Annotated in this window: 48 protein-coding genes and 1 pseudogene; 23 read left to right on the top strand and 26 right to left on the bottom strand. The window is 58.6% G+C overall.

The features are described from left to right. The 5 genes from ACP7B1_RS24240 to ACP7B1_RS24220 all read left to right on the top strand — a co-directional run. The coding region (locus ACP7B1_RS24240; RefSeq protein ID WP_426137391.1) for an HAD hydrolase-like protein at window positions 1–793 on the top strand (793 nt) is incomplete at its 5' end. A gap of 335 nt (window positions 794–1,128) precedes the next feature. Beyond that, window positions 1,129–1,731 carry a hypothetical protein gene (locus ACP7B1_RS24235; protein ID WP_346306615.1) on the top strand — a complete coding sequence of 201 codons (603 nt, stop codon included), beginning with the start codon at window positions 1,129–1,131 and terminating at the stop codon, window positions 1,729–1,731. A gap of 1 nt (window position 1,732) precedes the next feature. Then, a complete protein-coding gene (locus ACP7B1_RS24230; RefSeq protein ID WP_403181537.1) occupies window positions 1,733–2,395 on the top strand; it encodes an ABC transporter ATP-binding protein in 663 nt (220 codons plus the stop codon). Continuing rightward, window positions 2,388–3,074: an ABC transporter ATP-binding protein gene (locus ACP7B1_RS24225; protein ID WP_346306617.1), complete on the top strand. Its 687-nt coding sequence runs from the start codon at window positions 2,388–2,390 to the stop codon at window positions 3,072–3,074. Before ACP7B1_RS24230 ends, ACP7B1_RS24225 begins: the two co-directional genes overlap by 8 nt. Window position 3,075: 1 nt before the next feature. Beyond that, a complete protein-coding gene (locus ACP7B1_RS24220; protein WP_426137390.1) occupies window positions 3,076–5,730 on the top strand; it encodes an FtsX-like permease family protein in 2,655 nt (884 codons plus the stop codon). A 222-nt stretch (window positions 5,731–5,952) separates the two neighbouring features. On the opposite strand, the gene ACP7B1_RS24215 is transcribed toward ACP7B1_RS24220, so the two are convergent. Beyond that, on the bottom strand, window positions 5,953–6,366 hold the full coding sequence (locus ACP7B1_RS24215; RefSeq protein WP_426137389.1) for a hypothetical protein: 414 nt from the start codon (window positions 6,364–6,366) through the stop codon (window positions 5,953–5,955). A gap of 510 nt (window positions 6,367–6,876) precedes the next feature. On the opposite strand from ACP7B1_RS24215, the gene repA reads away from it, so the two are divergent. The 3 genes from repA to repC all read left to right on the top strand — a co-directional run bounded on the left by repA (window position 6,877) and on the right by repC (window position 10,791). Continuing rightward, window positions 6,877–8,160 carry a plasmid partitioning protein RepA gene (gene repA, locus ACP7B1_RS24210; RefSeq protein WP_403181546.1) on the top strand — a complete coding sequence of 428 codons (1,284 nt, stop codon included), beginning with the start codon at window positions 6,877–6,879 and terminating at the stop codon, window positions 8,158–8,160. Window positions 8,161–8,169: 9 nt separating this feature from the next. Continuing rightward, complete coding sequence (gene repB, locus ACP7B1_RS24205) at window positions 8,170–9,237, top strand: plasmid partitioning protein RepB (RefSeq protein WP_346306456.1); 1,068 nt, start codon at window positions 8,170–8,172, stop codon at window positions 9,235–9,237. A 207-nt stretch (window positions 9,238–9,444) separates the two neighbouring features. Further along, window positions 9,445–10,791, top strand: coding sequence for a plasmid replication protein RepC (gene repC, locus ACP7B1_RS24200; RefSeq protein WP_426137388.1), 1,347 nt, complete (start codon window positions 9,445–9,447; stop codon window positions 10,789–10,791). 60 nt (window positions 10,792–10,851) lie between these two features. Here the strand turns inward: repC and ACP7B1_RS24195 are convergent, their stop codons facing one another. The 7 genes from ACP7B1_RS24195 to ACP7B1_RS24165 are packed head-to-tail and all read right to left on the bottom strand — an operon-like array spanning window position 10,852 to window position 16,166. After that, window positions 10,852–11,637 (bottom strand): transporter substrate-binding domain-containing protein, encoded by a 786-nt coding sequence (locus ACP7B1_RS24195; protein ID WP_288193249.1) that lies wholly within the window; start codon window positions 11,635–11,637, stop codon window positions 10,852–10,854. Window positions 11,638–11,686: 49 nt separating this feature from the next. Beyond that, window positions 11,687–12,415 (bottom strand): amino acid ABC transporter ATP-binding protein, encoded by a 729-nt coding sequence (locus ACP7B1_RS24190; RefSeq protein WP_403181556.1) that lies wholly within the window; start codon window positions 12,413–12,415, stop codon window positions 11,687–11,689. Continuing rightward, window positions 12,399–13,052, bottom strand: a complete 654-nt coding sequence (locus ACP7B1_RS24185; protein ID WP_105733670.1) for an amino acid ABC transporter permease — start codon at window positions 13,050–13,052, stop codon at window positions 12,399–12,401. The genes ACP7B1_RS24190 and ACP7B1_RS24185 overlap by 17 nt, the downstream gene beginning before the upstream one ends. A 10-nt stretch (window positions 13,053–13,062) precedes the next feature. Beyond that, window positions 13,063–13,746 carry an amino acid ABC transporter permease gene (locus ACP7B1_RS24180; protein ID WP_346305019.1) on the bottom strand — a complete coding sequence of 228 codons (684 nt, stop codon included), beginning with the start codon at window positions 13,744–13,746 and terminating at the stop codon, window positions 13,063–13,065. Between the two features lie 15 nt (window positions 13,747–13,761). After that, a complete protein-coding gene (kduD, locus tag ACP7B1_RS24175; protein ID WP_346305020.1) occupies window positions 13,762–14,517 on the bottom strand; it encodes a 2-dehydro-3-deoxy-D-gluconate 5-dehydrogenase KduD in 756 nt (251 codons plus the stop codon). Window positions 14,518–14,522: 5 nt separating this feature from the next. Then, complete coding sequence (gene kduI, locus ACP7B1_RS24170) at window positions 14,523–15,359, bottom strand: 5-dehydro-4-deoxy-D-glucuronate isomerase (protein ID WP_346305021.1); 837 nt, start codon at window positions 15,357–15,359, stop codon at window positions 14,523–14,525. A gap of 42 nt (window positions 15,360–15,401) precedes the next feature. Next, window positions 15,402–16,166 carry a GntR family transcriptional regulator gene (locus tag ACP7B1_RS24165; RefSeq protein ID WP_346305022.1) on the bottom strand — a complete coding sequence of 255 codons (765 nt, stop codon included), beginning with the start codon at window positions 16,164–16,166 and terminating at the stop codon, window positions 15,402–15,404. A gap of 448 nt (window positions 16,167–16,614) precedes the next feature. Between ACP7B1_RS24165 and ACP7B1_RS24160 the strand changes: the two genes are divergently transcribed. The 10 genes from ACP7B1_RS24160 (at window position 16,615) to ACP7B1_RS24115 (ending at window position 27,308) form a co-directional block, all read left to right on the top strand. Next, complete coding sequence (locus ACP7B1_RS24160) at window positions 16,615–18,411, top strand: acetolactate synthase 3 large subunit (protein WP_346305023.1); 1,797 nt, start codon at window positions 16,615–16,617, stop codon at window positions 18,409–18,411. Between the two features lie 170 nt (window positions 18,412–18,581). Continuing rightward, a complete protein-coding gene (locus ACP7B1_RS24155) occupies window positions 18,582–19,316 on the top strand; it encodes a FadR/GntR family transcriptional regulator (protein WP_374042715.1) in 735 nt (244 codons plus the stop codon). Further along, window positions 19,313–20,500 (top strand): PLP-dependent transferase, encoded by a 1,188-nt coding sequence (locus ACP7B1_RS24150; RefSeq protein ID WP_223616067.1) that lies wholly within the window; start codon window positions 19,313–19,315, stop codon window positions 20,498–20,500. The genes ACP7B1_RS24155 and ACP7B1_RS24150 overlap by 4 nt, the downstream gene beginning before the upstream one ends. 25 nt (window positions 20,501–20,525) lie before the next feature. Next, the gene (locus ACP7B1_RS24145; protein ID WP_426137387.1) at window positions 20,526–21,809 is read left to right on the top strand and encodes an ABC transporter substrate-binding protein; all 1,284 of its coding nucleotides are present in this window, start codon (window positions 20,526–20,528) and stop codon (window positions 21,807–21,809) included. Window positions 21,810–21,930: 121 nt separating this feature from the next. Further along, complete coding sequence (locus tag ACP7B1_RS24140) at window positions 21,931–22,857, top strand: carbohydrate ABC transporter permease (RefSeq protein WP_374042717.1); 927 nt, start codon at window positions 21,931–21,933, stop codon at window positions 22,855–22,857. Next, window positions 22,857–23,705, top strand: coding sequence for a carbohydrate ABC transporter permease (locus tag ACP7B1_RS24135; RefSeq protein ID WP_346308427.1), 849 nt, complete (start codon window positions 22,857–22,859; stop codon window positions 23,703–23,705). Before ACP7B1_RS24140 ends, ACP7B1_RS24135 begins: the two co-directional genes overlap by 1 nt. 17 nt (window positions 23,706–23,722) lie before the next feature. Then, entirely contained in the window at window positions 23,723–24,802 is a 1,080-nt protein-coding gene (locus ACP7B1_RS24130; protein ID WP_346308428.1) for a sn-glycerol-3-phosphate ABC transporter ATP-binding protein UgpC, read from the top strand. A gap of 185 nt (window positions 24,803–24,987) precedes the next feature. Next, on the top strand, window positions 24,988–25,773 hold the full coding sequence (locus ACP7B1_RS24125; protein ID WP_346308429.1) for an amino acid ABC transporter substrate-binding protein: 786 nt from the start codon (window positions 24,988–24,990) through the stop codon (window positions 25,771–25,773). An 84-nt stretch (window positions 25,774–25,857) separates the two neighbouring features. Next, window positions 25,858–26,538, top strand: coding sequence for an amino acid ABC transporter permease (locus ACP7B1_RS24120; protein WP_288193239.1), 681 nt, complete (start codon window positions 25,858–25,860; stop codon window positions 26,536–26,538). Next, window positions 26,538–27,308, top strand: a complete 771-nt coding sequence (locus ACP7B1_RS24115) for an amino acid ABC transporter ATP-binding protein (RefSeq protein ID WP_223616076.1) — start codon at window positions 26,538–26,540, stop codon at window positions 27,306–27,308. Before ACP7B1_RS24120 ends, ACP7B1_RS24115 begins: the two co-directional genes overlap by 1 nt. 150 nt (window positions 27,309–27,458) lie before the next feature. Here the strand turns inward: ACP7B1_RS24115 and ACP7B1_RS24110 are convergent, their stop codons facing one another. Further along, a complete protein-coding gene (locus ACP7B1_RS24110) occupies window positions 27,459–28,940 on the bottom strand; it encodes a sensor domain-containing diguanylate cyclase (protein WP_346308430.1) in 1,482 nt (493 codons plus the stop codon). Between the two features lie 400 nt (window positions 28,941–29,340). Between ACP7B1_RS24110 and ACP7B1_RS24105 the strand changes: the two genes are divergently transcribed. Then, on the top strand, window positions 29,341–30,573 hold the full coding sequence (locus ACP7B1_RS24105; RefSeq protein ID WP_346308431.1) for an MFS transporter: 1,233 nt from the start codon (window positions 29,341–29,343) through the stop codon (window positions 30,571–30,573). Window positions 30,574–30,587: 14 nt separating this feature from the next. Here the strand turns inward: ACP7B1_RS24105 and ACP7B1_RS24100 are convergent, their stop codons facing one another. Genes ACP7B1_RS24100 through ACP7B1_RS24085 form a run of 4 tightly spaced genes read right to left on the bottom strand, consistent with a single transcriptional unit; the run spans window position 30,588 to window position 33,809 of the window. Continuing rightward, the gene (locus ACP7B1_RS24100) at window positions 30,588–31,463 is read right to left on the bottom strand and encodes an SMP-30/gluconolactonase/LRE family protein (RefSeq protein ID WP_346308432.1); all 876 of its coding nucleotides are present in this window, start codon (window positions 31,461–31,463) and stop codon (window positions 30,588–30,590) included. Window positions 31,464–31,465: 2 nt separating this feature from the next. Next, window positions 31,466–32,110, bottom strand: coding sequence for a 2-dehydro-3-deoxy-6-phosphogalactonate aldolase (locus tag ACP7B1_RS24095; protein WP_346308433.1), 645 nt, complete (start codon window positions 32,108–32,110; stop codon window positions 31,466–31,468). Between the two features lie 5 nt (window positions 32,111–32,115). Further along, window positions 32,116–33,045, bottom strand: a complete 930-nt coding sequence (locus tag ACP7B1_RS24090; protein WP_346308434.1) for a 2-dehydro-3-deoxygalactonokinase — start codon at window positions 33,043–33,045, stop codon at window positions 32,116–32,118. Then, complete coding sequence (locus tag ACP7B1_RS24085) at window positions 33,042–33,809, bottom strand: SDR family NAD(P)-dependent oxidoreductase (RefSeq protein WP_346308435.1); 768 nt, start codon at window positions 33,807–33,809, stop codon at window positions 33,042–33,044. Before ACP7B1_RS24085 ends, ACP7B1_RS24090 begins: the two co-directional genes overlap by 4 nt. Window positions 33,810–33,908: 99 nt before the next feature. Here ACP7B1_RS24085 and ACP7B1_RS24080 point away from each other — a divergent pair, with 99 nt between their 5' ends. Continuing rightward, window positions 33,909–34,691, top strand: coding sequence for an IclR family transcriptional regulator (locus ACP7B1_RS24080; protein WP_346308436.1), 783 nt, complete (start codon window positions 33,909–33,911; stop codon window positions 34,689–34,691). 13 nt (window positions 34,692–34,704) lie between these two features. Here the strand turns inward: ACP7B1_RS24080 and pip are convergent, their stop codons facing one another. The 6 genes from pip to ACP7B1_RS24050 form a co-directional block, all read right to left on the bottom strand. Continuing rightward, window positions 34,705–35,694: a prolyl aminopeptidase gene (gene pip / locus ACP7B1_RS24075; protein WP_346308437.1), complete on the bottom strand. Its 990-nt coding sequence runs from the start codon at window positions 35,692–35,694 to the stop codon at window positions 34,705–34,707. An 83-nt stretch (window positions 35,695–35,777) separates the two neighbouring features. Next, a complete protein-coding gene (locus tag ACP7B1_RS24070) occupies window positions 35,778–36,404 on the bottom strand; it encodes a nucleoside triphosphate hydrolase (protein ID WP_346308438.1) in 627 nt (208 codons plus the stop codon). A gap of 20 nt (window positions 36,405–36,424) precedes the next feature. After that, a complete protein-coding gene (locus tag ACP7B1_RS24065; RefSeq protein ID WP_223614605.1) occupies window positions 36,425–37,114 on the bottom strand; it encodes a D-lyxose/D-mannose family sugar isomerase in 690 nt (229 codons plus the stop codon). Between the two features lie 16 nt (window positions 37,115–37,130). Continuing rightward, window positions 37,131–37,910 (bottom strand): ATP-binding cassette domain-containing protein, encoded by a 780-nt coding sequence (locus ACP7B1_RS24060; protein ID WP_223614606.1) that lies wholly within the window; start codon window positions 37,908–37,910, stop codon window positions 37,131–37,133. Beyond that, the gene (locus ACP7B1_RS24055; RefSeq protein WP_288194435.1) at window positions 37,910–38,992 is read right to left on the bottom strand and encodes an ABC transporter permease; all 1,083 of its coding nucleotides are present in this window, start codon (window positions 38,990–38,992) and stop codon (window positions 37,910–37,912) included. The genes ACP7B1_RS24060 and ACP7B1_RS24055 overlap by 1 nt, the downstream gene beginning before the upstream one ends. 94 nt (window positions 38,993–39,086) lie before the next feature. Next, window positions 39,087–40,103 (bottom strand): sugar ABC transporter substrate-binding protein, encoded by a 1,017-nt coding sequence (locus ACP7B1_RS24050; protein WP_346308439.1) that lies wholly within the window; start codon window positions 40,101–40,103, stop codon window positions 39,087–39,089. Between the two features lie 313 nt (window positions 40,104–40,416). On the opposite strand from ACP7B1_RS24050, the gene ACP7B1_RS24045 reads away from it, so the two are divergent. The 3 genes from ACP7B1_RS24045 to ACP7B1_RS24035 are packed head-to-tail and all read left to right on the top strand — an operon-like array spanning window position 40,417 to window position 42,943. After that, complete coding sequence (locus ACP7B1_RS24045; RefSeq protein WP_223614608.1) at window positions 40,417–41,565, top strand: ROK family transcriptional regulator; 1,149 nt, start codon at window positions 40,417–40,419, stop codon at window positions 41,563–41,565. Between the two features lie 2 nt (window positions 41,566–41,567). Further along, window positions 41,568–42,014, top strand: a complete 447-nt coding sequence (locus ACP7B1_RS24040) for an RbsD/FucU family protein (RefSeq protein ID WP_223614926.1) — start codon at window positions 41,568–41,570, stop codon at window positions 42,012–42,014. Continuing rightward, window positions 42,011–42,943 carry a carbohydrate kinase family protein gene (locus ACP7B1_RS24035; protein ID WP_426137386.1) on the top strand — a complete coding sequence of 311 codons (933 nt, stop codon included), beginning with the start codon at window positions 42,011–42,013 and terminating at the stop codon, window positions 42,941–42,943. The genes ACP7B1_RS24040 and ACP7B1_RS24035 overlap by 4 nt, the downstream gene beginning before the upstream one ends. 15 nt (window positions 42,944–42,958) lie before the next feature. Here ACP7B1_RS24035 and ACP7B1_RS24030 read toward each other — a convergent pair whose 3' ends face one another. The 7 genes and pseudogenes from ACP7B1_RS24030 to ACP7B1_RS24000 all read right to left on the bottom strand — a co-directional run. Beyond that, window positions 42,959–43,354, bottom strand: coding sequence for a type II toxin-antitoxin system VapC family toxin (locus tag ACP7B1_RS24030; protein ID WP_346306546.1), 396 nt, complete (start codon window positions 43,352–43,354; stop codon window positions 42,959–42,961). Further along, window positions 43,354–43,593, bottom strand: coding sequence for a type II toxin-antitoxin system VapB family antitoxin (locus ACP7B1_RS24025; protein WP_346306547.1), 240 nt, complete (start codon window positions 43,591–43,593; stop codon window positions 43,354–43,356). The genes ACP7B1_RS24030 and ACP7B1_RS24025 overlap by 1 nt, the downstream gene beginning before the upstream one ends. Before the next feature lie 76 nt (window positions 43,594–43,669). Beyond that, on the bottom strand, window positions 43,670–45,274 hold the full coding sequence (locus ACP7B1_RS24020) for an ABC transporter ATP-binding protein (protein ID WP_223614610.1): 1,605 nt from the start codon (window positions 45,272–45,274) through the stop codon (window positions 43,670–43,672). Between the two features lies 1 nt (window position 45,275). Continuing rightward, the gene (locus ACP7B1_RS24015) at window positions 45,276–46,406 is read right to left on the bottom strand and encodes an ABC transporter permease subunit (protein ID WP_346306548.1); all 1,131 of its coding nucleotides are present in this window, start codon (window positions 46,404–46,406) and stop codon (window positions 45,276–45,278) included. After that, window positions 46,399–47,322 (bottom strand): oligopeptide ABC transporter permease OppB, encoded by a 924-nt coding sequence (gene oppB, locus ACP7B1_RS24010; protein WP_105733698.1) that lies wholly within the window; start codon window positions 47,320–47,322, stop codon window positions 46,399–46,401. The genes ACP7B1_RS24015 and oppB overlap by 8 nt, the downstream gene beginning before the upstream one ends. Window positions 47,323–47,404: 82 nt before the next feature. Further along, entirely contained in the window at window positions 47,405–49,003 is a 1,599-nt protein-coding gene (locus ACP7B1_RS24005; protein ID WP_346306549.1) for a peptide ABC transporter substrate-binding protein, read from the bottom strand. A 58-nt stretch (window positions 49,004–49,061) separates the two neighbouring features. Continuing rightward, window positions 49,062–49,373, bottom strand: a pseudogene (locus ACP7B1_RS24000) (peptide ABC transporter substrate-binding protein); the annotation flags it as partial.

Raw genomic sequence — 49,373 nt, 5'->3', positions numbered from 1 at the left:
CTGCCATATTTTGAAATCTGGGACCGCTGTTGCTGCCAAGCGGATCGGAATTGGGGGTGACGATCGGGGTCCGTTGCAGATACAAGAAGACAAAGCGAGGGGAAATCCAATCCAAATGCCGAATTCTGATCTTTCCGTTCTTCTGGACCTCGACGGTACACTGATCGACTCTCAACCCGGCATTGTGTCCAGCTGTCGTGCCGCCCTGCGTGCACTCGGACACGAGCCGCCCGAGGTTATGGATATTCAATTGTTGATCGGACCTCCTATCGAGGAGGTGATGCGCTATCTGCTCAAACCCTACGGCGACGGTCGCATCTCTGATGCGGTCGATGCCTATCGCAGCGACTACAGCGCTCGGGGACTTCTGATGAGCACGCTTTATGATGGGATTCCATCCGCACTGAATTCCCTTCGCAATGAGGGAATGAACCTGTTTCTGGCGACGTCAAAGCGCGTCTTCTTCGCCCGAAGAATTCTGGAAAATCTTGAACAGAGCGACCTGTTCGCCGGAATTTACGGTTCGGAACCCGGTGTTGTGACAGACCACAAGCCGGAGTTGATCGCGCATATTCTGGTAGAGAACCAGTTGAACCCGGACAAATGCGTGATGGTGGGCGATCGGAAATTCGATGTTTCCGGGGCGCATGCGAACAATATGAAAGCGATTGGCGTAACCTGGGGTTATGGCAGCCGGGAGGAACTCGACTTGGCAGGTGCCGATATGCTGATCAATGGCCCAGCAGATCTCAAGAATGCGATATTGAACTTACTGCGAGCAACGGCCGCCTGAAAACCCTTCAACAAAGCGGTGTTTCCTTCCGTCAGCGGTTAGTGGGTGTAATCGCGCTCTTTGCAATCTCAATTTGGGATTCGCGAAGTCGGAATTCTCTATGATGATATTGGCGGACGACCTTACATCAGTTCTTTTCCCGTAAATCTCAAAAGCGCCCGGATATCGCTCTTCGAATACAATTCCCGCCTGATCGGGACCGCCGAGAAGAGCGCTGTCCCAGCTGTGCGTATGGGCGATCGCCTTACCGAACCGTATGGTAGCGGCGAAGCGGTCGTAAAGTTGAATGTTTATGGTCTTCGATGGCGCATGGTGGCGCGCACGAAGGAATGACCATGAACAAATATCTCGAAAAACACCCCGCGGTCACGATCGCCTTGGTGCTCGGAGCTGCTGTCACATCATCTTTCTTAACATTGCCGGCAGCGTATTCCGCATCGATACCTCAGGTTGAGGATTCTGCGACGGAAAAGAATACGCCCGGAGACATCCCCGATAGCCAAGTCTTTACCGAGTATCGCTCCGCTCTCGGCTTTACTTTGAAAGTTCCCGAAGGATGGGCAAGGAAGGACGGACCGGACGGCGTCAGCTTTACCGACAAATTGGACGGCGTGGTGGTTATGGTTTCCGCCGCCGCTTCGCCGCCCTCGGTAGAATCCGTAAAGCGAGACTATGTTCCCAAAATGGAGGCCGCTGGAAAAGCGGTCAAGGTCGCTGGCGTTCGCGCCGTAAAGGTATCAGGTGGCAATGCCATCCTGATTTCATACACTTCAGATTCCGAGCCAAACGCCGTCACGAACAAACAGGTTCGGCTTGAGAACAGACGCTACCTTTACTTCAGGAATGGAAAGCTTGCCGCGCTCGATCTGTATGCACCATTTGGAGCGGACAATGCAGATCAATGGCGCATGATGTCCCAATCGTTTCGCTGGCAATGACATGCCGCTCGTCGAAGCCCATGAATTGTACCGATTTTACCACAATGGGGATGATGAAACGGCGGCGCTGCGTGGCGTCAGCCTTCAGGTTGGGCATGGCGAGATTGTTGCGATTACCGGACCGTCGGGCAGCGGTAAATCGACCTTGCTGTCATGCCTGACAGGCCTTGAAGAACCGGATGGCGGTTACGTCATCATTGCCGGTGAGAGGATCACGCGGCGCTCCGAAGCATTTCGAGCGTCCGTAAGGGCGACGCGTTTGGGCATTTTGCAACAGGTGCCGAACCTTCTTGCGCACCTTACCGTGACCGAAAACATCGAACTTCAGATGCAGCTGGCTGGCATGGCAAACATGAACAGCATCGAAATGCTGCTTTCGACTGTCGATCTGCGGCATCGTGCCTATGGTTATCCGAATGAGCTGTCCGGGGGGGAGGCGGCTCGCGCAGGGTTGGCTGTAGCGCTTGCGGCAGACCCGGTGCTGCTTGTCGCCGACGAGCCCACAGCTGAAGTTGACAGAAGAACTGAATCGCAGCTGATCGAGCATTTCAAAAAGCGGCGACAGGCCGGCAAGTCGACGCTCGTTGCGACCCATAGCGATGCGATGTCCGGTATCGCGGATCGTGTTTTCAGATTGAGGGACGGGAAGGTGGTCCATGACTGAATGTCTGGTCGATGCAAAAGATGTTGCAAGGGACTTTCCGGACGGAACATCCGGCGTGAGCACGGTCCTGCAGCCGTCATCGTGCAAGATCATATCCGGGGATCGGATTGCGCTTACCGGCCCCTCCGGAAGTGGCAAGTCTACGCTTCTCTATCTGCTGGGCGGCCTTGACCGGCCCACCCGAGGGATTGTGGTCTGGCCGGCGCTCGGTGCCGGAGATACCCTGCGGCCTGAGAAAATTACCTATGTTTTTCAATCACAAAGTTTGTTTCCCGCTCTGACGGTTCTTGAAAATGTAGCCTTGCCGCTGATCGTTTCAGGCGGGCAGGGCTTGCCTGATCAACGTGCGATGGCCTTGCTCACTGAATTCCAGCTCGATGGGTTGGCGGGGAAGCTTCCGGAAGAGTTGTCGGGCGGGCAGGCCCAACGTGTCGCTTTGGCAAGAGCTCTTGTAACGCAACCGCGATTGATCCTTGCGGACGAGCCGACCGGCCAGCTTGACGTGGCAACGGCCAGGACATTGATCGACGTGCTTCTCAGACAGATCGATGGCACGTCAACTGCGCTTATTATCGCGACGCACGATCTGAGGGTCGCCGAGCGCATGGAGAAACAATGGTCGATGCGACACGGCACGCTGACCACCGACAATCCATCTCTTGCCGAATTGGTGCCGTGAAATGATGGGTCTTTGGGTATACGGTCTTGTCACGCGCCGCCCCATGCAGCTTTTGGGAACCGCTGCAGGCATTGCAGGGACAGTCGGCTTGATCGCGTGTCTCGGCCTCTTTCTTTCCTCCAGCGCCCAAACGATGACCAGGAGAGCGATTGCAGGCGTGCCGATTGACTGGCAGGTCGAAGTTCTGGCTACAGCCGATAAAGCAGAGATAAAGAAAGCGATTGCTGAATCCGCAAGGGTTGCGGCTATGGGGGAGGCGCATTTTGCAGGCGTGACCGGCCTGGAAGCCACGACTGACGGAACCACCCAAACCACCGGGCCGGGACAGGTGCTCGCATTTGACGCCGCCTATCTCCAAAGCTTCCCTGCCGAAATCCGCTCATTGTCAGCGCCAAACGGCGGTACGATGATAACCCAGCAGACAGCATCAAATCTCCACGTTAAGCCAGGTGATATTGTTACGATCCATCGTGTCGGTTTGTCGCCCGCGACGCTAAAAATCGACCGTATTGTCGATTTGCCCGACGCGGATTCACTTTTCCAATCGATAGGTTTGCCTCCCCAATCGGCCCCACAGGCACCTCCCGACAATGTCTTGATACTTCCCTTGAACATTTGGAAAGACATTTTCAGACAACAGGAAGAAGCTTCTCCCGGTAGCATCAAGTTGCAGTTCCATGCGAAGCTTTCGCGCGCAGAGTTACCTGCAAACCCTGATGCCGCCTATGCTTATGTCACTGGTGCTGGCCGTCATCTTGAAGCCCGGGTCGCGGGCTCGGCGCTGCTCGCCAACAATCTTGGAGCACGGCTGGATGCGGTGCGAGGCGATGCCCTCTATGCCCGCGTTTTGTTTCTGTTTCTTGGAGTGCCGGGAATACTGCTTTCGGTGATGCTGACTTTTGCCATTGCCGCTTCAGGTGCCGGCCGCAGAAAACTTGAACAAGCTCAAATGCGCGTTCGCGGGGCATCAATGCGTCAAATCCTTTGGTTGACGGCGATGGAGGCGTTTGTTGTTGGTCCGTTGGGTGTCATCGGTGGAGTGATCCTGGCATTCATATTGGCCAGAACGTTCTTGGGAAATGTACCGCTGAATTTATCGCACCTGTTTCTGTTCGTGGCTCTGGCGGCTTTTGGCATGCTGCTATCCCTGGCAGCGGTCATTCTCCCCGCCTGGAATGCGGCGCGGCTTCGAACCGTTCAGCTTGCCCGAAAAGCAGTCGAACCCGCTGCGGTACCGCTTTGGCAGCAATTCTATGCAGATATCGTACTGATCTTGTCGGCGGCAGCTATTTTTTGGCATTCGGCGGCACATGGCTACCAGGTCGTTCTGGCAACGGAAGGCGTTGCAGCGACTGCCGTCGACTATACGGCATTCGCTGCTCCGATCCTGTTCTGGCTAGGATCTGCGCTTTTCTGTGTCCGCATCTGTGGTTTCATCATTCGTGGGAATGGCGCGATATTGCGCGCGATGGTCATGCCTGTGAGCGGGTCGATGACGAAGGTTGTATCGTCCTCGCTATCACGACAAGCCGGTCGATTGACGCTCGCAATTGCCATGGTCACGATGGCGGTGTCGTTTGCAACCTCCACGGCGGTTTTCAATCGCACGTTCAACGATCAGGCGCATGTGGATGCCGAACTGACGAACGGCTCCGACGTCACCGTTTTTGGTACGACATTGCAACCTGCGGGGAGCCAATTGGCGCAATTGGAATCCATTCCAGGCGTCACGGTAGCGCGTCCCATGCAGCATCGCTTCGCCTATGTCGGCACGGATTTGCAGGATTTATATGGAATCGATCCCGCACGCATTCAGGCTGCAACGAAACTGTCCGACGCCTTTTTCTCTACGGGAACTGCCGCCGACAATCTGGCGAGGCTCCTGAAAACGCCAGACGGGGTTCTCGTGTCGGAGGAAACGGTAAGGGATTTTCAGCTCAAAGCGGGTGACACGATAAACCTGCGCCTGCAAACCGCGGCCGACCATCAGTATCATGCCTACCCGTTTAAATTCATCGGTGTCGTAAGGGAGTTTCCCACTGCGCCGAAAGATTCGTTTTTGGTCGCAAACATGGACTATGTTGCAAAAATTACCGGCGACGCGACGGCTGAATATGTGCTGCTGCGTACAAGCATCGATCCGGCAGCGGTCGCGCGCGCGGCCAGCGTATCACTGGGCTCGTTCCCGTCGTTGAAAATCGTGGATATTGGCTCGGTCAGCCGTTTGATTGGCTCCAGCCTTACCGCAGTCGATCTTCGCGGCTTGACCTCGATTGAACTGGTGTTCGCGCTCATCATGGCGATTGTCTCGGCTGGGCTCATGCTTGCCCTCGGTTTTATTGACCGAAGTCGCGACTATGCCATTCTCAACGCAATCGGGGTCAAGCCAGCCCAGCTAGCGGCATTCTTGTGGAGCGAGGCCGCCATCATTCTGCTTGGAGGTTTGACGTTCGGTCTTGTTACGGGCGTGATAACGGCTGGTATTCTCATCAGGATGCTGACGGGTGTTTTTGATCCGCCGCCAGAAACCATGTCGGTGCCGTGGCTTTACCTGCTCGCAGTCGGTGCCACCACAATCGCCTCGGTCATTCTTGCCGTGGCGTTTACCGAACGCCGCCGCAGACAGGCATCTCAAGCGTTCTGGCGACAAATATAAGCTATTCGTGTGCAGTTTCAGATGAGGTTGAGCTTGCTGGGCAGGATGAGAACAAGCCCAACTCGGGACCTCAATCGTAATAATGCACACTGTCTTCAATGGGCTGGACCAGCATGGCTTGCCCGCATTGAAAGTAAATCCGAAACGCATTCTTCTCGCGCCGCAGTCGATGGCGGGCGGCGACGCCCTACTCATGGAGTAGGGCCACCTGGCGTGCGCCGGTCACTTTACGGAAAAGTCGACCGCTTCCTTCATCGTGCCGTCAACGGCGATCTGCACCTGATAGGTGCCGACAGGCCAGCCAGCGTCCGGCTTGGAAAGCGAGGCGTCGATATGGTTTTCGATCTTGCCGATTTCGAAGCTGGCCTCGTCGATCTTGTAGTTCGCCGGCGCGACACCGCCCGAATCCACCGAAATCCAGCTCACGGTTAGCTTTGATCCCGAGGCCACCTCGTCGGTCAGGTCGGCGGAGAGGAAGATCTTGGCCGTATCCGGCGCAAATGTCGCCTGGGTCTCGTTCGCGTCCTTGCTTGCGGAGAGCACAATGTTTTCGAACCCTTCGGCCTGCGCGTGCACAGTGAACGCTCCAACCGCCACCAAGGCAGTTGCCCCCATTATCATCGACCGAATGCGCATGTTTTTCCCTTTGGACTGAAACCGCGGCCCGCGTCCGACTCATGTGGTACGTGCCCGTGACCGCCACAGTAGAATGCGGGGCCAGGGTTTGTCCATGGAGCCACGGCGGCACGATCTGCCTTTCGACGAAGTCCTCCATGTCCGTCGTCAGGTGTCAAACGGCTTCAAAAACGCCCCTGATCTACGCATAACGGTGCGCAATGCTGGTCTCACCCCTCTTGAAGTCTTGGGATCGACCAGAGTGGCCCGCATGGGGCTTAAGGACGCTGCCTTAATGGTTAATTTGCGTTAACTATAAAGTGCTTGACGCGACTCGGTTCTTTCAGCAGTTTACTTACGGTTTTAAGGGGTATCCTGCGATATAAGCGTTACACGTAAATCTGAATGTTAGTGCTGTTTTGCAGCGTTAAACCACCGGTCAGCGTTACCCTTTTTGGTATTTCTGTCGAATCGGCGCATCCTCATCCTGCGCTGATGCGATTCTATTGAACAGGCGCACAGGAACGATACGTGACTATGATGAATGCGGTACAGACAACTCAACCGGATGGCGCGCAATTGGCGGCTGTACCACAGCCATCCGCTGCCTTGACCGCAGACCGGGCCATCGCTGCCGACGCAGAAATGCTGTCGGCGCAGTTGCAGGCGATGCGCAACCGACTGTTTCCGCCGACCGCCCAGAAGGCTCTGCGCAAATTCACCAGCGGCGAGGCGGCAAAGCTCATCGGTGTTTCCGACGGCTATCTGCGCCAGCTTTCCATCGCCGGCGAGGGCCCCCAGCCGGAAACCGGTGCCAATGGACGCCGGCTTTACTCGCTCGCCGAGATCAATGCGCTGCGCCATCATCTCGCCGAAGCCGGCGGCCCGAAGGCCAGAACCTATCTGCCGCATCGCGATCCCTCGGCCAATGAGCATATGCAGGTGATTGCGGTCACCAATTTCAAGGGCGGTTCCGGCAAGACCACGACGAGCGCGCATCTGGCGCAGCATCTGGCCATGGCCGGGTTTCGCGTCCTTGCAGTCGATCTTGACCCTCAGGCATCGATGTCGGCGCTGTTCGGTTACCAGCCGGAACTCGATCTGACCGGCAATGATACGCTCTACGGGGCCATTCGCTATGACGGTGAACGGCGCCTGATGCGCGACATCATCCGCAAGACCTATTTTGACGGGCTCGATCTTATTCCCGGCAATCTCGAGCTGCAGGAATTTGAGCACACCACACCGCAGATGCTCGCCGACCGCCAGCATGGCGCGCAGCAGAGCATCGAACAGCAGCTGTTCTTTGCCCGCGTGCAGGCGGCGCTGGATACGATCTCGGATGATTACGACGTGGTCGTCATCGATTGCCCGCCGCAGCTCGGCTTTTTGACGCTGTCGGCGCTTTGCGCCGCGACGTCGGTTCTCGTCACGGTGCATCCGCAGATGCTCGATGTGGCATCCATGAGCCAGTTCCTGTTCATGACGGCGGATCTTCTGGCCGTCGTGCGCGAGGCGGGCGGCGAACTCAATTTCGATTTCATGCGCTATCTCATCACCCGCTTTGAGCCCAATGACGCGCCGCAGCAGCAGATTGCCGGCTTCCTGCGCTCGCTCTTTGGCGATCGCGTGCTGACATCGGCCGTGGTGAAATCGACGGCGTTTTCCGACGCTGGCCTGACCAAGCAGACGCTTTATGAAGTTTCACGCGACAGTTTCACCCGGGCAACCTATGACCGGGCCATTGAATCGCTGTCCTCCGTCAATGCTGAAATCCAGGGCCTGATTTTCAAGGCCTGGAACCGGCCTGTGTGAGGCAAGCAAATGACTGACAAGAACCGCAGGGATCAACTCAAAGCGCTTTTCGGAACGGTGGATACGGCTCCCCAGCCGGAGCCGACGCCGCTCAATGCGGCTCCGATGGACAACACTCCTCCTTCTGAGCAACCGAAGCAGCGCACGGCGTCCGGTGCCATCAAGGCTATGGGCCTTTCGCTCGGCGGTATCTCGCGTGAGCTGGAGGATGCCCGCAAGATTAGAGAAAGTCTCGAGGGAGCGGAACGGGTCATCGAGATTGATCCCCAGCTTATTGAGTATTCTTTTGTCGAAGACCGGCTGAGCCACGATTTCGGCCTTGACGAGACGTTCAGGGAACTGGTCGAGAGCATCAAGCTGAATGGCCAGCAGGTTCCCATTCTCGTCCGGCCGCATCCGGAGCGGAAGGGGTACTACCAGACAGCCTACGGCCATCGCCGTCTGCGGGCGGCGGCGGAACTCAAGCTGCCGGTGCAGGCGATCGTCCGTGAGCTGAGCGATGCCCAGCTTGTGGTGGCGCAGGGCAAGGAAAATGCCGAACGGCGCGATCTCTCCTTTATCGAACGGGCTTTCTTTGCCCGCAACCTGATTGACCGCGGTTTCAGCCGGTCGGTGGTGCAGGATGCCCTGGCTTTGCACAAAGCCGAGATGACCCGCTACCTCCAGGTTGTGGATGCCATTCCGAAGCCCATTCTGCAGGCCATTGGCCCCGCACCCAAAATCGGCCGGCCGCGCTGGGTCAAACTGGCTGATCTGTTGAAGAAGCCGGATGGCCGAACGGCAGCGCAGGCGATTGTGCAGCAGGACCATTTCAAGCTGCAGGGCAGTGACGGCCGCTTTGAAGCGGTGTTCGAGCGGCTGCTGGAGCTCAACAGGCCAGCTGCGGCAGCCAAAGCCGATCCTGCAGCCGCAAGGCATATACACGACGGCAATGGTGATTTCATCGCCCAGCTTCTGAACAGCAGAAAGGAGCGGTCGATCAGTTTTGCCGACACGGTTCCCGAGGGGTTCGTGGAGTTTGTGGCTGGCGAGTTAAACGGGCTTTTGCAGCGCTACAGGAGCGAGCAAAAAGCCTGAGACAGGCGTTATTCTGGTTTTGTGTAAGCGTTGAACGGAAAGAACAAAGAGAAGGAACAACGGCAAGAAAAAAGGCCCCCAGAACGTTACCGCTCCGGAAGCCCTCTTCAATGTAGCAATTTTAGAGAATCACTTCCTACCTGACTTGTCAAGCGTTGGACGCGTTCCGGCAACACCTTTCCCTTGCCTCAATTTGAGGTAGAGAAAATGACTGATCGTTTTGCAACGACGCCGTTTGGCGGGCGATCGCTGTCGCATGCCATGTTCGCGGTGCAGGAAAAGACAGCCCGCGCCCGTGAAAAGCTGGCCGGCAGCGATGCCAATCACCCGGAAAAATGGGCGCTGCTGCGGGAATTGACGCAGGCGCGCGCGGCTTTCTTCCTGTCGGATCGCACCATTGCCGTGCTGGAAGCGCTTTTGAGCTTCTATCCCGAGACTTTGCTCGACGGTAGCGCACCGCTGGTGGTGTTTCCGTCCAATGCGGAGCTATCCATGCGCACGCGTGGCATGTCGTCCGCGACCATTCGTCGGCATCTTGCCGCGCTGGTGGAAGCGGGATTGATCATCCGTCGCGACAGCCCGAACGGCAAACGCTATGCCCGGCGCGGGGAAGGCGGGGAAATCGAGCATGCATTTGGCTTTGATTTGTCACCGCTCGCGCTCCGCGTTGATGAAATCAGGGAACATGCGGCCGCGGCACGGGACATGGAGCGCGCCATTCATCGCATCCGCAGCGAGATCACCATCCATCTGCGCGATGTCTCCAAGACCATTGACGCCGGACTGAGCGAGGAACGTCCAGGCGCGTGGGAAGCCTATGCGGATGAACTGGCAGCCCTTTCGGGGCGCGTCAGCAGGCATCTGCCATTGGAGACCATGAAAGCAAGGCGGGACGCGCTTGCTGATCTGCGCAGCAAGGTCGAAAAAGCCTATCTCGACACACTTTCAAACGAAGAAATGAGCGGCACTGACTCTTCTTCTGAGCACCATATTCAGAATTCAAATATAGACCACCATTTTGAAAGGGCTTCCGAAAAAAGCCAGAAACGAACGGCAGCGCCTGAAACGGCAGGTAACGGGGATGCTAAAACGGAAGAAGACCGCAAGGCGGAAGCCGGGCGCAGCCAGGCAATGTCAAAAATGCGCCAGCGGTTGCTGGACGCCAAACTGAAACGGGCGCAGCACAGCGATACCCGGCCGGGGGATTTGGCCGCCGGGCCGGTGAAGACCGCGGCGCTGCCGTTGGGCGCCGTCCTGGAAGCCTGCCCGCAAATCCGGGATTATGCCCGCAATGACATCGGGGATTGGCGTGATCTGATGCAGACCGCCGGTCTCGTCCGCTCCATGCTCGGTATTTCGCCGGATGCCTGGGAGAGGGCGCGTGAAACCATGGGGGATATCAATGCTTCCATCACGATTGCCGCAATATTGGAGCGGGCTGGCGAAATTCGCTCACCCGGCGGATATCTGCGCGCGCTGACCGACAGGGCTGAAATTGGCCAGTATTCGGTCATTCCGGTGATCAAGGCGCTCAATGGTGAGGGGAGGGCATAGGTGCGAACGGCGAAAAGGGGCGCGCAAGCACCCCTGATCCAGCATTTTTTGCGCCTCAGATCAACGAGAGGTGAGATCGTCAGGCAAATCGCGGTTGTGGAACTCCTTGAAAACAGTCCGCAGCGTTCCATTGGCGAAATTGGTCTTTACCCAGTTGTTGAGCCAATCCTGCAACGGTTTTTCGCCCTTCGGCAGAGCGATACCCAGATTGGTTTCCTTCTGGGTGAATTTGAGTTCAAGCGGATTGCTGGTGCGTTTCTTGTTCAGGCCGCCCAGCACAGCCGACTGGCTGGAGATGATGTCGACCTGACCCGACACGGCTGCCGTGATCAGGGTCGCATCGTCTTCGAAACGTACGATTTGCGCACCGGGCGCATTCTGGGTGATGTCCATGTCATTCGTCGTGGCGCGGGTAACACCGATGCGCTTGCCGGCGAGATCGGCATAATTCTTGATCTCGACATTCTTGGGCGCGGCGACAATCAGGCTGAGCGTGGCATAGGGAACGGAATAGTCGATGGCCTTCTTGCGCTCCTCGGTAATGCCGAGTGCGGAGACGACCATATCCGCCTTTCCGGTCTGGACGGTCGGTACACGGGCGGCATTGGTAATCTCGACCAGATCCAGTTTGACGCCGAGGTCCTTGGCAATGAGCCGGGCGGTCTCGACATCGGAGCCTGTCGCTTTCAGATCGCTGTCGACATAGGAATATTCCGGGCTGCCCATGGCGACCGCAATGCGCACCTTTCCGGATTTCTTGATATTTTCCAGCACATCGGCTTGCGCGACCGTTGCGGCTATCATGAGCGCCGCTGCGGCGGCCGCCACTTTCATCATCGTTTTCATGTTCTCTCTCCCAGTTGATTCAGTCACACCGGTTTTGACCGGATTGCAGTCACAGGCCGTTTGCCAGAAAATCCTTCAATTCCTGGGTTTCCGGCCGTACGAGCATGTCACCGGTACCGGTCTCCCAGACCCGGCCGGTATTCATGTAGATGACGCGGTTGGCGACCTTGCGGGCAAAGGCCATTTCATGGGTGACGACGATCATGGTCATTCCACCCTTGGCCAGATCTTCCATGACGCGCAGAACTTCGCCCGTCAGTTGCGGATCGAGCGCCGAGGTCACCTCGTCGAACAGCATCACTTTGGGCTGCATGGCGAGCGAGCGCGCAATCGCCACGCGTTGCTGCTGGCCGCCGGACAATTGTTCGGGATAGGCTTCGATTTTCTCGATCAGTCCAACCTTGGCGAGAACGGATTTTGCCGTCTCGAACGCCTCGGCGCGGCCGATGTTCTTGACGCGGCGCAGCGCGAGCATGATGTTTTCCGCCACGTTCATGTGCGGAAACAGATTGTAGCTCTGAAACACCATACCCACGTCCTGGCGCAAGGTCCGGATATTGAGCTCCGGCGATTCCACGCGGTGCCCGCAGACTTCAATGCTCCCGCCCTGGATGGATTCAAGCCGGTTGATACAGCGTAGCGCTGTGCTCTTGCCCGAGCCGGATTGACCGATGAGCGCCACCACTTCTCCCGGTGCCACATCGAAGGATACGCCTTTCAGGACTTCGACGGAGCCGAAACGCTTGATCACTTCATGGAGTTTAACGGCGGCCGACATTCAGTTTCCTCTCGAGAGAACGGCTCCAGACCGACAGCGGATAGCAGACGCAGAAGTAGAAGGCGGCGGCGATGCCAAAGATGAGAAAGGGCTGGAAAAGCGAATTGTTGATGACTTGCGCGGCACGGGTCAGCTCGACAAAGCCGACAACCGAGGCAAGCGAGGTATTCTTGACGAGCTGCACCATGAAACCCACGGTTGGCGGGGTGGCGATGCGCATGGCCTGCGGCAGGATGACGTCCACAAGCACCTGCCACCGGGTCAGGGCGAGACATTCGGCGGCTTCAAACTGGGTGCGTGGTACGGATTCGACGCATCCGCGCCAGATTTCGCCGAGATAGGCGCTGGAATAGATCATCATGCCGACACCGGCAGCCATCAGCGGCGGCAATTCAATGCCAATGACGCCGAGGCCGAAATAGATGACGAACATCAGGATGAGAAGCGGCGTTCCCTGAATGATCTGGACATAAACGAGGGACAGCCGTCGCAGCCAGCGCATCGTCGAGGTGCGTGCGAGCATGACAAAGAACCCCGCGACGCCGCCAAGCGCAAAAGCCAGTGCGGAAAGGACCACAGTCCAGACGAGCCCGTGCAGCAGGTAAACGAGATGATTTATGGTGAAACCGTCGGTCATGGCAGCGTCCTCACAGGGGTGTTCCCAGCTTGCGGCGGCGCGGAAAGATCGCGAGTGCTATCGCGTGAAATCCGAAGCGCAGCAGATAGGTGATGACGAGATAGATCGCGGCGATGACGATGTAGGTCTCGAATGAGCGGAAGGTGTAGGACTGGATATTGTTGGCGACACCCGTCAGATCCTCCGCCGATATCTGTGACGTGATCGACGTTGACAGCATCATCAGGATGAACTGGCTGGTCAGGGCGGGATAGACGCGTTCAATCGACGGCATGAGGATGATGTCGCGATAAATCTGGAATCGGGAGAGCCCAAGCGCTTCGGCTGCTTCGATCTGGCCGGGGTGTACGGCCTCCATGCCTGCCCGCACGATTTCGGCGGTATAGGCTCCGACATTGATCACCATGGCGAAAACCGAGGCGAAAAACACCGGCATGGTCAGGCCGATCGACGACAATCCGAAGAAAATAAAGAATATCTGGACGATGAACGGCGTGTTGCGGACGATCTCGATGTAAATACCGACGGCGAGACGCAACCAGGGATAGGCGCTGCGCCGCGCGATGGCGCAGAGAACCCCGATGACGAGCCCGATGGCCACCGCAACAACCGTCATCTCGATTGTCGTTACCGCGCCCTGAAGAAAGCTTTGCCAGTAGGGGAGGAGCGCTTCGAAATCGAACTGGTAATTCATGGCACTCTTCCCGCTCTATCGTGCCAGCCAGCCGCCATCGACGGGCAGCACGGTTCCATGGACGTAATCGGAGGCACGGGAAGCCAAAAACACCGCCGCACCGCCGATATCCGAGGGATTGCCCCAGCGGCCGGCCGGGATTCTGGCCAGAATCTGGGCGCTGCGGTCCTGATCGTCCCGGAGCGCCGTCGTATTGTTGGTGACGAAATAGCCGGGGGCGATGGCATTGACGTTGACGCCCTTCGCGGCCCATTCGCATGCCAGGAGCCTGGTGATTCCGGCCAGCCCGCTCTTGGAAGCGGTGTAGGAGGGGATGCGAATGCCGCCCTGAAACGACAGAAGCGATGCAATATTGATGATCTTGCCCTGTCCGGCGGCAATCATGTGCCGGCCAGCGGCCTGGGCGAGGAAGAAAGCCGATTTGAGATTGGTGTCCATGACCGCATCCCAATCGGCTTCTGTGAAGTCGACGGCGTCATTGCGGCGGATGATACCGGCGTTGTTGACGAGGATATCCAACCGCCCGAAGGCTTTTTGTGTTTCCTCGACAATGGAGGCGACCGGCGCGATGGTGCCGAGATCGGCTCGTATTTCATGGAAACCTGCGCCTGCTTTTTCAACGAAGGAACGGGTTTCGTCCATGGACGAGCGGCCAACCGCGGCGATGGATGCACCCGCCTCGGCAAGCGCGACCGCGATGCCCTGGCCAATGCCGGTATTGGCGCCGGTAACGATGGCAATTTTGCCGGAAAGATCAAAAAGCTGTGTCACCGATGTCACCGCAGCGCACCGATGGGGATATGATCCATATCCGTGAAGCTCTTGTTGTCGCCGCCCATGGCCCAGATGAATGCGTAGTTGGAGGTGCCGACGCCGGAATGGATGGACCAGCCAGGCGAGATGATCGCCTGCTCATTGGCAACGACGAGATGGCGCGTTTCGGAAGGGTCACCCATCATGTGGAATACGCGCTGATCATTGGCGAGATCGAAATAGAGATAGGCTTCGGAGCGCCGGTCGTGGGTGTGCGCGGGCATGGTGTTCCACATATTGCCGGGATCAAGCTGCGTCAGGCCCATCACCAGCTGGCAGCTGTCGCAGACCTCGGGATGAATGTACTGGAATATCGTGCGTTTGTTTGAGGTCAGTTGGTCACCCAACTGGATATGCTTCGCCCGTTCCGGCCTGATGAGTGTGCTCGGATGGGCGGCGTGGGCCGGCGTCGAGAGCAGATAGAATTTTGCCGGGTTCGCCGGATCGGCGCTTTCAAACACCACGTCCGCCACGCCTTTGCCGATGTAGAGACAATCCCGCGGGTCGAGGGCATGAACGGCGCCATCCAATGTCACACGGCCGCTGCCGCCAATGTTGATGACACCCATTTCGCGCTGGGCAAGGAAAAATTCCTGGCCGATCGGCGTCGGTGCCGTCAATGTCAGCGGTTTGCTGGCGGGCAGGGCACCACCAATGACGAGACGGTCGACATGACTGTAGGTCAGTACGATTTCATCGGTTTCAAAAATGCTTTCAATCAGAAAGTGGCGGCGCAAATCGTCCGTGCCGTAGGCACGCACGGCGTCGGGGTGGGAAACCTGTCTGACTTCGATTTTCATGTCTTACCTTTGTGTGTTTTCTGTATTGCGCCCGTCCGCGCATCATTCGTCGTCGATGAAGTAACTGGGGTTGATATTGCGCATCTCCTTCACCTCGTTGAGCATTTGCCCGAGATGAAAGCCCATGGCTTCGACCGCATGCGCGGTGTCGTGCCGGCGGATACCGTCGAGAATGGCTTCGTGCTCGACAATGACGCGGGTCAGGCGGCCGCGTTGCGGCAGGGTCAGACGCCGGTAGCGGTCAATCTGCATCTTCACCTGCTGGATCACATTCCATATGCCAGGAAACCCAGCTATCGCATTGATCTGCAAATGAAAACTCGTATCGGCCTGATGGAAGAGCTCATTGTCTGGGACGGCTTCAGCCAGGGAGAGTTCGGTGATGCTGGCCTCAAGACGCTTGATATCGGCGGCGTCGGCCTGTTCGGCGGCAAGCCTTACGGTCGTCTCTTCCAGCGATTTGCGAATGAGAATGGCTTCGTAAAGCGCGCGGCGCGGAATGCGCGCCACGAATGTTCCCGATTGCGGAAAAATATCGATCAGGCCGTCATCGGCGAGCCGCAGGACAGCCTGATGGACGGGCGTGCGGCTGACACCGAAATGCGCCGCGATGTCCTTCTCGGAGACAGGCTCCATCGGTTTGCGGCGGAGGGAAATGATATCCTCGAGCAGTTCCTTGTAGATATGGGTTGCCGCACGCGGTGTCGCCGCGCGCTGTTGCACATAGGCGGTCTGCGAGGATGAAAGCGGATGCGTCCGGTCGCGCTTTCTGTCGGTGTCGTTGGTTTTTCTGTCGTCCGTAAGCATGCTGCCTGTCCTTTTGTCCTGCGGTCGTCGCCCGTCGCTTCTGGCAATTATCCCATTCGTATTGACGGATTTCCCCTGGCGTTTCGCAAGCCAAAATCTCAATTGAAATATAAATATTCTAATATTTCAGTTTTGACAAGCCGCTGAAAACTGGTTGTGCACAGGGCAGGCCCGCAGCGGTGGCATGCGCCCAGGCTCCAGTGCCCAGGCTGCATGTGCCTGCCAGCGGCGTTGACGGCCCGCCCATTACCGGTTAGTGAAATTGGTTATGAAAATTGCAATGGTTCTCGTGGTGGTGCGATCGCGCATGGGCAGGATGGTTTGACCATCCGGCGTTAAGCACCCATGCGCGGCAAACAGGCTCCTGACGGGGCCTTTTTTTACGCCCGAATTTCACCGGCAGCCCCGTCGAACCCGCCCTTTCCAACCATTGCAACAAGGAACTGCCATGACAGGCAAATACACCCATGAATCCGCGCGTGCGCCCATGACCGGGGCAGAGATCGTTCTCAAGGCACTGCGTGATAACGCGGTCGAACATATTTTCGGCTATCCGGGGGCAGCGGTGCTGCCCATCTATGACGAGATCTTCCAGCAAAGTGCGATCAGGCACATACTGGTGCGCCATGAGCAGGGCGCCGGTCATGCCGCGGAAGGTTATGCCCGTTCGACGGGCAGGGTTGGCGTCATGCTGGTCACATCGGGGCCGGGCGTGACCAATTCCGTCACGCCCCTGCAGGATGCCCTGATGGATTCCATTCCCATCGTGTGCCTGTCCGGGCAGGTGGCGACCACGCTGATCGGCTCCGATGCGTTCCAGGAATGCGACACTGTCGGCATCACGCGGCCATGCACGAAGCACAACTGGCTGGTCACCGACGTCAACGATCTGGCCGCCACCATCCACGAGGCCTTCCGCATCGCGCGGTCAGGGCGTCCCGGACCGGTGCTGGTGGATATGCCGAAGGATATCCTGCTTGCCAGCGGTTATTATACTGCCCGATCTGCGGTTGAGGAGAGGGAAAGCTATCGTCCGACGACAGCGGGTGATGATGCGCAGATACAGGCCGCAATCGCGCTTCTGGCGAAAGCCCGCAAGCCCGTCATTTATACGGGCGGCGGCGTGATTGGATCCGGACCGGCGGCATCAGTCTCGCTGCGTGCGTTTGCCGAGCTGACCGGCTTTCCCGTCACCTCGACGCTGATGGGGCTTGGCGCATATCCGGCATCGGGGCCGAATTGGCTGAAGATGCCCGGCTTGCACGGCTCCTACGAGGCCAATATGGCCATGCACGATTGTGATGTCATGCTGTGCATCGGTGCGCGTTTTGACGACCGGGTAACCGCGCGTATCGACGGTTTTTCGCCGAAATCGAAGAAAATCCACATCGATATCGATCCTGCGTCCCTCAACAAGATCGTCACTGCCGACATTGCTATTCGGGGCGATGTCGGCCGTGTTCTCAGCGAGATGCTGCGTCTCTGGCGGGCTCTGCCGGTTCAGCCGGATCAGCGGCGGCTGCGGGACTGGTGGCAGACGATCAATCGGTGGCGGGCCCGCGAATCCTTCTCCTATGCGATGGACCACGCAGCCATCATGCCGCAATACGCGCTCGAGCGTCTTCATGCGCTGACCAGAGATCGCGATACCTACATCACCACGGAAGTGGGGCAGCATCAGATGTGGGCGGCGCAGTTCTACGGCGTGGAGAGCCCCAACCGCTGGATGACATCGGGCGGGCTTGGCACGATGGGCTATGGCCTGCCGACGGCAATCGGCGTGCAGATCGCTCACCCCGAAAGTCTCGTGATCGATATTGCCGGGGACGCATCGATCCAGATGACCATGAAGGAGTTGTCGACGGCGATCCAGTACGACGCACCGGTCAAGGTATTCATTTTGAACAACGAGCATATGGGTCTGGTCCGGCAATCGCAGGAGATCTTGCACGGCAACCGTCTCGCGCACTCCTATTCGGCAGCCTTGCCCGATTTCGTGAAGGTGGCCGAAGCGTTTGGCGCCGTCGGCCTGCGCTGCGACACACCCGATGCGCTGGATGATGCGATCCAGGAAATGATCGACGTCAAACGGCCGGTGCTGCTTGATTGCCGGGTCGCCAGACTGGAAAATTGTTTCCCGATGATCCGGCCCGGCCGCGCCCACAATGACATGCTGTTGCCGGATGAGATCACCGGCGCGTCCTTCCGCGGGCCGGTCGATCCAGCCAGCCAGGGCTTGGTGTAGCCGCTTCGGTTATCGTTCGGGGAGCGAAGACGCAGCGCCGCGGGCGTTGCGTCTTTTCCCGTTGCCGCTTTCCGGCCATGGCGTTCAAAAAAAATTGAACTGCCATTTGACAAGGGCGCGCTTCCATGCTGAATTGGCACAATGGTCCAACCAATTAAGCAGGGCATTTCGTGATCAACCCGATTCTTTCACCGGTGCAGACATCATCGCGCGACGACGCGGTGCTGAATGCATTGGTGGATTTCGTTGCCAGCGAGGGGTTGAAGCCGGGAGACCGCCTGCCGACGGAGCGGCTGCTGGCGGAATATCTGAAAGTCAGCCGGACGACCGTGCGTGAAGCGCTGACACGCTGGCAGGAACTCGGACTTGTCGAGCGGCGCCAGGGCAGCGGAACCTATCTGCGCTCGGCCGTGACCCGCAACATGCTGCACATGCCGCTGACACTGCCGTCCGGCAATGATTTCAACAGCCTGATGCATACGCTGGAAATTCGCCGCGGGCTCGAGGCGGAAGCGGCAGTTCTGTGCGCCGAGCGGGCCAGCGATGACGACATCGCCTTTATCGAGAAAAAACTGGTCGTCATGGAGGAAGCCTTTCATGCCCGCGCCGGCATGTCTTCGGAGGAAGACTGGGACTTCCATCTGGCGATCTTCCAGACATCGGGCAATCCGCTGTTCGAACAGATCATTGCCGCGATGTATGAAATGTTTCACCGGTTCTGGGAGCATCCGCTTGGCGTGCGCGACTTTGGTCATGCCAGCTTTCCCTACCACCGTACCCTTTTCAACTGCATCGCGGCCCGTGATCCCGTGGGCGCGCGCGCCGAGGCATTGAAACTGATCGCCACGGTTGAGGATGACCTTCGACGCGGCGCCGCAAATCTCAGGAAACAGAGCAAGACATGAACGACAATCCCTTTTTCTATGATCAGGACCTCATGGCCCAGGCGGCGACACTGCTTGCCCATGACGAGCCATTTCCCGGCGGGTCTGTCGTTCCGCCCATCTATCAGACATCGCTGTTTACCTTCGAAAACTATGCGGATATGGCCGATACCTTTGCCGGCCGCAAACGCCAGCCGATCTATTCACGCGGCGACAATCCGACAGTCATGGAATTTGAAAGCAAGATCGCGGCGCTGGAAGGCGCGGAGGCCGCACGGGCGTTCTCCAGCGGCATGGGCGCGATCAGCGCCACCGTGCTGGCCTTTGTCGGGGCAGGGGACCGGATCGTCGCCGTGCGCAACTGCTATGGCGACGCCTACCGCCTGTTCGAGCGCTTGTTGCCGCATCTCGGCATCAAGGTCGATTATGTCGATGGTTCCGATCCGGATGCAGTTGCCGCAGCACTTCCCGGTGCCCGGCTGCTCTATCTGGAAAGCCCCAGCTCCATGATGTTCGAGCTGCAGGATATTGCCCATTACGCGCAACTGGCCAAGCAGCATGGTGTCGTCACCACCATCGATAATTCCTATGCGACGCCGCTGTTCCAGAAGCCGATCAGCCATGGCATTGATCTTGTTCTGCATTCCGCCTCGAAATATCTCGGCGGGCACAGCGACACCGTGGCTGGCGTGGTGGCCGGATCGCGTGAAATGATCGACCGCATCAACGGCCGCACCTATTCCTATCTCGGCGCCAAGCTTTCGCCCTTCGAGGCATGGCTGTTGCTGCGCGGGTTGCGCACGCTGACATTGCGCCTGCCGCACCACATGAAGAGCGGCCTGACCATCGCGGAACGGCTGAAAGGGCGGGACGACGTCGAGCGCGTCATTCACCCGGCCTATTCCAACCATCCTGGTAAGGCAACGCTTACGGGATACACCGGGCTGTTTTCCTTTGAGGTGACCGAGGATGTCGACGTACCGGCGTTTGTCGATGCGTTGAAGCTGTTTCGCATCGGCGTCAGCTGGGGCGGTCACGAGAGTCTTGTCGTTCCGGCGATGGCCTCGTTGCAGCAGACGCCGGACGCCAATTCCATCGGGCGCTTCGGTGTCAGCCCGCGAACCATCCGTCTGCATGTGGGACTTGAAAATGTAGAGGAGCTCTGGGCCGACCTTGTGAATGCCCTGGATAAAGCAAAACGCTAATCAGAAAACCAAGTGGGAGCATAAAATGCAAAAAAGAATGGGAACATTTCTCGCCGGTGCCATGGCGGCATTGGCCATGACCGTATCGTCAGCCTTTGCTGACACGACCATCAAGATGGTCGAAGTGATCACCAGTCCGCCGCGCACGGAACTGCTGAAAAAGCAGATCGCGGGCTTCGAGAAGGCCAATCCGGGGGTCAAGGTGGAACTGGTCTCGCTGCCCTGGGGACAGGCTTTCGAAAAATTCCTGACGATGGTTCAGGCCGGCGATACGCCCGATATCGTCGAAATGCCGGAACGCTGGCTCGGACTCTATGCCAACAATGGCCAGCTCGAAGATCTTGGAGCCTATGTTGCGAAATGGAAGGACGGCGGTACGCTCGGCGAGCGTGCGAAGCAGTTCGGGTCCGTGGTCGACCACAAGCAGTACATGATCCCCTACGGCTATTATGTCCGCGCCATGTTCTGGAACAAGAAGCTGTTTGCCGAAGCTGGGCTCAAGGAAGCGCCAAAGACGCTCGATGAGTTCATGGAAGCCAACAAGAAGATTTCCGCGATCAACGGCAAGTATGGCTACTGCCTGCGCGGCGGCCCCGGCGGCTTCAATGGCGTCCAGATGTTCATGAACATTGCCAATGGCAAAGGCGCGTATTTCAATGCCGATGGCACGGCGACGTTGAACGAGCCGGGCTCGGTCAAGGGTCTCGAAATGCTCGCGGAGATCTACAAGAAGGGCTATGCGCCGAAGGACAGTGTCAGCTGGGGTTTCAACGAAATCGTCACCGGCTTCTACTCCGGCACATGCGCCATGCTCGACCAGGACCCTGATGCTCTGATCGGTATTGCCGAGAAGATGAAAAAGGAAGATTTCGGCGTGGCGCCGATGCCGACCGGACCGAGCGGCAAGTCCTATCCGACACTCGGTTATGCCGGATGGGCCATGTTTGCCAACTCCAAGGTCAAGGATGACGCCTGGAAGCTGATGGGCACGCTGCTGGCACCGGAAGACAATCTGGAATTCGCCAAGAATGTCGGCGTCCTGCCGATCCACAATGGTGCGGACAAGGATCCCTATTTCGGCTCGGAAAGCTTCAAGGGCTGGTTCCAGGAGCTGAGCGACCCGAAGACGTTCGAGTTCGTGACACCGCCGACCCATCTGGAAAATCTCGGCAACTTCTATGATTCCGTATCGGTGAAGAATTTCCAGGAAGTGCTGCTTGGCCAGAAGACAGCCAAGCAGGTTGCGGATGACTGGTCTGCATTCCTGACCGAGCAGCAGCAGGCCTGGATGGCCAAGAACAAGAAATAACTCGACCGGATGCCCTGGCGCCAACAACGCCGGGGCATTTTTCTCATGACTTTCGCCAATCCGGGAATCCGGTGGCGAGGGACGGGGAACTGTTTGCAAAAGAGGGGCCAGAAACATGGCAATGCAATCCACCGCGGCACTGACGCCGCAACAGGAGAGAAGGGCAAGCAGCAAGCGCCGCTTCAGCGCTGCTTTCGAGCCGTGGTTTTATCTCAGTCCGGCGCTTGTCCTGCTGCTTGTCGTTCTGGTGGTTCCGCTGATTTTCGGCGTCAGCTATTCCTTCCGCAAGTTCTCGGCGTTCAAGTCGGACTATGTCGGGCTGGCCCAGTACAAGGCCCTGTTGTCTGATCCGGTTCTCGGACAGGCCCTGATGAACACATTGTGGTGGACCGTTGCCAGCCTGTTTCTCCAGTTCTTTCTTGGACTGGGGCTGGCTCTGCTGCTCGACCGGCCGTTTTTCGGCAAGAAGGTCGTGCAGGCGATTGTCTTCCTGCCATGGGCAGTGCCGTCTTTTCTCTCCGGCCTGACCTGGGCCTGGCTGTTCAATCCCATTGTCGGCCCGCTGCCGCACTGGCTTTTTGCGCTTGGCCTCAAGTCCGAACCCACAAATATTCTTTCCGATCCGGCCACCGCCATGTGGGGACCGATTATCGCCAATGTCTGGTTCGGCGTGCCGTTTTTCGCCATTACCCTGCTGGCGGCATTGAAATCCATTCCATCGGAGCTGCATGAAGCGGCGGCGATTGACGGCGCAAACCCGTGGCAGCGTTTCACCAGGGTGACGCTGCCGTTCCTGGCGCCGACCATCGCCATCACCGTCATGCTGCGAACGATCTGGATCGCCACTTTCGCCGATCTCATCTACGTCATGACCGAGGGTGGCCCGGCCGGTTCGACCAATACGGTTGCGACCTATATCTATGTCAGCGCCTTCAAGACCCTGGACAAAGGCTATGCTTCGGCTGTTGCCGTGCTGCTTCTGGCGCTTCTCATCCTCTATGCGGTTGTGCTGATCCGCATCCGCCGCTCACTTGTGAGGTATTCCTGATGATCGCCGGTCGTTCTCGTAGAGCGCGTATTCTGGGCAGCATCGGCCTTTATAGTGCCGTTGCCGCCTATGTCATCTTCGCGCTGTTTCCGCTGTTCTGGACACTGAAGATTTCCGTCACCCCGCAATCGCTCCTGTATTCCGAAGGCATCACGCTGTGGCCGTCGTCTGCGACCTGGGAGAACTACAAGACCGTACTGCGTGCAACAGACTTCCCGCGTTATTTCCTCAACAGCGTGATTGTCTCTGTCATAACAGCTGTGCTCGTCACCATCATTGCCTCTGCCGCAGGCTATGCCATGTCGCGGTTTTCATTCCGCGGCAAGACGACCGTGGCTGTGACGCTGCTTCTTACGCAGACATTCCCGCTGGTGATGGTCATTCCGCCGATCTATCGCATCATGGGTGAGCTCGGGCTGACCAATAGCCTGACCGGGCTGATCATCATCTACACGGCGTTCAACATCGCCTTCGCAACCTTCCTGATGCAGTCGTTCTTTGATGGCATTCCGAAGGACCTGGAGGAGGCTGCGATGATCGATGGCTGCAGCCGCAGCCAGGCGCTGCGCCGGGTCATCATTCCGCTCACCCTGCCGGGCATGGGCGCGACACTTGGCTTTGTTTTCACCGCTGCATGGAGCGAACTGCTCTTCGCCCTCATGCTGATCAGCAGCGACAGCCAGAAAACCTTTGCCGTTGGCCTGCTCACCTTCATCGGCAAGTTTGCCGTCGACTGGGGACAGATGATGGCCGCCTCGGTGCTGGCGCTCATACCGGCCTGCCTGTTCTTCGGCTTCTTGCAACGCTACCTCGTGACCGGCCTGACCGCCGGTGCCGTCAAGGGATAATCGAAAGAGATAAGCTCATGGCTTCCGTCACCATTACCAATGTTCAGAAAAACTATGGCGCGATGAATGTGTTGTCAGCGGTGGACCTTTCCATTGCCGACGGCGAGTTCGTGGTGCTCGTCGGCCCGTCCGGATGCGGCAAGTCGACCCTGCTGCGCATGATCGCCGGTCTGGAGGAAATCTCCGCCGGGGAAATCCGTATCGGCGAACGTGTCGTCAATGACGTCGCACCGAAGGATCGCGATATCGCCATGGTGTTCCAGTCCTACGCGCTTTATCCGCATATGGATGTGGCATCCAACATGGGCTTCAGCCTGCTGTTGCGCAAAACCGCCAAGGATCTGGTTTTCGCCCGCGTCGGGGCGGCTGCCAAGCGGCTCGGTCTCGACGTCTTCCTGCAGCGCCTGCCGCGTCAGCTCTCCGGCGGCCAGCGCCAGCGCGTGGCCATGGGCCGCGCGATTGTGCGCGATCCCCAGGTGTTTCTCTTTGACGAGCCGTTGTCCAACCTCGACGCAAAATTGCGCGTTCACATGCGCACGGAAATCAAGGCACTGCATCAGCAGCTGAAGACAACATCCGTCTATGTCACCCACGATCAGGTGGAAGCCATGACCATGGCCGACCGCATCGTGGTGATGCATGACGGGGTGATCCAGCAGGTCGGCACACCGCTCGAACTGTACGACCATCCAGCCAACCTCTTTGTCGCAGGCTTCATCGGATCGCCCGGCATGAACTTCCTGCCGGCAGTGGTCAACCGCAGCGATGCCACGGTTGAGGCGCGCCTCGGTGACGGCCAGACAATTGCCCTCAATGCAAAACTGCCCATCGAGGATGGCGAGCGGATAACCCTCGGCATCCGCCCGGAAAACATCGAAGTCGGCAGTTCGGACGCGTTGGAAGTCAAGATCCAGGTCATCGAACCTTTGGGGCTGTCGACCCAGTTCTACACGATCCTGGCTGATGTGCAGGTTTGCATCTATGCGATGGGCCGGACGGACCGCAAGCCGGGGGACACGATGCGCATCGGAATCCGGGCCAGCGACGTGCACGTTTTCAACCCGGCAACCGGGCAAAGGATCGATCCGGCGGCCTGACGCTGAAACATGGCCCTGCCGGTCTTTCAGGCGAGGAATTATTTTTCCTTGTATTGGGTATTCGTGGTATTAAATTCACAAATTCGCGTTTCATGACAGCGAATAGTGCCTGTGCATGCTTAGGACAAAGTGACATTTTCCAATCATCCGCCGAAAGGCTTGGAAACTCAGGATGGAAACAAAAAATGAACTGGCTCAAATCCCTACTCGTCGTTGGCGCTCTGCAGGCTCTGGCAATTGTGCCGATGCAAACCCAGGCGCAGGCGCAATCCAACCTTGAACAGATCAAGACGGCCGGCGTGCTCAAGATCGGCACGGAAGGCACCTATGCGCCGTTCACCTATCACGACACCGCGGGCAAGCTGGTTGGCTTCGATGTGGAAATCGGCGAGGCCATTGCCAAGAACCTCGGCGTAAAAGCCGAATTCCTCGAAGGCAAGTGGGATGGCCTGATCGCCGGGCTCGATGCCAAGCGCTATGACACGGTCATCAACCAGGTCGGTATCACCGAAGCGCGCAAGGCGAAGTATGATTTTTCCGAGCCTTACATCGCCTCCAAGGCCGTGCTGATCACCAAGGGTGACAACACGGACATCAAGTCTTTTGCCGATCTGAAGGGCAAGAAATCCGCCCAGTCACTGTCGAGCAATTTCGGCAAGATCGCCCAGAGCAATGGCGCGGAGCTTGTCGGCACGGATGGCTTTGACCAGTCGATCCAGCTCCTGCTCAGCGGCCGTGCCGATGCGACGGTCAATGACAGCCTGTCTTTCCTCGATTTCAAGAAGCACAAGCCGGACGCCAATGTGAAGATCGCAGCAACCCAGGACAATGCCGATTTCTCCGGCATCATCATCCGCAAGGGTGAACCGGACCTGCTTGCCGCCATCAACAAGGCGCTTGTAACCATCAAGGCTGACGGGACTTACAAGCAGATCGCCGACAAGTATTTCGGCCAGGACGTTTCGAAGTAAGGCTGTTTACGCCCGGAAAAAAGTACGCTCTAACAGGGCAGGGGGATCACACTCCCTGCCTTTTCTTTTGAGGGAGATGCAGCCTTGTCCCATTGGCTGACACTGATGCTTGAATCGCTCGGGCCGCTCCTGTGGGCCGGGCTGATTTTCACCATTCCGTTGACGCTCTTGTCCTTTGTGCTCGGGCTGACTGTCGGTTTGATCGCGGCACTCGTCCGGCTCTTCGCCGCTTGGCCCTTCGTGGCTATCGTCAAGTTCTATGTCTGGATCATTCGCGGCACGCCGCTGCTGGTGCAACTGTTCCTGATTTTCTACGGGCTCCCCAGTGCCGGCATCGTGCTCGACGCTTTCACTGCGGCCCTGATCGGCTTCACCCTCAATATCGGCGCCTATACATCGGAAATCCTGCGTGCTGTGATTTCATCCGTGCCGCGCGGGCAGTGGGAGGCAGCCTATTCCATCGGGATGACCTGGTCGCAGGCCATGCGCCGCACCATCCTGCCGCAGGCGGCGCGTGTGGCAGTGCCGCCGCTGTCGAACACCTTCATCTCCCTCGTCAAGGACACATCGCTGGCCGCTGCCATTACCGTGCCTGAAATGTTTCAGGCAGCGCAGCGCATCGTTGCCACCACCTATGAGCCGTTGATCCTCTATGTGGAGGCAGCGATCATCTATCTGATCCTGAGCTCTGTCCTTTCTTCCCTGCAGGCGCGGCTTGAACAGCGTCTCAATCGTTATGGCGGATTTCTGGAGGCACGGTCATGATGATTGAACTGAAGCATATCGAGAAGCGTTTCGGCGATCTGACGGTTCTGAAGAATGTGTCTCTGAGCATTGCCGAAGGCTCGGTCATGGCGCTTGTCGGACCCTCCGGCGGCGGCAAGAGCACCTTGCTGCGCTGCATGAATCTCCTGGAGATTCCGACCTCCGGTTCCGTGGAAATTGACGGTGACCGGCTGGATTTCCAGCCTGGTGTCAAGGTGACCACCAAGTCCATCCAGCTGGTACGCCGGCATTCGGGCATGGTGTTCCAGAACTTTCAGCTGTTTCCGCATCGCACCGTGATCGAGAACGTGACGGAGGGGCTGACGACCGTTCTGAAATGGCCGAAGGAGAAGGCGCGGGAGCGGGCCATGGCGCTGCTCGACAAGGTTGGCCTTGCGCACAAGGCGGAAGTCTGGCCGTCAACCCTCTCCGGCGGGCAACAGCAGCGCGTCGCGATTGCGCGCGCACTGGCCCCATCGCCGAAAATCCTGCTCTGCGACGAGCCGACATCGGCGCTCGATCCTGAACTCTCGGGTGAAGTCGTCGATGTGCTTGCCCAACTCGCACGTGAGGGAACGACCATGGTCATGGCGACACATGATCTGCGGCTGGCTTCGCGCATTGCCAATCAGGCCATCGTGCTCGACGGCGGCGTGATCGTGGAGACCGGCACGTCGCACGATATCTTCACCCAGCCGAAGCAGGAACGCACCAAGCGCTTTATCGCGACGCTGACCCATGAGGGTCATATGCATGGCGAGGGCATCTGAGGGTAAAGCTGCGATAAGTCCTCGTTATCGCAGCAAAGCCGCACTTTGAAATAGAACCCACCCGGCTACATACAAAGATCGCATAAGAGTAGTTATGGAACTACTCTTTGTTGCCAGGATACAGACATGTCCCGACAACAGCCAAGGCAATCAGCCCTGTTCGCGCACGGTCGTACCGCTGCGCCAGCCGGTTTCACCGGTCGAATAGCGCAGCCGCTTGTCCTGATACATCTGCAGGTCGGCGCGCTTTGCCACGGCTTCCAGTTTCTCGCCGGCTGCACTGGTGGCCCAGCCAATCGAAAAACTCAACGGAATATTGGAATAGTACTGGTTGTTGATCTCGATCAGGCTGACAATTTCCTCGACGATTGCCACCGCACCGGGTTCATCGACTGCCGGCAGAAGTACGGCAAATTCATCGCCGCCGATCCGCGCGGCATAGTGCGGCGGCTTCACGGCTTCGCTGAGGATTTCGCCGGCCCGGCGCAACAGTCCATCGCCGACACCGTGGCCCCATTGATCATTGGTTGTCTTCAATCCGTTGAGATCGAGGATGACGATGGAGACCGGAAAGAACTCCCGGCGTTCCAGCCGGTTCAACTCGTCGACGTAGAAGGCACGGTTGTGCAGACGCGTCAGCACATCGTGCTTGCCGAGATATTCAAGATAAGCTTCGGCCTTCTTGCGCGCGGTGATATCGGTCAGCGATATCTGAACCAGTGACCAGTCTGTTTCATGCCCGGGCAGTACGGAAAACTGCAGAAGGACATGGCGTTCGGAGCCGTCGAGCGCGTAATTGACCGTCTCCCGCTGATGGAACAGCTTGCCGTTCCACAAGTCGATCAGCTGTTCGCGGAAATGCACGTTCATCTCGTCCTTGAACACGTCGGGCAAGCGGCGCAGCAAGGTCATGGCGTCCGGCGCCTGGAACAGCTTGAGCGTTTCGCGGTTCACGTCGATGACACGGATTTCGCTGGCGCATTGCTGGACGAATTCCGGATGAACATCGGTGAAAACCCGGAAGTCTTCGATGCCGCGGTTGCGCAGCCCGTCAAGCAGCTTCTTGATTTTGCTGAAATCCTCAACCCACAGGGATACGGGAGAATGCTCGAAGAGACCCTCGGCATAGCGCTGGCTTGCCGCGTGCTGCCGTCTCGCTTCTTCCCGGTCGGTCACGTCCTCGATGGAGATAAGAACCTTTTCCCAGCTTGTTTCATAGCCGGGCAGGACCTTGCCGCGCAGCTGGATATCGAGGCGTTTGCCGGACAGCGAATAGTTCACGGTGTCGCTGGAAAATTCGCCCTTGCCTTGCCAAAGCTGCGCCAGTTCCTGCACATGCGTCTGTAGCATGTCGTCGCGGAAAATGGCACCGAGATTGGCGACGAGTTCGCTGAAATCAACGGCTTCAAACAGCGACAGTGTCTTCTTGTTGACCTTGATGACGCGGATGAGCCTTGCGCAATCGCGTACCCGGTTTTCATCCTCGCGCAGATAGGACGTGATGTCGTCGACACCGGTCTGCCGGAGGGAATCGAAGAATTTCCGGACGTCGCTGAAATCTTCCAGCCAGAGGGAAATGGGAGCAAGATCAAATGCGTCTATTTCGTCCTGATGCAAATTCAGCTTGTCCATCGGATTATGTCTCCCGGCCGGAGGAATATGGTTAATATTCCAGCCTGATTGGCAGCTTTGACGCTATTGTCAACTACTCCAAGTTGCGTTCACTGCAAATTGCACCGGTTCTCCCGGACATGTGTCCGGAAACACGCATCGGCGCGGCCTTTTTTCGCTGCGAGGGAGAGCCAGACACACTTCCCTGCCGCCTCTAGTCCGTTGGTCTAATTTTCGGTCATTTCGATCTGATGTAGGCTTTTTGTGCGAGGATAATCCAACAGAGCATGATTATGACAAACCCAGCATATGCAATTGCGACAGCCGATGGAGAGGCTCCGGTAGCCATAACCGCTGGTTGTACTTCGGTGTTTTGGTCGCCAGAAGTCATCTCGCCGCATGGCGATAGCCAGAAAATCGGTTGAAACGCTGCGCTTTCCCATCGTCCATCCTGCCCGCGGACAGGACAGTTCGCGGGCTTGCCATTGTCCAGACGATGGGTGCCGTCGCCGCCGGTGTATATTTTTCCAGTTCTGCCTTGTTCTTTTCCAGAGCATCCGGTTTGGCGCCGCTCGAAATCGGCCTTGGTCTGACGGTAGCCGGATTGGTTGGCTTGCTTGTGCCATTGCCCATCGGCATTCTTGCCGATCGCTGGAACGCGCGCAACATTGCGGCGTGGCTGACCGTTGGGGCCGGCGTCAGCGACTGGATTTTCCTGTTGGTTAGCGGGGTCACGGCCTTTGTCATAACCGCCTGTTGCTTTGCCGCATGTCTGCGTGGCGCCATGACCGCGCGCATGGCGATGATTGCGACCCTTATTGATGCCAGCCAGCGCACGCAAACGAGCGCGTATCTGCGTGCGCTCGGCAATTGCGGCCTATCGGCCGGTGCCATGATCGGCGGCCTGGCATTGTATTTCGACAGTTTGACCGGCTATCGGCTGGCCTTTGCCCTTGGCGGGGCAATTTTCCTCGTTGCTGCTGCCGCCTATCGTTTGCTGCCGCCCGTGGTGCCGGGGCTTGCCACCGTCCGGAAAGGTTCTCCGCTCACCGTGCTGGGAGACCGGCCCTATATGATCCTGACGCTGCTCAATACGGTCATTCTCCTCTATATTCCTCTGCTCAACATGGCGCTGCCCCTGTGGATTGCCCTGCACACCAATGCACCGCTTTGGATCGCGTCGGTCCTCTATGGCCTGAATACCGTAAGTGTCATGCTGATGCAGGTGCGGCTGGCACGCCGGGTCACCAATGCATGCGAGGCGCGCAGGTCGATCTTCTTCGCCACCCTTCTGCTGTCTGCGGCCTGTTTCTTTTTTGCAGCAATGGCTGTGCCATCGGCGGTATGGCTGACGGTGGTGTTCGCTCTGCTGGCGGCCATGCTGCATGTATTGGGTGAGATGATGCACATGGCCGGAGCCTGGGATCTGAGCTTCCGACTGGCGCCGCCGGGGCAGGAGGGCGAATATCAGGGTTTCTTCAATACCAGTTCTGCGGCCGCCGAAATGTTCGGCCCCATTCTGCTAACGGCCCTGCTGGTTGGCTGGGGTTTGCCGGGCTGGGTGTTTCTGGCCATTGTCTTTTCAGCCACCGGCTTCAGCATCATGGTCCTATTCGGCAAGCAAGCGTATCTGGTGCGCGACCTTTCGGGATGAGACGGGCAAGATTGTCACAACCGCACAGGCGGATCGAAACGCCCCTTCCCGGCCAGCTCGATCAGGAATGTCTTGCCGGCATTGGGATCGGATTTTTGCTCCGCTTCCGTCATGTCATGATAGGCAGTCGTTACCACCAGGGCTGCGGAGTCGGCGTCGATGAACGCCGGGCAGGATGGTTGCCGCGCCGGGGTGGCGATCGAACGGATGCGTCTGCCATCGGGTGAATAGACATCGATATGCGAGCGGCCCCAGCATGCATTCCAGAGATTGCCGTCGCGGTCAACGACGGAGCCGTCGATGCCGCCGGCGTCCTTGTGCTGGTAGAAGACCGCGGGCTCGCCGATGGGCAGGCCGGTGTGCGGATCCGTATCGACCCGCCAGATGATATTGCGGGTGGTATCGGCGAAATAGCTGATGCGCCCGTCCGGCGAGAAGCAGATCGAGTTCGTGATCGAAATGCCGGTGAAAAGGGTGCGCAGCTGCCCTTCCCGGTACCAATAGATCGATCCTGCCCCCTTCTGCGATTTCTTGCCCATGGTGCCGATCCAGAAGGCGCCCGCCGGATGGACGCGGGCGTCGTTCGAGCGGGTCACCGGATTATCCGCCTCGATGGGCTGGTGCATGACCGTGTGTCCGCTCTTGCGGTCGCGGATAAACAGACCTGTTTCCGTCGCGATCAGCTGGCGCCCCGCATCGATCACAGCAAGCGCGCTCGCCATCTGGCCGAGCGGGTAGATTGCGGCCGGACCTCCGGCGCGCGGCTTCTCGAAAAGCCGGCCGGTGACGATATCGAACCACCAGATCGTGCTTGTCAGCGGATCGTAACCGGGGCCCTCGCCGAGTTCACATGGGTCGTCGTGCAGGATGCTGATCTTCGGCTGATCCATGGTCAGGCTCCGGCTTGGAAGGTGCGGTCATAGGCCTCGACTGTCGCCCTTGCCCGTTCAGCGACGTGGGAAGCGGATGCGCCGACCTTGTACAGGCTGGAACCCAGGCCGAAGGTGCGAACCCCGACCTTGGCGTAGGCGGCAAAGCCGTTCTCGTCGACGCCGCCGACGGCGCCGATGACTGTTCCCTTCGGCAGGATGGCGCTGATCGCCTTGATGCCGTCCGGCCCCAGGACGCTTGCCGGGAAAAACTTGAGGCCCGAGGCTCCGGCCTGCAAGGCGGCCAGCGCTTCCGTCGGCGTGAACACGCCGGGCATGGTGACCATCCCGGCCCGGGCGGCGGCGGCCAGCACGGCGGCATCGACATTGGGGCTGATCATCAGGCGGCCCCCGGCTGCATCGAGGCGCGCAATGTCGGCGGGATCAAGCACGGTGCCTGCCCCGATCAGGACATGGGATGGCAGCGTCTTTGCCAGGAGCTCGATGGACTGGAACGGTTCGGGTGAATTCAGCGGCACCTCGATGACATCGATACCGGCTTCCACCAGTTCTTCGCCGATGGCCAGCACTTCATCCGGCTTGACGCCGCGCAGGATCGCGATGAGATCGCGCTTCAGTTTCGGCCAGGGAGCGGACGATTGGGGCATTGGAATTATCCTTGTATGGCTGGCCAAAGCTGTGACGCGGCAACGAACAGGCCCTTGCGCACCGCTTCATCGGCGTCGACGATATCGAAGTTCAGGCCGGCAACGGTCATGGCTTTTGCATAAAGCGTGGCCATCGCGCCGGATGCGACGAGTGCAATGGTGGCCGAGGTGCCGAATTTTTCCTTGGCCCCGGCAATTTCCGTTCCAATGAGCAGACCGGACAGCCGCGACGCGGCACCGTCCGGCGGCAGATTTTCCAGCAGCATGGCAGCGCGGATGCCAAAGAGCTCGCCCAGCATGCGCCGGTTGCCGCCAAGCATCAGTTCAAGCCCCGCGGTGAATTGGGGGTGGTCCGGTGTCACCGCTTCTGCGGCGTTGCCGATGGAATGCCGCAGGATCGAATGCCCGGCCAGAAGCGCATAGAGCTCGCCGGTCAGGAAGGTGGAAAATGACGTTGCCCTGCCCTCGTCCAGCTCGACCCATTTCGAATGCGTGCCGGGCATCGCCACGAGGCCGCTGCGCAGATTGCGCGCCAGCATGGCACCCAGCAGCTGGGTTTCCTCGCCCCGCATGACATTGGGCGCGCTGCCCGACTGCGACAGGCCGGGAATAATACGCACATCGCGCCTGATACCGGCAATCTTCACCGCCCCGGAAAGAATGGCGGTAAGATCCGCCGGAACCGGGACATAATTGGCTTCCACCCAGCCCTGACGCGAACCCGCCATGCCGCAGATGATGACCGGCAAATCCGCCGGCGCTTGCAGGCTGGCGAGATGATCCTCGAGCGTTTCAGCAAAACCGCGCGCGCGGGAGGTATCCAGACCGTCGTCCGAACGCCGCTCGGCGACGACATGGCCTTCACGGTCGAGAAGCCAGAGACGGAAACGGCTCGTTCCCCAGTCGGCAACGGCATAGGTTGCAGCGGTGGTCACAGATAGCCTCCATCGACAATCAATGTCTGGGCGGTGAGCATGCGGGCGGCATCGGAGGCGAGAAACAGGCAGGGGCCGACCATGTCGCCGGGCTGGATTTCTTCCTTGAGAACCTGCTTATCGATGTGGGACTTCAAACCGTCTTCCGTCACCCAGAGTTCGCGCTGACGGTCGGTGATGACCCATCCCGGCGCGATTGCATTGACGCGGATTTTCTCCGGCCCAAGGCGTCCTGCAAGGCCTTTGGTCAGGCCGATAATCCCAGCCTTTGCAGCGGTATAGGAGGGAAAGTTGCCCTGATTGATCATGAAGGACGTCGAGGTGAAATTGACAATGGAACCGCCCCCCGCCTGCCGCATGCCCGGCACAACGGCCTGCGCGGCAAAGAACTGCGGACGCAGATTGACCGACTGGTTCTTGTCCCAGTATTCGACGGTCACATCATCGATGTCGTGCCTGTCGTCCCAGGCGGCATTGTTCACAAGCACCGTCACCGGGCCGTGGGCCTCAATGGCGCGGCCGATAGAGGCACGCAGCGCTTCGATATCGCGCAGGTCCGTGTTGAGATAGAGCGGCCGATTGCCATATTCGCGGTCGAGGCGCTCTGCCAGTGCCTGCGAAGCCTCATCTGCAATGTCGATGAAGGCAACGCGCGACCCCTGGCGTACAAACCCTTCCGTCAACGCTGCGCCGATCCCGGACCCTCCCCCGGTGATCAGGACAGAACGATCTTTCAGGTCAGGGAAAATCGCCGAGGGCATCATGAGAAAATCTCGCTGCATTGTTCCATTATTTGGAACTTGATTTGACTATATAGAATAGTCATCCTATGGTACCGAAAGTCAAGAGGCGGTTGCGATTCAATGGGCAAGGCACGGGAAAATTCAACGGGGACGCTCGGAAAGGCGCTTGAGGTCGTGCACATCATAGCGTCATCGCCCGTGCCGCTTCGCTTTACCGATGTGCTCAAACTGTCCGACCAGCCGCGTGGCACACTGCACCGGCAAATATCCAATCTGATCGAGGAAGGACTTCTCGACCTGAACCGGGATCACTCCTACGGCCTCGGGCTACGCCTGCTGGAATTTGCCTCCAGGGCCTGGGCCAGCAATGATTTTCGCACCATTGCCGAACCGCACCTGCAGAGACTGCACGAGCAGACCGGTGAAACGGTTCATTTGGGCGTTTTGCGGGGTATCGAGGTGATCTACCTCGACAAGGTCGAAAGCCGGCAGAGCGTGCGCATGTATTCGCAGATCGGCAATACCGCCCCGGTCTATTGCACCGGCGTCGGCAAGGCAGCCCTGTCCGCCCTGCCCGACGACGAGCTTCAGGCACGCATTGCCCAGATCGCTTTTCAGCGTTTTACTCCGAGCACGCTGCCCGATGCCGAGGCGCTATTGCAGGAAATCGAGCAGATCCGGGTGGAAGGCAATGCCTATGACCGGGAAGAACACGAGGCGGATATCTGCTGCGTTGCCGCGCCGATACATGCCAATAACCGGCACTTCGTTGCGGGCATTTCCGTCACCGGCCCCGCCTACCGCATAACTCCGGACGTCTTGCAGTCCTGGGCCGGCATTACCCGCACTGCGGCTGCCGCGATCATGGCAAACATGGCCACACGTCTTTCACCCCGCGCATAGGCTTTGGGTTGCATCAAATGCCGACCGCACCATTTAATGACCCGCGTGCAAACCGGTCCGTTGCGGCGATAATGGCGTCCGTCATGCCGGGACTGGTTGGGGAATGGCCCGCATTGGGCACGATGACAAGCGTGCCATCCGGCCAGGCCCTCGATAACTCCCACGCGGTGACAAGCGGCGCTTCAAGGTCGAAACGGCCCTGAATCATGACACCAGGAATTGCCTTCAACAGACTGGCTTGGTTCAATAAAATACGGTCTTCCAGCCAGGCATTGTGATGGAAATAATGGGTGATGATGCGGGCGCGTGCCAGGATATAGCGATCATCCGACCATTTCGGTGACAGTTTTGCCGTCGGATCAACCAGGATGGATGCAGACTCCCATGCATGCCAGTCGCGCGCCGCCTGCAAACGGATGGCGGGATCCGCACCGTTGAGCAGGCGATAATAGGCAGCGACAAGATCGTCATCGGGCTCATCGCTATCCAGCCCGGCTCCTCGCCGGAAATGCGCCCATTGCTCGGGAAACAGCGGAGCGATGCCGCGATAGAGCCAATCGATCTCGGATCGCCGCGTCGTCGTCACCCCTGCCAGCACCAAAGCCAGGACACGCTCCGGATAGGCCTCGGCATAGGCAAGCCCTAATGTGCAACCCCATGACATGCCGAACAGAAGCCAATGCCCGATATCAAAATGGGTGCGCAAACATTCGATATCCCTCAACACATGTTCCGTCGTGTTCACGGACATATCAGTCTGGGGATCGCTGGCATGCGGTATGCTGCGTCCGCAGCCCCGCTGATCGAACAGGATGATGCGGTAGCGTTCTGGATCGAAGAAGCGCCGCGCGTTTGCGGACGAGCCGGAACCCGGCCCGCCGTGCAAGACAAGAGCTGGAATTCCCCGCGGGTTGCCGCAGGCTTCCCAATGGATTTCGTTGCCATCACCGACGGCGAACATGCCGTGGTCGTAAGGTTCAATCTCTGGATAGAGGCTGTTCATCATCGTGCCTGCATGTGGCGAATCTTCTCGCCGGGGAAGGACAGCTCATTGCCTTTCCCTGTTACAGTCAAATGACAATGGCTTTAATTGACGACCGTGTAGTCAGCGGGGCGCGAGGCAGAGAGCACAAGGTCGGCATTGGGTATGTCATTCGACAGGGCACGCTGCTGTGCCGAGCCGACATTATAGCCATAGCCCAGCCACCGCTGCACAAGGCGGTTTTCCATTTCCACACGATCCACCTGCAGGAATACGGTGAGGTCGAAAAGCGGAGCCAGCCGGTCCCAGGGCGACTGATCCAGAAGAAGATAGTTCCCCTCGACCAGAAGAATGCGCTGATCGCCTCTGACCACGGCAGCGCCCGCCCGTGCGAGATCGAGCTTGCGGTCAAAGAGCGGAATGACGACATTGTCTTCCCCTGCCCTGAGCCGTTTCAACAGCACTTCCAGGCCGGCGCAGTCGAAGGTTGGCGGCGATCCCTTGCGCTTGCGCTGGTCGCGTGCGTCGAGGATGGCATTGTCGAGATGGAAACCGTCCATGGGCACCACGACGGCAGCATTGGCCTCGCGCGTGTTGATTGCTGCGGAGATAGCGGCGGAAACCGTGGATTTGCCGGCCCCGGGGGGGCCGGCAATGGCAACGATCAAACGTTTGGTTTCGGCAGCGCGGGCCAGAATGGCCGTCACCAGGTCATCGATCGCTATAATCATTGTGCTGTCCGCGGGATGGCTCAGGCAAGCCATTTGTCATAATCGGAAACCAGAAGATGCACCGGTGCTTCGTCCTCTTCAATCGAAGAGAAGCGGCCGATCGGCTCGCGGAAGATATTGTCGGTCAGGTCGTCATTGACCGTGGAAACCTCGCCGATCAGGACGTCGCCGCCCTCGCCCCAGAATGCGTGCCAGTTTCCCGGCAGCAGCGTGACGCTTTCGCCCGGCTGCAGCTTTAGCAGGCCGCCGGCTTTCAGCGTGACGATACGCCCGTCCGTTGCCACTTCCACATCCGTCTTCTCGTCGACGCTGCCATCGGCATTCGAGTTGAACAGTTCAAGCACGAGCGTGCCGCCGCCGCGGTTGATGATGTCCTCGGCCTTGACGATATGGCGGTGCATCGGCGAGAGCTGCTTTTCGCGGGAGATCATGATCTTTTCCGCATAGAGCATGCCGCCGCCTTTTTTCAGGTCTGCCTGATTGCCGTTGCGGGTGGTGAAGAGGAACAGGCCGAGTTCATCGAACTTGCCCTGTCCATAGTCGGTGATATCCCAGCCGAGCCTGGCATCGAGAATGGCCCTGGAATCGCTTGAGGTGCGGGCCTTCAGCTCTTCCGGCGACCAGTAGGCGAAAGGCGGCATGACATAGCCGAACGAGCGGATGAACTTGTCGCTTTCACGGATGATCGCGTTGACTTCTGAGCGTTTCATTTTTCAATTCTGTCCTTCATGCAGCAAGACTGGCGGGTGGTTCCTTGGCGCCGGTCATGAATGCCACGGCATCCGACATGCTGTATTCCTTCGGGTCGATGACACAAAGGCGTTTGCCAAGCCGGTGAATGTGGATGCGGTCCGCCACTTCGAAAACATGTGGCATATTGTGCGAGATCAGCACAATCGGCAATCCGCGCTTTTTCACATCCTGGATGAGCTCGAGAACGCGGCGTGACTCCTTGACGCCGAGCGCCGCCGTCGGTTCGTCCATGATCACGACCTTGGAGCCGAAGGCCGCCGCGCGCGCCACGGCGACACCCTGCCGCTGGCCGCCGGAGAGCGTTTCCACCGCCTGGCTGATGTTCTGAATGGTCATCAAGCCAAGCTCGGTCAGCTTGTCACGGGCCTGCTTTTCCATGGTCTTGCGGTCAAGCATGCGCAGCCAGCTGCCCAGAATGCCCGGCTTGCGGATTTCGCGGCCGAGAAACATGTTGTCCGCGATGGAAAGTGCCGGCGACAGGGCAAGGTTCTGATAGACGGTTTCGATCCCGGCATCGCGCGCTTCCATCGGAGAGCGGAAATGGATCGGCTTGCCATCGAGCGTGATCTCGCCCTCGTCGGGATGAACCGCACCGGAAATCGCCTTGATCAGCGAGGATTTTCCCGCGCCGTTGTCGCCGATGACGGCGAGGACTTCGCCGGCATAAAGATCGAAATCCGCATGATCGAGCGCGGTCACGCGGCCGTACCGCTTGACCAGGCCGCGGGCGGTGAGAATGGGTTGCGGTGTCATCAGCCTGCTACCTTTCTGATCCACTGATCGATTGCCACGGCCGTGATGATCAGGACGCCGATCATCAGATAGGTCCATTGGACATCCGTGCCGTACATGCGCATGCCGAAGGAGAACACGCCGACGATCAGCGCGCCGAACAGCATGCCGAGGATGGAACCGCGTCCGCCGAAGAGCGACATGCCGCCGATAACCACCGCAGTGATGGATTCGATATTGGCAAACTGGCCGACCTGCGGTGACACCGAACCGTTGCGGCCGATCTGGGCCCAACCGGCGAGCGCACAGATGAAACCGGCCAGCACGTAGACGGAAATCAGCACGCGCTTGGTCCTGACGCCCGCCAGTTCCGCCGCTTCCGGATCATCGCCGATCGCATAGAGATGGCGGCCCCAGGCGGTGTGGTTCAGCACGTACCAGAGAATGGCGATCAGAAGGATCATGGCGAATACGCCATAGGTGAAGGTGGCGCTGCCGATCTGGATTTTTTCGCCGAAGAACTGCAGCATGCGCGCCTTCGCTTCGATGTCCTGCGCCCGGATCGTTTCGTTGGCCGAGTAGATATAGGTCGTGGCCAGAAAGATCTGCCACGTGCCGAGCGTGACGATGAAGGGAGGCAGTTTCACATAGGCGATGAGAATGCCGTTGATGAGACCGCACAATCCGCCGAGGGCGACACCGCACAGGATGGAAAGTTCGACAGGCAGTCCATAACGGAAGGTGAACTGGCCCATGACAACCGATGTGAGGACCATGATCGCGCCGACGGAAAGGTCGATACCGGCGGTCAGGATCACCAGGGTCTGGGCGGCGCCGACAATGCCGACGATCGCGACCTGCTGCAGGATCAGCGACAGGGCAAAGGGTGTGAAAAAGCGCGAACCGACAATAATGGCGAAAACCGCCAGCGACAGAACGAGAACGATCAGCGGTACCGCTGCCGGGCTCGAATGAAGAAAATGGCGCGTCCGCTCGACCAGGCTTTTCTGCTCGCCGTCGAAACTGGCGATGGCTGTGGCGCTCTGTGTCAGAACGCGCTCGAATTCCTGCTTGGGTTGTGATCCCGGATTGGCTTCGTTCATGGGTTGGTTCCCCCAAAATTTGCGCAGCTCAGAGAGGACGGTTTTACACCGTCCTCTCACTGTTTGCTGGCTTTTCTGTCAAATCAGGGCGCGATCAGCCCCAGCACTTGGCAAGGCCGCTTTTCACGTCGATGGACTCGACGCCCTTGACCGGCTTGTCCGTCACCAGGGAAACGCCCGTATCAAAGAAGCTCTTGCCTGCCGTCGGCTTCGGCTTTTCGCCGGTATCGGCGAACTTCTTGATTGCCTCGATGCCGAGCGAAGCCATCATCAGCGGATACTGCTGCGAGGTTGCGCCGATGATACCGGCTTCGACATTCTTCACGCCCGGGCAGCCGCCGTCGATGGACACCAGAAGGACGCCCTTGTCCTTGCCGAATGCCTTCAGTGCTTCGTAGGCACCGGCCGCGGCCGGTTCATTGATCGTGTGAACGACGTTGATGCCAGGATCTTTCTGCAGAAGGTTTTCCATTGCCTTGCGGCCGCCTTCTTCATTGCCGTTGGTAACGTCATGGCCGACAATGCGCGGGTCTGTTTCGTCGCCGATCTTGTTGATGTCGACCACGTCAATGCCAAAGCCCTTCATGAAACCCTGATCGCGCAGGACATCGACCGATGGCTGCGAGGGTGTCAGGTCAAGGAAGGCAATTTTTGCATCCTTGGCCTTGTCGCCCAACGTTTCAGCGGCCCACTTGCCGACGAGTTCGCCCGCCAGAAGATTGTCCGTGGCAAATGTTGCGTCTGCCGCATCGATCGGATCAAGCGGTGTATCGAGTGCAATGACGAGGACGCCGGCATCGCGGGCCTGCTTGACCGACGAAACAATGCCGGCCGTGTCTGATGCGGTGATCAGGATGCCCTTGGCACCATCGGCGATGCAGGTTTCAATCGCGGCCACCTGGCTTTCGCTGTCGCCGTCGATCTTGCCGGCATAGGTCTTGAGGTCGACGCCGAGTTCCTTTGCCTTGGCAACGGCGCCCTCTTTCATCTTGACGAAGAACGGATTGGTGTCCGTCTTGGTGATCAGGCAGGCGCCGACGCCTGCAGCCTGTGCCGGAGCGGCAAAGGCGGCGATGGCCACAACGGCGGCACCAAGAATGGTTGATTTCAGATAAATGCTTCTGCGCATGTCACTACCTCCCAGAGTTTGATCGTAATACGACGCGCTGCCGGTGGGCAGCCCTACTTTCGCATGAACACCTCGGACAGTTATCCTCCCGGCCAAGTGCTACCCTAGGAAATACCAGCCTCGCCAAGCTGTCAACATTAATAAATCACTCTTATTTATTATTGACAGGTTTGCCTGATGGCTCCATTGTCGCGCCGATATCAGGGAGGACGTCCTTTTGGGCATCAGACTATCGGAGCGCCACGGTCCGGGAGGAACACGGCCGCCGCTTCATCAGGGAACAAACCAGAGCGGCATGCGCGACCACAATGAGCGGGTCGTGCTTTCGCTGTTGCGCCAGCACGGCAGCCTTGCCAAAACAGCCATTGCGCGGATGACAGGACTTTCGGCGCAGACAATCTCGATCATCATGCGCATGCTGGAAGCCGACGAGCTGCTTTCGCGCGAAGAGCCGCTGCGCGGCCGCATCGGCCAGCCGCTCATTCCCATGTCGCTCAATCCGGAGGGTGCCTTCTTCCTCGGCCTGAAGATCGGGCGGCGCAGTGCGGATCTGGTGTTGATCGATTTTGTCGGGCGTATCCGGTCTATGCTGCATATGCCCTATGCCTATCCCACGCCGGATTCGGTCCTGGCTTTCACCAGGGATGGCATCGCGACGATGCTGGATGGCCTTGACGCGAAGCAGCGTTCGAAGGTTGCCGGTCTTGGCATAGCCGCGCCGTTCGAACTGTGGAAATGGGCCGATACAGTCGGGGCGCCGCAGGAAATCCTCGATCAGTGGCGCCAGTCCGATATCAAGGCATCCATTGCCGCCATCTGCGATTTTCCGGTCTATCTGCAGAATGACATCACGGCCGCCTGCGGTGCGGAGCTTGTCTTCGGCGAGACAAAAGACCTCAATGATTTCGTCTATTTCTATATCGGCTCGTTCATCGGCGGCGGTATCGTCATCAATGGCAGCCTCTATGCGGGGCGCAGCGGCAATGCCGGCGCGCTCGGTTCCATGCCGGTGCCCGGTCCCGACGGGACCACGCAGCAGCTGATCGACATTGCATCGATCACCGCGCTGGAGCGCATCGTCACCGGCCTTGGCCGCGATCCCTCCCCGCTGTGGACCTCGCCCGATGATTGGGGCCCGATGGGTGAGGAATTGGACGGTTGGATCGACCGTTCGGGCAAGGCCATTGCGCAGGCTGTGATTGCCGCCGCGTCGGTTGTCGATTTTGAAGCGGCCGTTATCGATGGCTGGATGCCCGCGCACGTGCGTGCACGGATCGTCGATGCCGTGCGCACCCATGTCGGAACATTCGATCTGGAGGGGATCGAGCTGCCCGTCATTGTCGAAGGCTCGGTCGGCATTCATGCCAGAGCGCTCGGGGCCGCCAGCCTTGCCCTGTCGGACCGGTTCCTCATCGGACAGAAAATATTCAGAAAGGTCGATTGAACGTGCTGATTGGTATTCCGCCCATCCTGGGCCCGGAGCTTCTCGCGACCTTGCGTGCCATGGGCCATGGCGACGAAATCGCGCTGGTCGACGGCAATTATCCGGCGCTGGAACATGCCCGGCGGCTGATCCGGGCCGATGGCCTGCCGCTGATTCCCATCCTCGATGCGATCCTGCAGGTCATGCCGGTGGATGATTTCGTGCCGCACGCGCTGTTCCGCGCAACGGTGAAGGGAAATCCCGATCTCCTTGATCCGGTGCACGAGGAAATGAGCGAAGTCTGTGCGCGCCGCGCCCCCGGATTTTCGCTCTTGCCGCTGGTCGGTGATGCGTTCTACACACGGGTGAAGGATGCCCACACCATCATCGCGACAAGCGAACCAAGGCTTTACGGCAATATCATCGTCCGCAAGGGCGTCATTTATCCATCGAAAGAAACTGACAAATGATTCTATGTTGTGGTGAAGCGCTGATCGACATGTTGCCGCGCACGAGCGAAGCGGGTGAACCGGCTTTTGCGCCCTATGTCGGCGGCGCGGTTTTCAATACGGCCATTGCCTTGGGCCGCCTCGGCGTGCCGACCGAATTCTATTCCGGCGTTTCCTCGGATTTCTTCGGTCAGATGCTGCGTGAAAGCCTGGCGGCCAACCATGTCGGCACGCGCTACGCGCATATTTCGCCGCAGCCCACGACGCTTGCCTTCGTGCGCCTGACCGACGGCCAGGCCAGCTACACCTTCTACGACGAGAACAGTGCCGGGCGTTCACTCGCCCTCGGCGATCTGCCGGCGCTGGAGGACAATGTCACGACGCTGCAGTTCGGCGCGATCAGCCTCATTCCGGAACCCTGCGGCTCGACCTATGAAGCGCTGATGGCGCGCGAGCATGAAAAGCGCGTCATCGTTCTCGACCCCAACATCCGGCCGGGCTTTATTCCCGACAAGGAAAAGCATCTGGCGCGCATGCGCCGCATGATCGCCATGAGCGATATCGTCAAGATTTCCGATGAGGATATGCGCTGGTTCGGTGAAAGCGGCACGATGGAAGAGATTGCACGGCGCTGGATTGTCCCGGCATCGCAGCATGGCCCGAAGCTCATTCTCGTCACCCATGGTGCCGATGGCGTGACCGGCTATACATCTGAGCTGGCCGTGCACGTGGCGGCACAGAAGGTTGCAGTTGTCGATACGGTCGGCGCCGGCGATACGTTCACGGCGGGCGTCCTCACCTCGCTGCAGGAAGCCGGCCTTCTGGCCAAAGCTGCGCTGACGTCGCTTGAGGAAGGGCAAATCCGCGAGGCCTTGCTGCTCGGTGTGAAGGCGTCTGCTGTCACCGTATCGCGCGCCGGAGCAAATCCGCCTTGGCGGTCTGAGCTTTAACGAGAGCGGGCCGTTTCAAGCAACTTCTATATCGGTATGGGGGAAATCATTTCCCTTGAAGAGGAGCGGCAAGTTGTTCGCCTTTGCGCAGGCATAGGCGAAACAATCGCCCATATTGAGGTCCGCCCTGTGGCGGCCTCGGCCATATCTGCCGGATGCCTTGATGGCCTCCTTCCCCACGCTGGCTGTGATGTCGAGGATTGTTGCCTGTGTCTCTTCAATAAATGCTTCAACCAGTTCTTCCGCCACATCTATCGGGCAGGCCCTTTTGCGGGCCAGACCCGTTACCGCTTCGTAGGTCACGACGGGTGATATGTAGATTGCTGATGCTTGGGCCAACCGCGCCGACAGTGACAAAGCGTCGTCTTCATTGCCGATTATCGCAATGATGGCTGATGCATCGATGAACATCAGAGATCTCCGGAAAGATCATCAAAGAAGGCTTTGTCGGCTTCCTCACCAGTCGTGGGATAAGCCTGGTAGCGTTCGGAAAGCGCCGCCAGCCTCTCCTGCAAGGGAGTTTTTCTCGCGGTGCGATTGTACTCATTCACAACGGCCTCACGAATAGCATCCGTGAGGCTTGTGTTTTTAAGTTTCGCGAGCCGCCGAACCGCAGCATCTGTGGTCTCGTCTTTGACGGAAAAAGCCATTCTATAACTCGTCGTCTATATGGATATACACTTCGATCTATAAAATGAACTTTTTCTGTTGCAAATGCAAGCCGCACTAATCCAAATCGAATGCGGCGCCGATCAGCGTCTTGGTATAATCGTGCTGCGGCGCATCGAAAATATCGTCGGTCTGGCCTTCCTCGACGATCTTGCCGCTCTTCATCACGATCACATAGTCGGACATCGCCTTGATGACTGCGAGATCGTGACTGATGAAGATGTAGGACAGATCGTGCTTGGCCTGCAGGTCGCGCAGAAGTTCGATCACCTGACCCTGCACAGACCGGTCGAGCGCCGAGGTCGGTTCATCGAGAATGACGACTTTCGGCTTGAGGATCATGGCGCGCGCGATGGCGATGCGTTGCCGTTGTCCCCCGGAAAACTCGTGCGGATAGCGGTTGCGAGCGCCGGGATCGAGCCCCACTTCCTTGAGTGCCGCAATGGCACGCTTGTCGCGGTCGGCGCGTGACAGTTGCGGCTCGTGGATGAGCAGGCCTTCGGTGATGATTTCGCCCACTGTCTGGCGTGGCGAAAGCGAGCCGTAGGGATCCTGGAACACCAGCTGCAATTCCCGGCGCAGCGGCCGCATGGCAGCGCGATCAAAGCCGGAAATGTTCTTGTTTTCAAAATGATACTGGCCATTGCTCGGCAGAAGCCGCAGGAGCGCCCGGCCGAGCGTTGACTTTCCGGAGCCGGATTCACCGACAATGCCGATGGTTTGCCGCTGCTTGAGCCGGACCGTTACACCGTCCACCGCGCGGAAGCGCGTGTGTGCGCTGGTGAAGAAACCGCCGCCAATGGCGAAGTCGACCGTGACATTGCGCCCTTCCAGCATGATCGGCGCCTTGTCTTCCGGCGCCGACTTGCTGCCGCTGGGCTCCGCGGCCAGCAGCATCTTGGTATAGTCTTCCTGCGGGCGTTCAAAGATGTCCTTGATCGTCCCTTTTTCGACGACCTCGCCGCGCCGCATGACAACCACGCGCTCGGCAAAATGTTTGACCACGCCAAGATCATGGGTGATCAGCACGATGGCCATGCCGAACCGCTTCTGCAAATCGCGCAGGAGATCAAGAATCTGGGCCTGGATCGTCACGTCGAGCGCGGTGGTCGGCTCATCGGCAATCAGAAGATCCGGTTCGTTGGCAAGCGCCATGGCAATCATGACGCGCTGACGCTGACCGCCGGACATTTCGTGCGGGTAGCTGTTGATGCGCCGTTCCGGTTCGGGAATGCCGACAAGCTTCAACAGTTCGAGCACGCGCACCTTCGCCTGCTTGAAGCTGACACCCTTGTGGTGGACGATGGGCTCGGCAATCTGTCGCCCGATTGTGTAAAGCGGGTCGAGCGAGGTCATGGGCTCCTGGAAAATCATGGTGATTTTCGAGCCGCGCACCTCGTTGAGCGCCTTGGTCGACAGGCCGACCAGCTCCTTGCCGCGATATTTTGCCGAGCCGGCCACGCGGCCGTTCTGCGCCAGGAGACCCATGATGCCCATCATGGTCTGGCTCTTGCCGGAGCCGGATTCCCCAACGACGGCCAGCGTTTCGCCGGGAAGAACATCGAGATCGATGCCCTTGACGGCATTGACGTCGCCGTCCGGCGTGGTGAAGTCGACTTTCAGTCCGCGCACGGACAATACTGCATCTTTGTTGTCCGTCATTTCAGCGGTCCTTCGGGTCGAGTGCATCACGCAGGCCGTCACCGATGAAGTTCAGCGAGAACAGGGTGACGACAAAGAAAATGGCAGGGAAAATCAGCAACCATGGTGCAGATTGCATCTTGTTTGCACCTTCGGAAATCAGCGCGCCCCAACTGGTCAGCGGCGCCTGAACACCGAGACCGAGGAAGGACAGGAAGCTTTCCAGAAGGATGACTTTCGGAACCACGACCGTGACGAAGACGATGACGGGACCAATCGTATTGGGAATGATGTGCCGGCGGATGATCTGCCAGTCGGTCAACCCCAGGGCCTGCGCCGCACCGATGAATTCGCGGCGTTTCAGGGCAAGGGTCTGACCGCGCACAATGCGTGCCATATCAAGCCATTCCACGGCACCGATCACCAGAAAGATCAGGATAAAACTGCGCCCGAAGAAGACGACGAGCACCACGACGAGAAACACGAACGGCAGGGAATAGAGAATCTCGATCAGGCGCATCATCACATTGTCGACACGCCCGCCGATGTAACCGGAGATGGCGCCGTAGGTTACGCCGACAGCCAGTGAAACAAGGCTGGCAAGGAACCCGACGGCCAGCGAAATCTGCCCGCCGAGCATGATGCGGGCCAGCATGTCGCGGCCGTTGGCGTCGGTGCCGAAGAAGAAGTATTCGCGATTGACATTGCCTGACAGCTTCAGCGTTTTGCCGTCGTCTTCCGTGGCCGCCACCTTCGTCCCCTGAAACTCGTTCGCCCGGTCGAAATAGCGGGTCGCCCGCGGATCGATCGGCTGGTCCGAATGAATGGTTGCGGTGAAGGTGTTGCCGTCGACGGCAAATTCCTTCAGCTGCACCCGCGCACGACTTGCCACGCCTGCCATCACCTCGCCGAGGGTATCGGCCTTCGGCAAGGCTTCAAGGCTCGGCGGGATGGTGACGTAGGACGGGAATACCTGATCGTAGGTATGACTGAGGAAATAGGGTCCGAAGAAGGAAAAGAGGGTGATGAAGAACAGCACCACGCAGCCGGCCATCGCCGCACGGTTGCGGCGGAAGCGGAGCGTTGCCAGCTGAAACAGGCTGCGCCCCTGGGTTTCCTTCTCGGGGATGCTTGTTGTCGATATATCAGTCATGGCGAACCCTCGGATCAAGAAGGCCGTACAGAATATCGACCACAAGATTGAAAACGATGACGAAAATCGCCACGAGAACGACCGTTCCCATCACGAGCGTGTAATCGCGATTGATGGCACCCAGCACGAAATAGCGGCCGACGCCGGGAATGGTAAAGATGGTTTCGACCACGGCGGAACCGGTCAGCAGCGCGGCGGCGCAGGGCGCGAGATAGGAGACAACCGGCAGGAGTGCCCCGCGCATGGCATGGGTGATGACGACGGTCCTTGGCGGCAATCCGTAGGCACGCGCCGTGCGGATGTGATCGGTATGCAGGCCTTCGATCATCGAGCCGCGCGTGAGACGGGCAAAGACGGCCAGCTGCGGCAGCGCCAGCGCAATCATCGGCAATATCAGGAAGCGCCACGATCCGTCACCCCAGCCACCCGCGGGCAAAAGGGACAACAGTACCGCGAAAATCAGGGTGAGCACCGGGCCCACGACGAAATTGGGTACCGTCACGCCGATTGTCGCGACGGACATGATGAGGAAATCGAGGAAACTGTTCTGGCGCAAAGCCGCGATCGTTCCGACAATGACCCCGCCGAAGAGTGCAAGGAGCAAGGCATAGAATCCAAGTTCCACCGAGTAAGGCAGGCCTTTGCCGATCAGCTCGGCGATCGTGTTGTCCTTGTAGATGTAGCTGGGGCCGAAATCGCCGGTCACTGCATTCTTGAGATATTGCAGGTACTGGTTCCAGAGCGGCTGATCGAGATGGTAGGCCTTCATCAGGTTTTCCATCGTCGCCGGCGGCAGCGGTCTTTCAAGGTTGAAGGGACCGCCCGGTGCAAACCGCATCAGGAAGAACGAAATGGTGACGACAATGAACAATGTCGGCACTGCACTCGCCAGTCGGCGAAGGACGAAATGAAACATGGAGATATACTCTCTCTTCTGTGCAGCTTCCGCAGCAGCTGCACCTACTCACTCAATTAGACCGTTGCGTTCAGGACAGAAATCATTCCGCAAGGCTCAGATATTTGCTCAGGTGTTCGTTGGTTGGATTGTCGCCCCAGCCTTTGATCCGCTTGGAGATGAGCCAGATGTTGGCGCTGTTCATCAGCGATGCGATGGGCTCGTCCCGGGTCAGCAGGGCTTCCGCCGCATGCAAGATCTTCGACCGGGCTGCGGGATCGCGCTCGTCATAGGATTTCTTCATCAGCGCGTCATATTCCGGGTTGTTGTAGTGCCCGTAGTTGAATGTCTTGTTGCTGCTGACATTCAGGGCCAGGAAATTTTCCGCATCGGCATAATCGGCAAACCAGCTGGCCCGGGCAACGTTGAACTTGCCGCCCTCCTGCAGGTAGGCATAGTGCGACGACACGTCGAGGTTCATCAGGGTCACGTTGGCGCCGAACGCCTTCTTCCACATGTCGGCGACAGCTGTTGCCACCCGTTCATGGTTGGCGTTGGTGTTGTAGCGGATCTCGATGTTGAGCGGCTTGCCGCCCGGACCGTAGCCCGCCTCTTTCATCAGCGCGACAGCCTTGTCGTCGCGGTCGAGCTGCGACATGTCGGCAAAGGCCGCCTTGGACGGTTCGCCATAGGTGGCAAGACCGGGCGGCACGAGCGAATAGGTCGGCAGTTGCGCGCCGCTGTAGATTTCCTTGGCGAGGAAGTCGCGATCAACCGACATGGAGAGTGCGTTGCGCACGCGCACATCGTTGAAGGGCTCGGTGCGCGTGTCGAAGGCATAATAATAGGTGGCGAGCGCCGGGGTCACATGCACCTGATCGCCCCAGGATTTGCGCAGGCGCTCGATCTGGTCCGCCGAGAAATTGTAGACCGTGTCGAGTTCCCCGGCTTCAAAGCGCCGGACCGCCGCTGCATCATCTTCCAACGGATAGAAGATGACCTTGTCCAGTTTGACATTGGCCGCATCCCAGTAATTGGGGTTCTTGCCGACGGTCAGGTGATCGTTGAGCACATGGTCGACAAGCTGGAAGGCGCCGTTCGACACCATCTTGCCGGGTTTGACGAAATCCGGGCCATTCTTCTCAAAACTGGCCTTGTTGATGGGCAACGCCGTCTGGTGCGCCATCAGCTGGATGAAGAAGGGCGTCGCCCGCTCGAGCGTAATCTCGACGGTCTTGGCATCGACGGCCTTCACGCCAAGCTGATCGAGCGGCAATTCACCCTTGTTGATCTTTTCCGCATTCTTGATGGGATAAAGGATATTGGCGTATTTGGCCGCCGTCTTCGGATCCTCGATGCGGCGATAGGAGAAGACAAAGTCTTCCGCTGTGACCGGCGTGCCATCCGACCAGTTGGCATTGGCGCGAAGCTTGAATGTATAGACCGTGCCGTCATCCGATACCGTCCAGCTTTCCGCCGCACCCGGTATGATGGCGCCCTTGGCATCGTAGACGGTCAACCCTTCGTAGAGGTCCTTTACGACAAAGGCCTCGATATCGATGGATGTCTGGGATTGGTCGAGCGTATTGGGTTCGCCCGCATTGCCCCGGTGCAGGACCGCTTCGGCGAGGGCGGGACTTGCGGCAAGCGTCAGCGTGCCAAGCAGGATTGCGGTGCGCAGACTGAACTTAATAGACATCATTTACCGTCCTTTCCCTCATTGATTCAGGCGCATCGCGCTGGCGGCGGCGCGCACGCGATTACTGTTCAAGGCTCAGATATTTGCTCAGATGGTCGTTGGTGCCGTTGTCCTTCCAGCCCTTGACGCGGTTGGAGACGAGCCAGAGCTGGCCGAAATTCATCATCGGCGCGACGGGCTGTTCCTGCAGGACCAGTGTTTCGGCTTCATGCAGAATCTTGGCGCGGGCCGCGGGGTCTTTTTCGTCGTAGGATTTCTTGACCAGGGCATCGAAGTCCGGATTGTTCCAGCGACCATAATTGAAGGTGGTGTTAGTGCTCAGATTGATCACCATGAAGTTCTCGGCATCGGCATAATCCGCGGTCCAGCCGGC

Origin of the sequence: Phyllobacterium sp. SL163, assembly GCF_049896885.1 — a bacterium.
Lineage (GTDB): Bacteria > Pseudomonadota > Alphaproteobacteria > Rhizobiales > Rhizobiaceae > Phyllobacterium > Phyllobacterium calauticae.
The sequence above is the reverse complement of the archived record's forward strand: the minus strand, read 5'-3'. Positions and strand labels throughout refer to the sequence as shown.

Bases quoted from the DNA above. Each gene is read 5' to 3' on its own strand.
- ACP7B1_RS24135 (WP_346308427.1), top strand. From the start codon at position 22,857: ATGATCGCCGGTCGTTCTCGTAGAGCGCGTATTCTGGGCAGCATCGGC.
- ACP7B1_RS24185 (WP_105733670.1), bottom strand. From the start codon at position 13,052: ATGACCGACGGTTTCACCATAAATCATCTCGTTTACCTGCTGCACGGG.
- ACP7B1_RS24180 (WP_346305019.1), bottom strand. From the start codon at position 13,746: ATGAATTACCAGTTCGATTTCGAAGCGCTCCTCCCCTACTGGCAAAGC.
- ACP7B1_RS24080 (WP_346308436.1), top strand. From the start codon at position 33,909: ATGGGCAAGGCACGGGAAAATTCAACGGGGACGCTCGGAAAGGCGCTT.
- ACP7B1_RS24145 (WP_426137387.1), top strand. From the start codon at position 20,526: ATGCAAAAAAGAATGGGAACATTTCTCGCCGGTGCCATGGCGGCATTG.
- ACP7B1_RS24160 (WP_346305023.1), top strand. From the start codon at position 16,615: ATGACAGGCAAATACACCCATGAATCCGCGCGTGCGCCCATGACCGGG.
- ACP7B1_RS24225 (WP_346306617.1), top strand. From the start codon at position 2,388: ATGACTGAATGTCTGGTCGATGCAAAAGATGTTGCAAGGGACTTTCCG.
- repC (WP_426137388.1), top strand. From the start codon at position 9,445: ATGACTGATCGTTTTGCAACGACGCCGTTTGGCGGGCGATCGCTGTCG.
- ACP7B1_RS24130 (WP_346308428.1), top strand. From the start codon at position 23,723: ATGGCTTCCGTCACCATTACCAATGTTCAGAAAAACTATGGCGCGATG.
- ACP7B1_RS24060 (WP_223614606.1), bottom strand. From the start codon at position 37,910: ATGACACCGCAACCCATTCTCACCGCCCGCGGCCTGGTCAAGCGGTAC.
- repB (WP_346306456.1), top strand. From the start codon at position 8,170: ATGACTGACAAGAACCGCAGGGATCAACTCAAAGCGCTTTTCGGAACG.
- ACP7B1_RS24230 (WP_403181537.1), top strand. From the start codon at position 1,733: ATGCCGCTCGTCGAAGCCCATGAATTGTACCGATTTTACCACAATGGG.
- ACP7B1_RS24065 (WP_223614605.1), bottom strand. From the start codon at position 37,114: ATGAAACGCTCAGAAGTCAACGCGATCATCCGTGAAAGCGACAAGTTC.
- ACP7B1_RS24115 (WP_223616076.1), top strand. From the start codon at position 26,538: ATGATTGAACTGAAGCATATCGAGAAGCGTTTCGGCGATCTGACGGTT.
- ACP7B1_RS24125 (WP_346308429.1), top strand. From the start codon at position 24,988: ATGAACTGGCTCAAATCCCTACTCGTCGTTGGCGCTCTGCAGGCTCTG.
- ACP7B1_RS24195 (WP_288193249.1), bottom strand. From the start codon at position 11,637: ATGAAAACGATGATGAAAGTGGCGGCCGCCGCAGCGGCGCTCATGATA.
- ACP7B1_RS24165 (WP_346305022.1), bottom strand. From the start codon at position 16,166: ATGCTTACGGACGACAGAAAAACCAACGACACCGACAGAAAGCGCGAC.
- ACP7B1_RS24035 (WP_426137386.1), top strand. From the start codon at position 42,011: ATGATTCTATGTTGTGGTGAAGCGCTGATCGACATGTTGCCGCGCACG.
- ACP7B1_RS24140 (WP_374042717.1), top strand. From the start codon at position 21,931: ATGCAATCCACCGCGGCACTGACGCCGCAACAGGAGAGAAGGGCAAGC.
- ACP7B1_RS24055 (WP_288194435.1), bottom strand. From the start codon at position 38,992: ATGAACGAAGCCAATCCGGGATCACAACCCAAGCAGGAATTCGAGCGC.
- kduI (WP_346305021.1), bottom strand. From the start codon at position 15,359: ATGAAAATCGAAGTCAGACAGGTTTCCCACCCCGACGCCGTGCGTGCC.
- ACP7B1_RS24235 (WP_346306615.1), top strand. From the start codon at position 1,129: ATGAACAAATATCTCGAAAAACACCCCGCGGTCACGATCGCCTTGGTG.
- ACP7B1_RS24070 (WP_346308438.1), bottom strand. From the start codon at position 36,404: ATGATTATAGCGATCGATGACCTGGTGACGGCCATTCTGGCCCGCGCT.
- ACP7B1_RS24150 (WP_223616067.1), top strand. From the start codon at position 19,313: ATGAACGACAATCCCTTTTTCTATGATCAGGACCTCATGGCCCAGGCG.
- ACP7B1_RS24085 (WP_346308435.1), bottom strand. From the start codon at position 33,809: ATGATGCCCTCGGCGATTTTCCCTGACCTGAAAGATCGTTCTGTCCTG.
- ACP7B1_RS24030 (WP_346306546.1), bottom strand. From the start codon at position 43,354: ATGTTCATCGATGCATCAGCCATCATTGCGATAATCGGCAATGAAGAC.
- pip (WP_346308437.1), bottom strand. From the start codon at position 35,694: ATGAACAGCCTCTATCCAGAGATTGAACCTTACGACCACGGCATGTTC.
- ACP7B1_RS24220 (WP_426137390.1), top strand. From the start codon at position 3,076: ATGATGGGTCTTTGGGTATACGGTCTTGTCACGCGCCGCCCCATGCAG.
- ACP7B1_RS24005 (WP_346306549.1), bottom strand. From the start codon at position 49,003: ATGATGTCTATTAAGTTCAGTCTGCGCACCGCAATCCTGCTTGGCACG.
- ACP7B1_RS24095 (WP_346308433.1), bottom strand. From the start codon at position 32,110: ATGCCCCAATCGTCCGCTCCCTGGCCGAAACTGAAGCGCGATCTCATC.
- ACP7B1_RS24015 (WP_346306548.1), bottom strand. From the start codon at position 46,406: ATGACTGATATATCGACAACAAGCATCCCCGAGAAGGAAACCCAGGGG.
- ACP7B1_RS24045 (WP_223614608.1), top strand. From the start codon at position 40,417: ATGCGCGACCACAATGAGCGGGTCGTGCTTTCGCTGTTGCGCCAGCAC.
- ACP7B1_RS24215 (WP_426137389.1), bottom strand. From the start codon at position 6,366: ATGCGCATTCGGTCGATGATAATGGGGGCAACTGCCTTGGTGGCGGTT.
- ACP7B1_RS24100 (WP_346308432.1), bottom strand. From the start codon at position 31,463: ATGGATCAGCCGAAGATCAGCATCCTGCACGACGACCCATGTGAACTC.
- ACP7B1_RS24110 (WP_346308430.1), bottom strand. From the start codon at position 28,940: ATGGACAAGCTGAATTTGCATCAGGACGAAATAGACGCATTTGATCTT.
- ACP7B1_RS24025 (WP_346306547.1), bottom strand. From the start codon at position 43,593: ATGGCTTTTTCCGTCAAAGACGAGACCACAGATGCTGCGGTTCGGCGG.
- ACP7B1_RS24020 (WP_223614610.1), bottom strand. From the start codon at position 45,274: ATGACGGACAACAAAGATGCAGTATTGTCCGTGCGCGGACTGAAAGTC.
- ACP7B1_RS24190 (WP_403181556.1), bottom strand. From the start codon at position 12,415: ATGTCGGCCGCCGTTAAACTCCATGAAGTGATCAAGCGTTTCGGCTCC.
- oppB (WP_105733698.1), bottom strand. From the start codon at position 47,322: ATGTTTCATTTCGTCCTTCGCCGACTGGCGAGTGCAGTGCCGACATTG.